We start from the raw sequence: 57,383 nt of genomic DNA on the forward strand, positions 1-57,383 counted from the left end.
AACTGAAGCCGCATTTTCCCACATTTTCCTCAGCCAGTAACTGTATTCTTTCACCAACTGTTTCATACAGAGGAACACCGTCTTCATCTCTTATATACTGGAAGTCTTTTGCCCCCTTGTTGGATGTTCTCACAAGGGCAAATATCCCCTTGTCATTTTCTTTGACATATTTTAAGAAAGGTTCAAGGCTGTCGTTAATTCCCATATAAGCATTAAGTGTTACAAAATCTGCTTCGAAATCCCCTGTAAAATGACCCATTGCGTACATTTCAGCAGTCTTGGAAATATCTCCTCTTTTAATGTCAGCAATGGATATCATGCCTTTTTGCTTTATATACTTCAAAGTATCAGAATAGGCTTTCATACCTTCAATTCCTAATGCTTCATAATATGCTATCTGTACCTTGTAGCAGGAAACTACATCATATGTTGCATCTATTATTTCTTTATTGAAATTATATATTGCCACTGCTTTACTTTCAAACTTATCAGCAAAATTCTTTGGCAAATAACTATAGTCTGTATCCAGGCCCACACAAACGTGGCCTTTTTCTTCCACCAGTTTGAATAATCTGTCTGCAATCATTTTATACCTCCATTTAATTCAGCATATGATTATAGCTGATGATATTTCATCAGCTATATTTATTAATTCTGTTCGTAAGCTGTATCACAGTATACGCAGCGGTATATTTTCTTTTCTTTGTCAGTGAGCTTAAATTTATTTACAATTTCCTGCTCAATTGAAGTAATACATCTTGGATTCTTGCATTTAACTATATTTTCAATAGCTGAAGGCAATTCAAGATTGATTTTTCTGATTATTTCTCCGTTATCTATTACGTTAACAGTAATGTTAGGATCAATGAACCCCAGGACATCAAGATCCAGATTTATTTTGTCCTCAATTTTGATAATGTCTTTTTTACCCATCTTCTTGCTTTTGGCATTTTTAATAATTGCAACGCTGCAGTCCATCTTATCAAGATTTAAATACTTGTAAATCTGCATTGCTTTACCTGCCTGAATGTGATCAATTACTAAACCTTTGTTTACGCTATCTATGTTCAACATTATATCTCCACCCCCAACAATTCCATTATCAATGCCATTCTTACGAACATTCCGTACTTTGCTTGTTTGAAGTATGCTGCTCTCGGATCAGAGTCAATTTCTGTTGAAATTTCATTGACCCTAGGAAGAGGATGCAGGACTATCATATCACTTTTTGCGCTTTTCATTTTTTCTGAGTCTAAAATGTAGCTGTCTTTCAATCTAATATAGTCAGCTTCATTGAAAAATCTTTCTTTTTGCACTCTTGTCATGTAAAGTACATCCAGTTCATCCATTACATTTTCAAGTCTTTCAACTTCTTTAAACTCAATTTTGTTCTTAATCAGTATTTCTTCTCTTATATAGTCAGGTATTCTCAATTCCTCAGGGGAAATAAGAACAAATTTTATATTATCATATCTTGAAAGTGCCTTTATAAGTGAGTGCACAGTTCTTCCGAACTTCAAATCACCGCATAATCCAATAGTAAAGTTATCAAGTCTTCCTTTTAATGTTCTGATTGTCAATAAATCTGTCAATGTCTGAGTTGGATGCTGATGACCTCCGTCTCCTCCGTTTATAACAGGCATGTCTGTGCTCATGGCTGCAACCATTGGTGCACCTTCCTTAGGATGTCTCATTGCTGCAATGTCTGCATAGCATGCAATTGTCCTTATTGTATCTGCAACACTTTCTCCTTTTGCTGCTGAACTTGAGTCAGCCGAAGAAAATCCCATTACGCTGCCCCCAAGTCTAAGCATTGCTGCTTCGAAACTCAATCTTGTTCTTGTGCTTGGTTCATAAAATAGTGTTGCCAGTATTTTTCCCTTGCATACATCTGCATATGCTGACGGATTCTCGATGATTTTTCCTGCCAGATTCAACAGCTCATCAAGTTCCTCCAGTGATAAATCCATTGGTTCAATTAAACTTCTGCCCTTTAACATATTTCCTCCTTATTAGCCTCTCCGGACTACTTTAAAGTTGTGAAAAAAATTTCCTTTGTAATCCTCGTTTTTATATACTTGTAAGAGAATTTTCCAGTATATAAAAAAATCTTCCATGCACAGCAAGGAAGACTTAAGTCTCTAAGATCACTTTTCCTTCCCAGCCTCTCTGTGCCAGATTAAAGGTATTTACTTTTTAATTATATTATTACATTTCAAACCATATGTCAACAAATATTTATTACTATTCTTATTTTTTATTCATCATTCTTTGGAAGATCAGATGGTGTCTGAACCTGACTGACAATCTTAGTAATTCTTCTTTCCACTTCACTTCTGGGAAGCCATACCTGTCGTTCACACGTTGTGCACTTTATTCTGAAGTCTGCACCAACCCTAAGAATTTCCCAGTCATATCCTCCGCATGGGTGTTTCTTTTTAAGTTTTACAACATCTCCCACGTTTAACTGCATTGGCATAATATTCTCCTTTATATCATAACAGTATTGTCAGATTCTGATATCAAATCAACTATATCATACATATTTGATACTGATCCAACCTCTAAATCATTTGTAATTTCAAAGAAATTTAAACATGTTCCACATGAAACAATTTTAACTCCACCTTCTTCAAGCTTCTTCAGATCATCTAAAGAATCGGATCCCTTAACAGTCAGTTTAACTCCTGAATTTAAAAATACCATGAAATCCGGATATGGTTTTTTCTCGGACACTGTATATATGAAACTTTTCATCAGTATTTTACCCAAATCATCTGATCCCTTGCCTAGCTTATCTGATCCAAATACAAAACCTTTTTTCTGCGATTTATTGACTGTGTTGTTCTTCTCAGATTCCTCAGCGATTATAACTTCACATTCATTACAAACTTCTCTGTTAAGATATACATAAATCCCATCGTCTTTATCTTCTGTTCTTGTATTAAAATTAAGTTTAGTTCCAAATTTCAGCACATTTGATTTTGCTGTTTCATTGTCTACTATTACAGTTAGTTCATTCTCGCCTGCATCTGATTCCTTCTTAGTCAAAATAACAGGCTGTGGGCATAACTTGCCCCTTGCGTCAACTACTTTCATATTTCCTCCTAATTATTGTAGAAACCTTTATAAGATAAATAATTCAACAATATATTGTTATCATAGAATATTTTACTTGATTCCGAATTTAAAACACTTTGTGATAAGGAACTGTCCTGCATAAAACTTATTATGGGCGAACTCAGTGCAAATACAAGATACAATATTACAGCACTCTTAAGTATACCTGTTGCCCCTCCAAAAATTCTGTTTGTTAAATTAAGCAATGGAAGCTTAAATATAACATTTATCAGGTTTGATAATACAACCAGCGCCACATATATAATCAAAAATGTGATTATAAAACTAATTGACCTTATGGTTATGAGGCTTATATTGTCTACAAACAATGAAAATGTGTCTACTTGTTTAACTGTTCCTGAATTCAATATATTGCTCACAACATTTTGCAGTTCTGCCGGCAGATGATCCGGATTCTTAAATGTTTCAACTATACTGCTTGACAGCTTGCTTTCAAAGAAATCATGAATTTTCACAAATAATTTAGTGTTGTTCAAAAGAAAACTTTCAACTATGTAATAAAACTCTTTGCTTACAAAAAATGCAACGATTGTGCCAAGTGTGTCAAAAAGAGTCTTTATGAATCCTCTTCTATAACCTTGAAAACATGAGTAAACTACAAAAATCACAATTAGAATATCAATAAAATTCATTTGTTCCCTCCTTTTATAACATATTTATTTGATTATGCCAGATACTAGCTTGTCCTTGAATAATATTTTTATAGTACTTCCTTCCAACACATAGTCTTTAATGCTGTCTTGGTTATCCTCAAATATTTTATCCAATTTGCTTCCATGAATAAGAAATATTGCATTTTCATTGCTGACAATTATTTTGTTATCAATTACCTCAACATTTTTCATGCCAGCAGGTGTATTTATAATTTCCTTAATCTTTCCCTCAAAATTATATGTAATTAACTCGGTACTATCATCGTGATCATACAGCATGTATATTTTTTGACTTTCCTTATGGATTTCTATATCTGAAATCCTATTGTATATGCTGTTCTTCCACATTAATTTGCCATTTGTGTTATAGTAATATATATTCTTATCACCTATGGCTATTATATTATTATTTACAATCTGAGTTTTAACCAATAATTCATTTTCGATTGTAGTGTTCCAAAGCTCAACATCATCAAGAAGATTGAAATAAAGTGTATTCTCGGGAATACCCTTCTCAAAGTTCAGCGTTATTAATGAATAACCTTCAGATTTATCCCCGATGGCTACCCCAGTAATAATTTCATCAAATTTTTTATTGTCAACAACAACTTCATTGTTATCATTCATTATGTACAGCGAGTTTTGCCCTGTATCTGTCTTGACAACCATATATGTTTCATCATTTTCACGTGAAACATTTAAGATATCACCTGGAATTTCAGCTACTACATACCTTTGATTATTCTTGTCAATCACTTCTGTGCTGTTTTCCATCTGTCTAAAAATGTAATTGTCAGTTACGAAGATTTTTTTAGAAAAGACTGCATTCTCACTTTCCCAAATGCTTGAGTTGTCATAATTGATAAACTTCATCTTTTGATTGTTGTAAGTAATTATACCTCTATCAAAGAATTTGTATTCATCCAGAGTGTCAAGATGAGTACTTTTTATATTTACAATGCTGTAAACTTTTTTCTCATCCAGTGCTGAAAAAAATTCTTCTCCATAGGTTGAATACAATATTCCAACTACAATTATTAAAACCACAGAAATAAATATAATTGTCTTTTTCATAGTCTATCCTTGTTAAAATATGTTAACTAATTATAACAAATATAAAAATACATTGCATTAAAAAATTATTAAATGTTTTGACAAGAAAATTGGTTTACAATTTTCTTGTCAAAACACCTTATCTTTCTGAAATTTCATTTAGTGCTTTTACTGCTGCAATTACGTCTGATCTTTTTGTGAATGGTCCTATGCCAAATCTTACTGCACCTATATTTTCAGTACCTATTGTCTTATGAGCCAATGGAGCACAATGAAGTCCCGGTCTGACTGCAATGTTGTATTCCGTGTCAAGAATATATGCAACTTCTGAAGAATCCATTCCTGCAATATTGACCGGAACAACGCCGCTTCTGTCATTTATGTCCTCTGGGCCATAAATTACAATTTTAGGATTTTTTCTCATCTCATTGATGAATGTCTCAAGAATATTTTTTTCGTGGCTTAAAATCGATTTTGTGCCCTTGTTTAAAATATACTTTAACCCTGCATTGAGACCTGCAATGCCCGGTAGGTTATGAGTACCTGCTTCTAATTTGTCCGGATAAAAATTTGGCTGATGAGGGTTGCTTGATTCGCTTCCTGTTCCACCCTCTTTGAGTTCCTTTATTTCAGCATCGCTGTTAATCAACAAAGCTCCTGTACCTTGCGGACCAAGAAGGCCTTTGTGTCCGGGTACAGCTAAAAAATCTATGTGTTGTTTCTGCATGTCTATCTCTAGTACGCCTGCACTTTGAGAACCGTCTACCAAGTAAAGAACATTTCTCCTCTTGCACATTTCTCCGATTTTTTCAATTGGAAATATAGTTCCTGTCAAGTTCGATACATGAGTTGTGACAACCATCCTTGTGTTGGTCTTTATGGCTGCTTCTATGTCCTGCACATTTATTTTTCCTTCATGAGAACAGGATACTATTGTATTTTCAACTCCAATATTTTCCAGTTCTTTTATAGGTCTTAAGACCGAATTATGCTCCATTGCTGTTGTTACAACATGGTCGCCTGGTCTTAGTATACCCTTTATTGCCATATTTAATCCATCTGTTGCATTGAATGTAAGAATAACCTTCATGGGATCATCGAGATTGAACAGTTCTGCCAGTAGTTCTCTTGTTTCATATATTACTCTTGCACCCTCTATGGCCATGGCATGACTGCCTCTTCCAGGGTTAGCCCCGTACTTTGTCATGGCGTCCATCACATTTTTATAAACTGATTTAGGCTTTGGGTATGTGGTGGCTGCATTATCTAAATAAATCATTATATCACCTGCTTCTTGTATTTGTAATATTATATGTGGCTTTTGCTCTTTGGGTATAACTACATCCATAACTGATCATTTATCTTCGTATACTATTTTGCCCCTGCATATGGTAAATTTAACTTTTCCCTGCAGTTCCCTTCCGTAATAAGGTGAGTTCCTTGATTTAGAATAAAATTCATTAACTACCCAGCTTTCCACAGGATTAAAAATCACCATATCAGCAGGATAATTTTCCTTCAATATACCGGTATTAAGATTGTACAACCTTGCAGGGTTAATTGTCATTTTCTCCAACAATTTTAAAATGCTCAAATGCCCTCCATTCACAAGGTATTTAATACCTACTGACAATGCTGTTTCAAGACCTGTAATCCCGCTTGGAGCCTTGGAAAACTCTTTTTCTTTCTCCTCACTGCTGTGAGGGGCATGATCCGTTGCAATGATTTCTATGGTATCATCCTTGAGTCCTTCAATTATTTTCATCCTGTCAGCTTCAGTCCTAAGCGGAGGATTCATTTTTGCATTTGCTCCATATGTGAGAACATCATCCTCTGTCATTGAAAAATGATGAGGTGAAGCTTCTGCCGTTACAAATGCACCCATTTTTTTTGCACATCTTATTATTTCCACCGCATTACCTGAGCTTACGTGCTGTATGTTCACTTTTGCTCCCATGGAAACAGCTAATGCACAATCTCTTGCTACCATTACATCTTCAGCCAGATGGGAGGCTCCCCCCATACCAAGTTTTTCAGATATTATCCCTTCATTAACACCTGCACTTTTTATGAGATTTGGATCTTCTTCGTGAAAGCTGACTGGAACGTTTAGGCGTCTGGCTTCTTCCATGGCTTTAAGCACTATGGCTGTGTTCATAATAGGGTACCCGTCATCAGTGAATCCCACTGCACCATTGTTCTTGAGTAATTCCATGTCAACTATTTCATTACCCTTCATGCCTTTTGTAATAGATGCTGCCTGCAGTACATTTATAGGAGATTTTTTTGATTGATTCATAATGTATTTCAATGTTTCAGGATTGTCCACGACCGGATTAGTATTAGCCATACAAACAACCGTTGTAAATCCTCCCCTCGCTGCTGCATATGCACCTGTAAGAATATCTTCTTTGTAGGTAAAACCAGGGTCCCTGAAATGAACGTGAACATCTATGAGCCCCGGAGCAACAACCATTCCTGAAGCATCTATTACTATGCAGCATTCGTGAGCATCAATATTTTCAGCTATTTTAATTATTTTATCATCATCAGTCAATATGTCTGCAACTTCATCCCTTCCGGAATAAGGATCAATTATTCTTCCATTTTTAATAAGCAACATTTTAATCACCTGCTAAATTGTTTTTAATCATTATATCATATCTGACAGATGTCATAAAGCAAATATTTGGCTTAATAATGCTTCAATTAAGGAACTTAATGTGTTACTATGTAATTAACAATTATATGGAGGATCTTATGTTTAAAGCTGCAATATTTGATTTGGACGGCACATTGATGGATTCTGCAGAGGATTTAGAAGCAGCATGCAATTATGCCCTTGATAAATTTAATCTGCATCACGTAGATTCACAGAAGTACAAATTGCTTCTTGGAACAGGAAGGCGAAAGGTTGTTGAAAGCATCCTAGATGAGTATTTTGAAAATTATGATGAGAATACAATAGAAGAATTTCTTTTTCATTACAACACATATTATAATAAGCATATGCTTGACCACACGAAACCTTATGAAGGAATACTGGATATGCTTGATTATCTTAATAAAAAAAGCATATTGACGGCAATTTTATCAAACAAACCTGATGATTTTACAAAAAAAATAGTTTCTCAAACTTTTGGAGATAAAATTCAATATGTGAGCGGCCTAAAGGACGGCTACCAGGCAAAACCAGATCCTGCTTCTCTCCTTGACATAATATGTGAACTCAAAGCAGAAAAAAATCAATGCGTGTACATAGGAGACACTGAAATAGATATACGAACTGCAAAAAATGCAGGAATAAAGTCCATTGGAGTTTTATGGGGCTTCAGAAATTCTTCAGTTCTGCAAGATGAAGGCGCTGATTACATTGTATCAACAGCCGATGAAATAAAAAAAATAGTTGTCCACAATTGAATGGTTTTCTGATGAAAAGAAGAGATTTTCCTTAGGGAAAATCTCTTCTTTTATTATTTATCTAATTTTTCAAGCATCTTTGCAAATTCTTCTTCCTGCTCAATTTCGTAAGAATCTCTCTTTGTATAGTGAGTGTGAAGAAGTTTGTGTGATAAATGACCGTTAGGTTCCTTCAGATAATCTTCATAAAGTTTCATAACTTCAGGATTCTTGTGTGATTTTCTCATAGGAAGCGATCGGTCAAGCTCATAGAGTGCATTTGCTCTGCTAACTTTAGGATTAACATCCAACCTTGCCTTTGCAGAAACATGAGATTGTCCTCCGCCGTGAACACATCCCCCCGGACATGCCATAACTTCTATGAAATGATACTCCTTTTCACCTGCTTTCACTGACTCAAGCACTTTTGCTGCATTTGCAGTACCGTGAGCTACAGCTACTTTAACTTCAGTGTCAACTCCACCTATAGGAAGAACCACGCTTGCTTCCTTAACGCCTTCTATACCTCTGACTGCCTGATATTCGATTGATTCGAGGTCTTTGCCTGTCAATATGTCCGCAACCGTACGAAGAGCTGCTTCCATAACACCGCCGGTTGCTCCGAATATTGCGCCGGCTCCTGTGTAATCTCCAAGAATACTGTCTGTATGCTCATCAGGAAGTTTTGTAAAGCTTATTCTCGCGCGCTTAATCATATCACCCAGCTCTCTTGTAGTAAGTGAATAATCAACATCTCTGTATCCGTCAACTTCCATTTCCGGTCTGTTAGCTTCAGTCTTCTTTGAAGTGCAAGGCATTACAGAAACTGATACTATCTTGCTTGGGTCAATTCCTTCTTTTTCTGCATAATATGACTTCACAATAGCTCCAAACATCTGCTGAGGTGACTTGCATGTAGACAGATTATCCAAAAATTCTGGATAGTTCAACTCGCAGTAACGAATCCATCCTGGTGAACAAGATGTGATCATTGGAAGTTTTCCTCCGTTTGTCACTCTGCTCAAAAGCTCAGTTCCTTCTTCAAGTATTGTAAGATCTGCAGAAAAGTTTGTGTCGAATACCTTATCAAATCCAAGCCTTTTTAAGGCTGAAACCATTTTTCCTGTAACATCTGTTCCTACGGGATATCCGAACTCTTCACCAAGTGATGCCCTTACTGCAGGAGCAGTTTGAACTACAACAAATTTTTCCGGATCATCTATTGCATCCCATACATCATCTATATAAGATCTTTCTCTCAGCGCTGCAACAGGACATGCCTGAATGCACTGACCGCAGTATACGCATGGAACATCCTTCATGCTGTAATCGAATGCAGGAGCAACTTCTGTTTTAAAGCCTCTTTTTGTAAAATCAAGTATACCTATTCCCTGTACGTCTCTGCATGTGGACACACATCTTCCGCACAATATACACTTGCTTGAATCTCTTACTATTGAATATGACAGATTGTCTATTTTAGCTTCTCTTTTAGCTCCCTGGAACTCAATATCATCAATACCAAGCTCATCGCAAAGCTTTTGAAGTTCGCATGTGCCGTTTCTCAAGCATGTTAGACACTCTCTGTTATGGTTTGCAAGAATCAATTCCACATTCATCTTTACGGCATTTCTTACCTTTGGAGTGTTTGTTCTTACATTCATTCCGTCCTGAACCTGAAGTACACAGGATGCAGGAAGATTACGCATTGGTACACCCTTAATGTCTACTTCTACAACGCATACCCTGCAAGCAGCTATTTCATTGATATCCTTTAAAAAACAAAGTGTTGGTATATCAATTCCCGCTTCTCTTGCAGCCATCAATACCGTATAATCTTTTGGGACATTTACCGTTATTCCATTTATAGTTACATTTACTTTATCCAATTATAACACCTGCCTTCCTTACTTTTTAATGATAGCATGGAATGTACAAGCATCCATACAAGCGCCGCATTTAATACATTTATCCTGATTGATAACATGAATTTCCTTCACTTTACCTTCAATTGCACCAACAGGGCATATTCTCGCACACTTTGTACATCCCTTGCAATCCATGGTGATAATATATCTTAAGAGTGACTGGCAAACTCCAGCAGGACATCTTTTCTCCAAAACGTGAGCTTCATATTCATCTCTAAAATATCTCAACGTTGACAAAACAGGGTTAGGAGCTGTTTGTCCCAAACCGCACAATGATGTTTCCTTTATATTAACAGCAAGCTTTTCAAGCTTATCCAGGTCTTCCATAGTGCCTTTGCCTTCTGTTATCTTATCTAGAATTTCAAGCATTCTCTTTGTTCCCTCACGGCATGGTGTACATTTTCCGCAGGACTCATCAACTGTAAAATCGAGGAAAAATCTTGCTATATCAACCATGCAGTTGTCTTCATCCATAACAATCATTCCGCCTGAGCCCATCATTGAGCCTACAGCAGTAAGATTGTCATAGTCTATAGGAATATCCAGGTGATCTTTAGTCAAACATCCTCCTGATGGTCCTCCTGTCTGAACAGCCTTGAACTCTTTATTGTTCGGACATCCGCCGCCTATATCGTATATAACTTCTCTCAGAGATGTTCCCATAGGAACTTCAACGAGACCTGTGTTATTGATTTTTCCGCCAAGTGCAAATACTTTTGTTCCGGGGGATTTTGCAGTACCGAAGCTCTTGAACCAGTCCGGACCGTTTAAAATAATTTGAGGAACATTGGCCAATGTTTCAACATTGTTTATGATTGTAGGTTTACCCCACAATCCCTTGTTTGCCGGGAATGGAGGCTTGTTCCTTGACATTCCTCTCTTGCCTTCTATTGACTGCATAAGGGCTGTTTCTTCACCGCATACGAATGCTCCTGCACCAAGTCTTATTTCAACATCAAAATCAAAACCCGTGTTAAAAAGATTCTTTCCTATAAGGCCTACTTCTTTAGCTTGTTTTATTGCAATTTCCAATCTGTGAACAGCAATAGGGTATTCTGCTCTCACATAAATAAAACCTTTTGTAGCTCCAATAGCATATCCTGCAATAGCCATTGCTTCTAAAACAGCATGGGGGTCTCCTTCAAGAACGCTTCTGTCCATGAATGCACCAGGGTCTCCTTCGTCAGCATTACAGATTACATACTTTTGGTCAGCTTGGTTTGGAGCTGCAAAACTCCATTTCATTCCTGTAGAGAAACCAGCTCCCCCTCTACCTTTTAAACCGGAATCCTTTACAAGCTGTATTACCTCTGTGGGAGTCATTTCTGTCAAAACTTTTCCTAATGCCATGTAGCCGTCTCTTGCAATATATTCACTTATATCTTCTGGATTTATAACTCCGCAGTTTCTTAAAGCAACTCTTTTTTGTTTTTTATAAAATTCTACTTCGCTGAGAGGCTTGATTTTTTCTTCTCTTGCACTTTCATCAAACAGGTATTTTCTTACAATTCTTCCCTTCAACAGATGTTCTTCGCAAATTTCATCTACTCTTTCTACAGTCATTCTTGCATAGAACGAGCCTTCAGGATATATTATAACTACAGGTCCTTCTTCGCACAGACCGAAACATCCGGTAGCAACAACCTGTACTTCTTCATCCAACTTTAATTCTTTAATTTTTTCTTCAAATCTTTGCTTAATCAAAGCAGAATTTGAAGAACTGCACCCAGTTCCGCCACATACCAAAACATGAGATCTGAAAATCTTCATCGCTTCTCCTCCACTTCTACTGTTTTTCAGCTGAACCTATAGTATACTCAACAACAATATTGTTGTTTGCCAAATGTTCCGACACAATTCTTTTTGCTTTTTCCGGATCAATATGAACATAGGTTACTTTTTCTTTATCAGCAGTATATACTTCCACAATAGGTTCCAAAGTGCACATTCCAATACATCCTGTCTGCACTACCTGCACATTGCCTAAATTTCTTTTAGCAACCTCTTCAACCAAAGTTGTAAGAACCGGTCTTGCACCTGCAGATATTCCACATGTTGCCATGCCAACAACAACTCTAATATCCTTATCTGTATTTCTCATTTCAATATTCTTAATTGACTCTTCTCTTAACTTTTTCAATTCTTCCAAAGATTTCATAAGCGTCCCCCTTAATCTTTATACTTGGCCAAAATTTCTGGAATTTTTTTAGGTTCCAACTTACCGTATACATCACCGTCTATCATCATAACAGGAGCAAGACCACAGCAACCCAGACATCTTGTAGCCTCAAGTGTGAACTCGTTATCTTCAGTTGTGCCGCCAACACTTATGTTTAACTCTTTTGACAACTTGTCCAAAACCAGCTGTGAACCCTTAACATAACATGCTGTTCCAAGGCATACTCCTATTTTATGTTTTCCCTTTGGCGTGATAGAAAATTGTGTGTAAAAAGTAGCAACTCCATAAACTTCAGCCAGCGGAACATCTACCTCATGAGCAATAAATTTCTGCACTTCAATTGGAAGATAGCCGAAAATTTCCTGAGCCTTGTGCAGAGTCTGCATCAATATGCCCTGTGATTGTCTGATTGAGTCAATGTACTCTTTAAGCTCAATAAACTGCCTTTCATTAGCTCTAACATCAAGTCCTTTAATCAAAATAATAACCTCCCTAGTTTATTTTGAACAGATATTTGTTCCCATTATATATTTTTGTTAATATAATGTCAATCAAATGAACCAATTAAATATTTTAGAAAATTTAACACTGGTTGTATTTACTTTTATTAATTCTGTAAACGTTTTTTACATTATTATATTTATCCATTTTTTTTATAGTTGTCAAAAAGTAAAGATTTTTTGTTGTTTAGTATATTGAAGTTTGTTCAAATATTAATAAACTCCAAAATTGTAAACGTTTGTCAATAAATGAAAAGAAAAATCACCTTTTAGCTGATTAATCTTCTATTTTCAACAAATCTAATATTCTGTTCAAATCTTCATTGTTAATATATTCTATTTCAATTTTGCCCTTATTCTTGTTTCTTTTAATATTTACTCTTGAAGAAAATCTATCTGTAAGCATTTCCTCAACATATGCCAGGTATTTGTCCTTTTCGGGCTGAACTCTTCTTTTTGGTTTCTTCGTGTCCCTTACAAGCTTTTCAACATCCCTCACGCTTAAATCTTCTTTTATGATAAGGTTAGTCATGGCAATTTGTTTTTCTGGAGATAAGCTAAGTATTGCTCTTCCATGTCCGGCAGAAATCTCATTGTTTACTATTTTTTCCTTAACATAGCTGTCAAGATTTGAAAGCCTCATTATGTTTGTAACATAAACCCTTGATTTTCCTACAATATTTGAAACTTCTTCCTGTGTTATGCCGTATCTGTCCATAATAAAATCATAAGCATTGGCTTCATCTATGGGATTTAAATCTTCTCTTTGTATGTTTTCAATCAAGGCTATTTCCGAGGCGTTTTTATTTTCAATGTCCCTGACAATACATGGCATTGATTTGATGTTGGCGTTCTTGCATGCCCTCCATCTTCTTTCACCTGCTATGATTGTGTATATGTCATTGTCTTTTCTGACGATAATAGGCTGGATTACACCATATTTTTTAATGGACTCAGTCAGTTCCTCAAGTTTATCCTGTTCAAAAACCTTACGGGGCTGATTTGGATTAGGACATATTAAATTTGTATCTATTTCTTCGATTTTTTTTATATCTTCCTTTTCCAGCTCCTCCGGTATCAATGCTGACAAACCCTTGCCCAAGGCTTTTCTTTTAATAGCCATGTTATCCTCCTAGTTATTCTTGATGATTTCTTCGGAAAGTTTCATATATGCTTCGCTTCCCTTTGATTTTTCATCATAAAGCATGATGGGCTGCCCGAAGCTAGGTGCTTCAGCCAATCTTACGCTTCTTGGAATCACAGTCCTGTACACTTTATCTTTAAAATATTTCTTTACTTCTTCAACAACCTGCACTGATAGATTTGTTCTTCCATCAAACATATTAAGAAGAACTCCTTCAATATCAAGTTTAGGATTTAAATTTTTTCTTACGAGCTTAACCGTATCAATGAGTTGTCCAACACCCTCCAATGAATAATATTCACACTGTATGGGTATTAGAACAGTATTTGAAGCAGTCAGTGCATTCAATGACAAAAGTCCCAATGAGGGGGGGCAGTCTATTATGATAAAATCATATTTATTGTCCAGCATACTCATCTTTTCTTTAAGAGTTTTCTCCCTGTACTTTGTGTTTGTAAGCTCTATTTCAGCTCCAGCCAGCTGTATATTTGCAGGAACCAGCTCCAGATTTTCAATATTTGTCTTGCATATTATTTTGTTAATATCATAATCTTCAATCAATACATCATAAATGGTATACTCAAGTTCATTTTTATTGACACCGAACCCGCTGGTTGAATTGCCCTGGGGATCTATGTCGATGCTGAGAACTTTTTTGCCTTTCAGAGCCAGCGCAGCACATAGGTTAACATTAGTTGTTGTTTTTCCCACTCCGCCTTTTTGATTGAATATGCTTATGACTTTAGCCATACTTTCACCCTCTACATGCTTTTTTTAGGAATTTTCACCTTTATTTCAATGAACTCTTCCGATTCTTCCTGCTCAAATCTCGCTTCTATGCCTGTTTTAACTATTTCGTTATAAGCATTCTTTATTGTGTTGATATAAATTTTATAATTAATAAAATTTCTGACATAGCGCTTGTCCTTAATTTTCTTGAGGTTCACATCCTCTGCTATGGAACTTACAAGCTTTTCAGTTTCACTTACATTAAGGTCTTTCTTTATTATTTTTTCCACTATGCTTAAAAGCAGCTCCTCATCATCTAATTTCAAAAGAGCTCTTGCATGTCTTTCACTTAAACTTCCTTCTCTGATTTTTTGTTTTACTGATTCCGGAAGCTTTAATATACGCATTTTGTTAGCTATTGTAGACTGTGATTTACCAAGTTTTTCTGCCAGCTGTGTCTGATTCAGCTCAAAGTCTTCAATAAGTCTTTCGTAAGCCATGGCTTCTTCAATAAAATCCAAATCTTCACGCTGCAAATTTTCAATAAGTGCCATTGCAGCTGATTCTTCTTCCTTTACTTCAATGATTACTGCAGGAATAGTCTCCCTGCCTAGAAGCTTTACAGCTTTAAAGCGTCTTTCACCGGCAATAATCTCATAAATATCATCATAAATTTTTCTTACAGTTATGGGCTGTATAATGCCATAGTTTTTGATGGATTGACTCAACTCTTCCAGAGCCCTGTCATCAAAAATTTTTCTTGGTTGATTTTTATTAGGAATTATTTTGTTAACATCTATATTTACTATACTGCTTATCAAAATTATCTCCCCCTCATATTAATGGATCTTTACTTGGTTTTCCCGCTTTTCTCGGGTACTTGCTGTTTGTCTGTTCTATTTTTTCAATAATTACTATTTTTCTTAAAATTTCTGAACCGGGGAGATTAATTTCCTTAATTTCTTTAATTTTGCCCCCAAGCTTGTTTATGGCACTTTCAGAATCCGTTATTTCCTTGGAAATATTTTCGCTTTTATATGCTGCAAAATATCCGCCCACCTTAACAAATGGAAGGCAGTATTCACCTAAAACATTGAGAGGCGCCACAGCTCTTGAAACACATATATCAAATTGTTCTCTGTACTTTGGATTTTGACCGAAGTCTTCTGCCCTTCCATGAATGAGTTCCACTCCTTCAAGATTCAATTCCTTCCTGACCATATCAAGAAAATCTATTCTTTTTCTCAGACTGTCCAAAAGAGTAACACTCAGTTCGTCATTGACAATTTTTAAAGGGTATCCGGGAAAGCCTCCTCCTGTACCTATGTCGATTAAACTTTTCTTTTCGCAGAAATTTCCTTCGTCCAGAAGAACAATGCTGTCTAAAAAGTGCTTCACATATATTTCTTCATCATCTTCAATGGACGTAATGTTGATTTTTTGATTCCATTCTTTCAAAAGATCTCTGTACTTTACGAACTTCTTTTCAATTTCTGAGCTGTAGGGCAACTTCAGTTGTCTGAAACCCTCTTCCATTGTTTTAATCAAGATTTTCTCCTTTGTCGTGAGATTTGGCTGCGTTTGTCATCATGTACACCAAAAGTACGTTGATGTCAGATGGTGACACTCCGGATATTCTCGAAGCCTGACCTATAGAATCAGGTCTTATTCTGTTAAGTTTCTGCTTAGCTTCAAGCCTTAAGTTTCCTATGCTGTCATAATCAATGCTGCTTGGAATTCTTCTGTTTTCAAGCTTTTTAAACTGCTCTACCTGCTTAATCTGCTTTGAAATGTATCCATCATATTTTATGACTGTTTCAACATAATCCTTTGTTTCTTTGTTGAGCAGCGGTCTTTCTTCATCAAGAGCCGCAGTGTTGTCGTAGTCAAGCTCTGTCCTTCTCAACAAATCATATAAGCTCAAAGGCATTTTTAAAGATGCGCTTCCAAGACTCTCCAATATTTCATTTACTTCTTTTTTCGGAGTAATTTTTATGTTTTTCAAGCGTTCAATTTCTTCTTCTATTTTTTGTTTCTTTGTTTTAAATCTGTTATATCTTTCTTCTGTAACAAGACCCACTTCATAACCCTTTTCTGTAAGTCTTTCATCTGCATTGTCCTGTCTTAGAATTAGCCTGTATTCAGCCCTTGATGTCATCATGCGGTATGGTTCATTTGTCCCCTTAGTCACAAGGTCGTCAATCAATACACCGATGTATGCTTCTGAACGGTCAAGAACAAGGGGTTCTCTGTTTTTCAAACTCATGGCTGCATTTATTCCTGCTATGAGACCCTGAGCTGCTGCTTCTTCGTAACCTGAACTTCCATTCACCTGTCCGGCAAAAAATAAATTTTTAATGCTTATGAGTTCCAAACTTGTTTTAAGCTGAGTGGGGTCAATGCAGTCATATTCTATTGCATAAGCAGGTCTCATGATTTTGGCATTTTCTAATCCAATCATGGATTTGTACATCTGAATCTGCACTTCGTATGGAAGAGAAGATGACATTCCCTGAATGTACATTTCCTTTGTGTCAAGACCTTCAGGTTCAACAAACAGCTGGTGTCTGTCCTTGTCTGAAAATTTAACAACCTTATCTTCAATGGAAGGGCAGTACCTGGGTCCAATGCTTTTTATAACTCCTTCATAAAGAGGAGATCTGTCCAGGTTTTTTCTTATTATTTCATGTGTTTCTTCTGTAGTGTATGTTATATAGCACGGTACTTGTTCAATATTTATTCCATCAGTCATGAATGAAAAAGGAATTATCTCTTCATCTCCTGACTGAATTTCCATTTTTTCATAATCCAGAGAATCAGAGTGTATTCTAGCCGGTGTTCCAGTCTTAAATTTTCTGAGTTCTATTCCCAAATCCATCAATGATTCCGATAGCTCATTTGCAGGAGCCAAACCATTTGGTCCTGAAGAATAATTAAGTTCTCCAATATATACTCTGCCCTTAAGGTATGTTCCAGTTGTGATTATTACTGATTTAGCCCTGTAATATGCTCCTACCTTTGTATAGACATTAAATGTTTTGTCATCATTCACTGTGAGTCTTGTAACTTCAGCCTGCACAACTTCAAGGTTTTTTTGATTTTCTATCACTTTTTTCATTTCAGAGTGATACTTGTTTTTGTCGGCCTGAGCCCTGAGGGAATGAACTGCCGGTCCCTTTGAACGGTTCAGCATCTTACATTGTATCATAGTTTTATCTATATTTAAAGCCATTTCTCCACCCAGAGCATCAATTTCCCTCACCAGGTGTCCCTTAGCTGTTCCGCCAATGTTAGGATTGCACGGCATCATGGCTATTGAATCAAGCGTCATGGTTATCATGATAGTTTTTAAATTAAGCCTTGAAGCTGCAAGAGCTGCTTCACATCCTGCATGCCCTGCTCCCACAACAGCCACATCTATTTCTTCTGCAAGAAAATCTCTTACTTTGTCTTCCATTTCGTTTCCTCTTCCTATTTTCCTATGCAAAATTCATTGAATATTTTGTCAACTAAATCATCGCTTACGGACTTGCCAACTATGAGACCTAAATTTTCCATTGTTTCCTTAAGGTCTATTTCCACAAAATCTATGGTCATGCCGTTGTTAATTGACTTTAACACCTCATCAAGGCTGTTTTTTGCATTTATCAGCAAATTCTTGTGCCTTGCGCTGTTTATAATAAGCTCGTTTTCAATATTTATTGCTCCTTCAAAAAACATGCTGCTTAATTTTTCAATTATTTCATCAAGACCCTGATTGTTCACCACGGAAATATTGATTGCTTCTTTTTCTATGTCTTCATAACCAGACAAATTAAGCTTGTTTTCCAAATCCGTCTTATTCTTTATATAAATTGTTTTTTTATTCTGTATATACTGCAGTATTTTCTCATCTTCAGCTTCAAGTTCTCTTGAAGAATCAAATAGCATCATAACAAGATCTGCTTCATCCACTTTGCTTAGAGCCTTTTCAACACCAATTTTTTCAACCGTGTCTTCTGTGTCTCTTATGCCTGCAGTGTCAATAATTCTTAAAGGTATTCCCTTTATGTTCACATATTCTTCTATTGTATCTCTTGTGGTGCCGGGGATTTCCGTAACAATAGCACGGTTTTCATTCAACAGAAAATTCATGAGTGATGATTTGCCTACATTGGGTTTTCCCAATATTACAGTCTTGATTCCTTCTTTGAATATTTTTCCTGTATCAGCCGTAGAGATTAATTTATCTATTTTATTTAAAATTTCCTCGCAAAATTCTTTTGCATCTGAAATTGTGATTTCATCTTCATCATATTCAGGAAAATCAATGTTTACTTCTATGTTAGCAAGTATGTCCATGATTTTTTCTATTATGTTGTTTATTTCCTTGGAAAGCCTGCCTTCAAGGTGATTCATGGATATGGCATGGCTTGAATCTGTCTTTGAATTAATAATATCTATGACGGCTTCAGCCTGGGTCAGGTCTATTCTACCGTTAAGAAATGCTCTTTTTGTGAATTCGCCTCTTTCTGCAGGACGACATCCCATTAGAAGTACTGTCTCAAGTATTTTTTTTGCAGAAATAACTCCTCCATGGCAGTTTATCTCCACTACATCTTCTCTTGTGTAGGTATTCGGACCCTTCATGTAAGAAAGCAGCACTTCATCTATAATTTTGCCCTGATTGTCTTGCACATGGCCGTAATGAAGGTATCTTGGCTTTAAATTATTGCCTTCACCCGTTTTTCTGCCTTTTTTGACAAAAATTTTTTCAGCTATACTAAGTGCATCATCACCGCTTATTCTTATTATATTGATACCAGCATTGCCTGGAAATGTTGCTATTGCAGCTATCGTATCACTGTTCATCCTATCACCGTTTCTTTCTTTATAATTCACATATATTTTACATTATTTTTTCACAAATGTACATAAATATTTAATGCTGCATGTGGTATTATCATGTAATTCCTAGTATATAAAATATAACCCGGTTGTCCGGGTTATATGATATGATTATTTTAAGTCTATTACAACTTTTCTGAAAGGCTCATCACCTTCAGAATAAGTGATTATGTCCTTTTCGTCCTGTAAAGTAGAATGAATTATTCTTCTTTCATAAGGATTCATTGGTTCGAGTCTGACCTTGTGCTTGTAGTACCTGCACTTGTCTGCCATTTTTGCTGCAAGTTTCTTTAATGTCTCTTCTCTTTTGGCTCTGTAATCTTCAACATTGAAAATAACTCTCACATAATTTTCTCTGCCTTTATTCACTATCAAATTAAGAAGAAATTGAATTTCGTCTAAATTTTTACCTCTTTTGCCTATGATTATGCCTTTATCGTCTTCTCCGATTTTAACTATGTCAACTTTTAAAACGTTGTCGGAAAAATCCACCTGGTAATCAGCTTCTATCTCCATTTTTTTAAGCAAGACGTCAAAGAATTTTTTTGTTCTTTCTTCCGGACCATTTGTAACGGTTACTTTGACCTTTGCATCCTTGCTTCCTATCAAGCCGAAAAAACCTTTTGAAGGCTCATTGATAACTTCAATCTGCACTTCTTCTTTCTCAGCATGCAGTTCTTCCAAGGCAGCAGCAATAGCTTCTTCAACTGTAGATCTTTCAATAGTTACATTTTTCATCTATTTTAATTCCTCCTTCGGATTTTTGGACGAATTCATAATAACATATTGTTGTATCAACTGAAATACATTTGAAACAACCCAGTATAATCCTAATCCTGCAGGGAACTGTACACCAAAAACAAATATCATGACAGGCATCATCATATTCATTGATTTTTGTGTAGCCATAGCCTGTTCATTTCCTGCTGGCTGAGTGGACATTGTCATTTTACTTGTCAGATATGTTGTAAATGCTGATATTGCAGCAAATATAGGAACAGCTGCACCAATGAACGGAAGTGTCATTCCACCCATTGACAATCCATTTACAATTCCGCCTTCAAAAATAAAATTTTCAGTGTATCTCAAGTCATTGATCCAAAAAAATGCTTTATTTATTAAATCATATGCTTCCAGATTCTTAAAAACATATACTTCAGGTGATCTGATAACATAAAAAAACGCAATTAATATAGGGAATTGAATCAACATAGGCAGACACCCTGCAAAAGGACTGTATTCAGCTTCTTTGTACAATTCCATCTGTTTTCTTTGAAGCGTCTGAGGATCTTTTCCGTACTTTTCCTGCAATTCCTGTATTTTTGGATTTAATTCCTGCATTTTTTTCATAGATTTAGTCTGCTTTAACGTCAACGGCATTACTATCAACTTAAATATTATGGTTGACAAAATTATTGAAATTGCATAAGCAGAAAGATATTGGGTATCAAAAACAGATACCATGTCGTATAACAATTTAACAAGCATACCCATTGGCTTTGCTAAAAAATCTAAATTCATGTTTATCCTCCGTATTATTTCAAAGGATCATACCCACCGGGATGAAATGGATGACATCTGAGAATTCGTTTTATTCCTAAGTATGAGCCTTTTATAAAACCGTATTTTTGTAACGCTTCAACAAAATATTGCGAACATGTGGGGTAAAATCTGCAATGTCTTACTCCCGAGTTCGAAGAAAATTTCTGATATATTCGTATAATAAAAATTAACAGCTTACTTATTTAGATCACCCTTTAACATTTTCTTTTTCTTCATCAGTTTAAAAAATGATTTTTCCAGACTCTTGTAATCTGAATCAGCAGCATTAACACGGGCCATCAAAACAAAATCATAGCCTTCTTTTAAATTACACTCGTTTAACCTTACTATTTCTTTCAGTCTTCTTCTTATGATGTTCCTTTTTACTGCCAGTTTAATTTTTTTTGCAGCAGTAAAACCAAACCTGTTATAACCTAAATTGTTTTTTTTTACAAACAAAACAATATTGTAATCAGATATGGAATCCTTACAATTATAGACAGATTTGTATTCTTTGTTGTTTTTTATGATTATCATTGTTTTTCCCTATGTTTGAAAATGGAATAAAAGGCCACATACGCGGCCTTATGCTGACAATTTCTTTCTACCTTTTGCCCTTCTTCTCTTCAAAACATTTCTTCCGGATTTTGTGCTCATTCTTTTAATAAATCCATGTTCGCTGCTTCTTTGTCTTCTTTTTGGCTGATAAGTTCTTTTCATCAGAAAAACACCTCCTTGTACTACAGATATCTATATAAATATCTTAAATTTTCATGTTTTTAAATTATAATATTTTTAAATTTCGATGTCAACAATTAAAAATATTATAGCTATTGTAATATACTACATTTTTTTAAAGAATGCAATTATTTTTTAAAATAAATAAAATTAAATTGAAATTGTGGATAAAAAATGATAGTATGATATGTATCTGTGGATAACTTTTTATTTATGTTTAATCTATGGACAAACTGTTATTAAATTTTAAAAAATGTTGAATAATCAATTTTATAAATTGTTAACATTTTTAGTTAACAATTGTTTACAACATATAATTTAACATATATTTTCATTTATTATAAACAACATGTTAATTTTTTTTATCAACAACCGGAGGAATTATATGAACTTTGAAGAATTATGGAACGAAGTCCTGGAAATTGTAAAAGAAGATACAAATCAAGTGAGTTTTAACACTTGGTTTAAGCCTCTTAAAATAGTTGCTTATAAAAATAATACAATTTATTTGGAAACAGCAGATGATTTTTTAAAAAACACATTAAAGAAAAGACACTACAACTTTCTTAAAAATGCATTCACATATGTATTAAAGAAGGATACGGAACTTGTTTTCACGGTTCCCGGCGAAAATATCGACAAGGAAGATTCAAAACGAACTGCTACAAACAGCACATCCGAAGAAACTGACGCAATAAACGTAGACAGAAAATTAAATCCCAAGTACCGTTTTGACAACTTCATAATAGGAAATTCCAACAGATTTGCCCATGCCGCTTCCCTGGCTGTTGCAGAAGCTCCATCCACTGCATACAACCCTTTATTTTTATACGGCGGAGTTGGTCTTGGAAAAACTCACTTGATGCACGCCATTGGACACTATATTCTGGACAACAACCCGGATGCCTATGTTCTTTATGTAACTTCTGAAAAATTTACAAACGACCTTATTAATTCCATAAAGGACGGCAAAAATGAGGAGTTTAGAAACACATACAGAAAAGCTGATGTACTTCTGGTGGATGATATTCAGTTTATTGCAGGTAAAGAAAGTACTCAGGAAGAATTTTTCCACACATTCAACGCTCTTCATGAAGCAAACAAACAGATTATAGTTTCAAGCGATAATCCTCCAAGCGAAATTCCAACATTGGAAGACAGGCTTCGCTCCCGTTTCGAGTGGGGACTTATTGCAGACATACAGCCGCCGGATTATGAAACAAGAATTGCAATATTGAGAAAAAAAGCTGAAGCTGAAAATTACAACGTTCCTGACGAGGTAATCACATACATTGCACAGCACATTCAATCAAATATTAGAAAACTTGAAGGAGCTCTCATACGTATTTATGCCTATGCTTCTCTCACTAATAAAAAGGAAGTTTCACTTGAGCTTGCCCAGGAGGCCTTAAAGCATTTGATCTCCAGCAACAAGAAAATCACTCTTGTTGATATAAAGGAAGTTGTTGCAAATTACTACAACATATCAATGGACGACCTCGTATCAAAAAAGAAAACGAAAAACATTGCATATCCAAGGCAAATTGCTATGTATATAGCCAGAAAATTAACGGATTATTCTCTTCCTAAGCTTGGAGAAGAATTTGGAGGAAGAGATCACTCAACTGTGCTTCATGCATGCAACAAGGTTGAAGAAGACATGGAAAATTCTCAGGAAATTAAAAAAAATGTAGACGATTTAATTTCCATGCTGAATAATTAACTACTCTGTTGATAAACTGTTAGGGGTTGTTCATAACATTATTTTTTATTTTTAAGCTTTTGGATAAAAAATTAATCTGTCAACAGCCATAAATTTTTTAAAGATTTAAAATTCAGTGCTTCAACAACTTTTCAACAAATTAACAGTGCCTACTAATATTACTAATAATTATTTTATATATTTCTATTAAATGTTTTTTCAGTTTCAATTGTTAACAAACCAATTATAAAGGAGTAAAAGATGAAAATTAGAATTAACCAAAATGAACTAAATAAATCAATTAATATTGTACAAAAAGCAGTTTCTTCAAGAACACCTCTTCCAATATTGTCAGGCATACTAATAGAAGCAAAAAACAACATGCTCATTATGACTGCCACAGACCTGGACCTTGGAATAAAAACTTATTCTCCCTGCGACATAGAGGAAGAAGGATCAATAGTTGTGCAATCAAGACTTATTGGAGATTTTGTAAGAAAACTGCCGTCTAATTCCTATGTGAACATAGAAACAATGGAAAACAACAACATGGAAATAAAATGTCTTAATTCAGAAATTAACATACTTGGAAATTCTGCAGCAGAATATCCTGACAACACATTTGACAATGAAGGAAATTCATTCTCAATAAAATCTGAATCTTTGAAAAATCTTATAAAGTATACTTATTTTGCAGCTGCACAGGAAAATATTAAACCTATTTTCACAGGCTGCCTCATTGAAATTAAAAATAATCTTTGTACATTTGTTGCTCTTGACGGATACAGAATGGCAGTAAAAAAAGAAAAAATAGATTTCAGCGGTGAAGTTTCAGTTGTTGTTCCTTCAAAAACAATGCTTGAAATTTTAAGAATAATAGAGGAAAACAAAGCAAACACAGACATAGTTATTTCTGAAAGCCATATTTCTTTCAAAGTAGACAACACTATAATAATATCAAACCTGCTAGATGGTAAATTCATTGATTATGAAGGAATAATAAAAGATAATTATGTTACAACAGTGAATGTAAGCACAACTGAAATAAGAGAATCTGTTGAAAGAGCTTCACTTCTTGCAAAAGATGACAAAAACAACCTCATAATTCTTGACATAAAAGAAAACAACATGCAGATAAATTCTGCATCCGAATACGGCAATGTAGAAGAAAATGTGACTGTTGAAAAAGAAGGAGAAGACATAAAAATAGGTTTCAACTCAAAATATCTCCTTGATTTTTTAAAGGTTATAGAAAATGAAAAAATTAAATTGAATTTAATTGGGAAAAATAACCCTTGCTTTATAAATGAAGATAACAAGGAAGATTATATTTACATGGTACTGCCTGTTAGAATATCATAATATTTTAAGGTCATTATAGAAAATATAAAATAAATATTATTATGGTCATTTACAAAAATAAATTATTTTAAAAATGAGGTGCAAAATGGAAAATATTTATATTAGCACAGAATATATAAAACTTGACCAGCTTTTGAAATTTGTCAATGCAGTAGAAGGCGGCGGTATGGCAAAAAATGTAATTCTTGACGGACTTGTAAAAGTTAACGGCGAAGTTGAACTTCAAAGAGGAAAGAAGTTGAGAGAAGGGGACATCGTTGAATTTAACGGTGAAGAGTATATCATTTCAACAGAGGAAAAATGATAATAAATAAGTTAAAAATAAAGAATTACAGAAATTTCAAGGATGCAGAAATTGAACTCAACAACTCTCTGAACATTTTCATAGGAGACAACGGCCAGGGAAAGACAAATCTAATGGAGTCTATTTACCTTTCTTCAATAGGAAGGACGTTCAGATTAAACAGTGAAAATGAATTGATCAATTTCAGTGAAAATAAAAGTTCTGTAGAAATTTCTCTTATAAAAAATAACTATAACATGAAAATCGACCTTCTTTTGGAGAAAAACAAAAGGAAGACAGTCCACATAAACGGAGTAAAGCTGGATAAAACTTCGGAAATGATAGGAATATTGAACAATGTTATTTTTACTCCTGACGATATGAGAATTATAAAGGGAAGTCCTGTTGAAAGAAGAAAATTCATAAATATTGACATTTCTCAAATTAAGCCTAAATATAAGTATTTGCTTAATAAATACAAAAAAGTTGTGACTGAAAGAAATATAATTTTAAAAAATTACTATACAAATCCACAAAATAAGGATATTATAAATATTTGGAATGATTACCTGGTTAATACAGGTTCAGACATAATATTTTTAAGAAATGAATATATTGAAAAGTTAAAACATTATGCAGCGGATATTTATGCAGATATTTCCGGTAAAAAAGAAAAATTTGAAATGAGCTACTGCTGCAACATAGGCAGATCTGAATACTTGGACAATGAAATCATAAAAAAGTCATTTCATGAAAAAGTAAACAACAACATAAAAAATGAAATAATGAGGGGAACAACTTTGTATGGACCTCACAAAGATGACATAGTAATTAAAATTGACGGAAATGAATGCAAGTATTTTGGTTCACAGGGTCAGCAGCGTTCAGCAATTCTTTCAATAAAGCTTGCTGAAATAGAAATTATAAAAGAAGAAACAGGAGAATATCCGATTTTGTTGTTGGATGATGTGTTGTCAGAGCTTGACAACAAAAGAAAAGGGTATCTCATGAACTACATAAAAGGGATACAGACTGTCATTACAACAACAGATGACCATGATTTAAAAGAGTTGACCAAATTTTACAACAAGAAAATTTTTTATATAAACGAAGGAAAAATTGGCAATATTACAAATTAGAGGAGTTTAAATAAATGGCAGATAAAAATTACAATCATTATGGTGCAGATCAGATTCAAGTGCTGGAAGGGTTGGAACCTGTAAGGAAAAGACCGGGAATGTATATTGGATCTACTGGAGAAAGAGGACTTCATCAGCTGGTTTATGAAGTAGTTGACAACAGCATAGATGAAGCACTGGCTGGATTTTGCGATACAATTCATGTCACCATAAATACAGACAATTCAGTTGTTGTAGTTGACAACGGAAGAGGAATTCCAATAGAAAAAAACAAAAAAACTGGAAAATCAACATTGGAAACTGTTCTTACTGTGTTGCATGCGGGAGGTAAATTCGACAACGACGCATACAAGGTATCAGGAGGACTTCACGGTGTTGGTGTTTCATGCGTTAATGCATTGTCTGATTACCTCATAGCCGAAGTCAACTGGGACGGAAAAAGATACAGGCAAAATTTTGAAAGAGGAATTGCAAAATCAGAGGTTGAATATGTGTGTGACACTGACAGTACAGGAACAACCATAACATTTTTACCTGATTCCACAATTTTTGAAACTATTGAATTTAATTATACCATATTGAAGCACCGCATGCGTGAGCTTGCATTTTTGAACAAGGGAATAAAAATTTCGTTAGAAGACAAAAGAGACGGAGTCAAGGATTTTTTCCACTATGAAGGTGGAATTAAGGAATTTGTCCATTACCTGAACAATAAAAAAGAACCTCTCCATGAAGACATAATCTACACGGAAGGCAAAAGGGAAAAGGTGATGGTTGAACTATCACTTCAATACACAGATTCATACAATGAAAATATTTTTTCTTTCGTTAACAACATAAACACCATTGAAGGAGGAAGCCACCTTGTTGGTTTCAAAACTGCCCTCACACGTGTTATAAATGATTATGCAAAAAAATACAACTTGTTGAAAGAAAATGATGTTGCAATAACAGGGGAAGACATCAGAGAAGGAATAACTGCCATACTTTCAATAAAAATTCCAAATCCTCAGTTTGAAGGACAGACAAAGACAAAGCTTGGAAACAGCGAAGTTAGAGGAATAGTAGACAATATTTCGGGAGAGGCTTTGAGCATCTACTGTGAAGAAAATCCAAAGACTGCTAAGGCTATTGTAGAAAAATCATTGAGATCTGCAAGAGCAAGAGATGCTGCAAGAAAAGCAAGAGACCTTGTAAGAAGAAAAGGAGCTCTTGAAGGAATGGCACTTCCTGGAAAGCTCGCTGATTGTTCTGAAAAGGATCCAGCACTTTGCGAAATATGCATAGTTGAGGGTAATTCAGCAGGTGGAAGCGCCAAGGAAGGAAGAGATAGAAGAATTCAGGCCATACTTCCTTTGAGAGGAAAAATACTTAATGTTGAAAAGTCAAGAATTGACAGAATATTGAGTTCTGAAGAAATTAAAAATATGATAACTGCATTTGGATGCGGAATAGGTGAAGATTTTGATATATCTAAATTAAGATATCACAAAATAATAATCATGACAGATGCCGATGTTGACGGTGCTCACATTCGTACGCTCTTGCTGACATTTTTCTACAGGTACATGAAGGAATTGATTACGCAAGGCCACGTCTATGCAGCCCAGCCTCCTTTGTACAGAGTTAAAAAAGGAAAATTTGAGCAATATGTCTACAGCGATTCAGAACTGAACAAAGTTCTTGAGGAAATAGGAAGAGACAACAAGTATGAAATACAAAGATACAAAGGTCTTGGAGAAATGGATCCTGAACAGCTTTGGGAAACAACTATGAATCCTGCCCAAAGAATTCTTTTGAGGGTAAATGAAGATGATGCCATGGAAGCTGATGAAACATTCAATATTCTCATGGGAGACAAAGTTGCCCCAAGAAGAGAATTTATAGAAGAAAATGCCAGATATGTTAAGAATTTAGATATATAGGCTGTTGGAGGATACAAATGAGTGAAATTGAAAATAACAGTAAAATTATAGAGACGAATATTACCCAGGAAATGAGAAAGTCTTATCTGGACTATGCAATGACAGTTATAGTGTCAAGAGCACTGCCGGATGTCAGAGACGGTCTCAAACCTGTTCACAGAAGAATTCTTTATTCAGCTAATGAACTTGGACTTACTCCTGACAAACCGCACAAAAAAAGTGCACGTATTGTCGGAGATGTTCTCGGTAAGTACCATCCTCACGGAGATACTGCAGTATATGATGCAATGGTAAGACTTGCACAAAGTTTTTCCATGCGTTACCCGCTCATAGACGGACATGGAAACTTTGGTTCTGTTGATGGAGACGGAGCTGCAGCAATGCGTTACACAGAAGCAAGAATGTCAAAGATGGCACTGGAGCTTTTGAGAGATTTCAACAAAGACACAGTTGACTTCAGACCTAACTTTGATGAAACATTGAAAGAACCTGTTGTATTGCCAAGCCGTTTTCCAAACCTTCTTGTAAACGGTTCATCAGGTATAGCCGTTGGTATGGCTAGCTCAATACCTCCTCATAACCTTGGGGAAGTAATAAACGGAATCATTGCATATATTGATGATCCTGAAATAGATGTACTGGGACTCATGAAGTACATCAAGGGCCCTGATTTTCCAACAGGAGCAATAATTGAAGGCAAGGAAAACATAAAAGAAGCATACCTTACAGGAAGAGGTATGGTAAGAGTAAAATCAAAGGTTGAAATTGAAGAAGCAAAAAACAACAAAAGCCGCATAATTGTATCAGAAATTCCATATGTGGTGAACAAGGCAAGATTAATAGAAAAAATTGCTGAACTTGTAAAGGATAAAAGAATTGACGGTATTTCTGACTTAAGAGATGAAAGCGACAGGACAGGAATGAGAATAGTAATTGAAATCAAAAGAGATTTCAATCCAAACATTGTTCTTAACAATTTGTATAAACATACACAGCTTCAGGATAATTTCAGCATCATAATGATTGCACTTGTAAACAATGAGCCTAAGGTTTTAAACCTTAAGGAAATGATTCATTACTATGTCCTTCATCAAAGAGAAATAATTGTAAGAAGAACAAAGTACGATTTGGAAAAGGCTGAAGCAAGAGCACACATTGTTGAAGGTTTAATAAAGGCCATAGACAACATCGATGAAGTTATCAGAATAATAAGAGCTTCATACGATGATGCAGAACAAAGACTTATGGCTGCGTTCACATTGTCTGATATCCAGGCAAGGGCAATTGTAGACATGAGATTAAGACGTTTGCAAGGTCTGGAAAGAGAAAAATTAAGTCAAGAATATGAAGAATTGATGCAGATGATAGCAAAATTCAAAGAAATACTTGCCAACATGCACCTGGTTGATAACATAGTAAAAGAGGAACTTCTTGAAATCAAAAACAATTACAACGATGAAAGAAGAACAGAAATCATTGCCGACGAAGGAGAAATAAATTTTGAAGATTTGATTGAAGAAGAAAATGTAGCCATTACATTGACTAACTTCGGTTATATAAAAAGACTGCCGGAAGATACGTACAAAGCACAAAACAGGGGAGGCAAGGGAGTTACAGCCCTGACAACCAGAGAAGAAGACTTCGTGAAGGATTTATTCATAACTTCAACGCACGATTACTTGCTTTTCCTTACAAACAAAGGAAAAATGTACAGAATAAAGGCTTATGAAGTACCGGAAGCAAGGCGTCAGGCAAAGGGAACAGCTGCCATCAACCTCATTCACATAGACACGGATGAACAGATAAGAGCAATAATTCCAATCAGAAGTTTCGATAATGAAAATGAATTTTTGATTCTTGCAACAAAAAAAGGTATAATCAAAAAGACAAAGCTCAAGGAATTTGATACATCAAGGAAGACGGGCCTTGTTGCAATTAAAATAGCAGATGATGATGAACTCATAAGTGTAAACAAGACTGATGGTACAAAGGACATATTTGTAGTTACTAAAAATGGAAAAGGTATAAGATTCAGTGAAAATGATGTAAGAGAAACAGGTAGAAACACAATGGGTGTTAAAGCCATAACTACATCAGAAGATGATGAGCTTGTATCAATGAGCATCATCAAAGAAAGCGATGAAAACAAATATATACTCACTGTTACCGAAAATGGATATGCTAAAATTACCCTGTCTGAGGAATTCAGATGCCAGAACAGGGGCGGTAAGGGTATGAGAGCACACAGCATCAATGAAAAAACCGGTTTAATAGTTGGTTCATTGATTGTTGAAAAAGAAGATGACTTGATGATTCTAAGCACAAACGGTTCTATAATAAGAATGCATTCATCAGGAATTTCCATAATGGGCAGAGATGCTCAAGGAGTTATTGCAATGAGACTCAACGGAGAAGATAAAGTTGCTTCAATTGCAAAAATATTCTCTGAGGATGACATTGTAGAAGAAGATGAAGAATAAATCGGAGGGTATATTATGTCTTTAGAAATACAATACAGCATAACTTCAGAAAATAATTTGGAAGTGAAACCAATAGGAGAAGTAGACATATATACTTCTCCCGACCTTAAAAATAAAGTGTTTGAGCTTATTGAAAACAAAAAGCTCAACATGGTAATTAACGGTGAGAAATTAGAGTACATTGACAGCACAGGTCTTGGTATTCTCATGAGCATTTACAAGAAAATGCAGGAAAACAGTTTGAATATAAAAATATTGAACTTGAAGCCGAATATTTACAAGCTGTTTGACATAACAGGCTTAAGCAAAGTATTCGATATTCAGGGGTGAAAAATGGACAAGATTAACTTAAATATCCCAAAAAAATCTGAATATATGAGCACCATAAGACTTACGACATCTGCATTGTCAAATTTGAACGGTTTCAACATTGACGATATTGAAGATTTGAAGGTTATTATTTCAGAAGTATGCACATTTTTCATAAGCAACATTGAAGAAAACAATAAACCTTTAAGCATTGAGTACCAGGTTGAGGAAAAAAGGCTGATTGTTGAAGTTTCAGACCTGAACGATGGTAAAATAGATGAAAAAAACAAGGCAAACAGTGAAATGTGCATTATGATCATTGAAAGCCTAGCTGATAATTACAATTTTGATCTAGAAAATAAAAAAATTATATTTGAAAAGAATTTAATTTGCGAATAGGCGAAGATAATATGAGCGAAATTAGTCAAAATTCCAAAAGCATAAAAAATCATGATTTATTTGTTTTATACCATGAAACACACGATGTTGAAGTCAGAAATCAAATTTTTGATAAATACAGGTACATGGCAGAAATAATATCAAGAAAATACAGCAACAAGGGAATAGAACATGATGATATTTATCAAATAGCATGCATGGGCTTGATTTATGCCATTGAAAGATTTGACATTTCAAAGGGATTTGAATTTACAAGTTTTGCAACTCCCACAATCCTTGGTGAAATAAAAAAATATTTCAGGGACAAGGGATGGGCAATTAAGGTACCAAGGAAAATTCAAGAAGTATCAAAGAAAGTCAATGATTACAACAACCTTTTGGCAAGCCAGTTAAACCGTGCTCCTACAATCAAAGAAATCGCCGAATATATTAACAGCTCTGAAGAAGAGGTGCTTGAAGCATTTGAAGCCGGAAAGATGTTTAATTCACAGTCTCTGGATGAAAAATTTGATTCAAGCAACGATGACAATGATATATCGCTGATGGATGTAGTGGGTTCTGATGATAAGTACTTTGTTAAAATTGAAAACGAAGATTTTATCAAGAAATCCATGGAAAAATTAAATGATCTTGAAAGAAAAATAATAATAAGAAGATTTTATTCTAACAAAACTCAAAGTGAAATTGCAAAAGAATTAAATATATCTCAAATGACTGTTTCCAGAATAGAAAAAAAATCTTTGGAAAAATTAAGAATAGAGTTCAATAAATAGTATTTATTATTGTAAAATGGAAATAAATTAATTTTTCAAGGAGGAAAAATGAAACAAAAAGGAAGATTTTTTATTATTGGAATTGGTATTATTTTATTTTTTGCAGTCAATTCCTTCGGCAGTGCCATAAAATTTTCCACGGATTTTTTGTGGTTTAATGAAGTTGGATATACAGAAACATTTTTAACAAAAATAAAAGCACAAATAACCATAGGTGTTCCAATTTTCGTATTGCTATGGTTTCTTTTGAATATTTACATAAATAAGCTTAAAAAGAAATATGACCAGGAGTCTGATGTTGTGGATACACAATCCAACAAAAAGGCTAGATTGTGGATAAGATTGATTTCTGCTGTCATAAGCTTCATTATAACTGCAAACATTGTATCTACAATGTGGTTTGAAATTCTGCAGTTTATAAACGGAGGTACATTTGGATATGCTGATCCTATTTTCAACAACGACATGGGCTTTTACATATTCAAGCTGCCCCTCATAAATACACTTGTTGATTTCATAATAAACATATTGTTCATGCTCATAGTTGTAACTGTGTTGTTTTACGGTTATCTGGCCATAAAGGACAGTATAAAAAATGTTTCAGAACAGTTTGAAAACATAACTCAATTTCCAAACCAGCTTGATTTAAGTTCCATAATGAACAAAAAATTTGCAGTTAAAATAATAAATCAGCTTGCCTTAATAGGAGTGTTTGTTTTCATATTCCTTGGATTAAGATTTATTTTAAAAAGCTACGATTTGCTTTATTCACAGCTTGGAAAAGTTTTTGGAGCAGGGTATACTGATGTCCACGTAACATTGAATTTGTACAGAATATTGGCTGCAGGATGCCTTGTTTCAGCAATAACATTTTTTATTGGAGCAAAACGAAGAAATCTAAAGTTTGCTCTTGCAGCACCGGCAGCATTAATTGCCATATCTGTTGCAGGAACAGCTCTGGCAATAGGAGTGGAAAATTTTATTGTTGAACCTGACCAGCTTTCTAAAGAGAGAGAATTTATGGAATACAGCATAGAAAGCACTCAGAAAGCATATGGCCTTGACAATGTGAAATCAATAGATTTTCCGGCGAACAATAATCTCACAATAGAAAATATACAAAACAACCAGGAAGTAATAGAAAATATAAGAATAAACGACCAGGAGCCACTTATTCAGGTTTACAACCAGCTGCAGGGTATAAGGCCATACTATGTTTTCAATGATGTGGATGTGGACAGATATGTAATAGACGGTAAGTATACTCAGGTATTCCTTTCAGCAAGGGAGCTTGATCAGAACAAACTTAATGAACAGGCAAAGACTTGGCTGAATCAATATTTGAAATATACACATGGTTATGGGGTTACACTTTCTCCCGTAAACAAGGTAACTGCACAGGGACAGCCTGAAATGGTTGTAAAAAACATACCTCCTACTACAAATACTGATTTTAACATAAATAGACCTGAAATTTATTTTGGTGAAAAAACAGATGATTACATAATTGTCAACACAGATGAAAAAGAATTTGACTACCCTTCAGGTTCTGACAACATGGAAGCCATTTATGAAGGTACTGCGGGTATAAAGCTTAACTTTATGAACAGACTGTTGTTCAGTCTGAGAGAAGCAAGCTACAGACTTTTAATTTCAAACAACATAGATTCTGACAGCAGAATTATTATGTACAGAAACATAATAGAGAGAGTTTCTGAAATTGCTCCTTTTATATATTATGATCCTGATGCATATATTGTTGTGAATCAGGATGATGGAAAGCTGTATTGGATAATTGAAGGATTTACAGCAAGCAACAGGTTCCCATACTCACAGCCAACTGATTTGTTTGCTGAAGGATGGAATACCAACTACATAAGAAACTCAGTTAAAGTTGTTGTAGATGCTTATGATGGTTCAACTGATTTTTACGTAACTGATGAAAGCGACCCTATAATAAACACTTACGAAAAAATATTTACGGATTTGTTCAAGCCAATAAGCGAAATGCCGGAAGGAATAAGAAGTCACGTAAGGTATTCACAGGTATATTTTGATGTCCAATCCGACATGTACAGACTTTATCACATTGAAAATCCTACGGTATTCTTCGGAAGAGAAGATTACTGGGACATTGCAAATGAAAAATACATGGATAACGGCGAAGAAACAGTTGGTTCAAGCTACCTCATGTTCAAACTTCCTGATGAGGAAAATGTTGAGTTTTTACTTACAACACAGTACACTCCTCAAAACAAGGACAACATGATATCACTTCTTGCTGCCAGAAATGACGGAGAAAACTACGGAGAACTTGTGCTGTACGAGTTTCCCAAGACCAAGACTATTGCCGGACCTAACATGATTGAAACAAAAATAGATCAGGATACGGTTATATCTTCTCAGCTCACATTGTGGAGCCAGGTTGGTTCAACGGTTTTAAGAGGAAATACTCTTGTTGTTCCAATAGAAGATTCACTGTTTTATGTTGAACCTATTTATTTGAAATCCGACACTGAAAGCAACTTCCCTGAAATGAAGATGGTTGTTGTTTCATTTGGAGAAAAAATACTTATGGAACCAACGCTGGAAGAAGCAATTGAAAGACTGTTTGGAATTATTGAGGATAAACCTGAGACACCAGACAATCAATATGATGATACAAATGTAAATGATTTAATTGAACAGGCTAACAAAGTGTTTATTGAAGCCAGTGAAGCATCTAAAAACGGACAATGGGCACTGTATGGAGAGAAACTCCAAGAGCTTGAAAGACTGTTGAATCAGCTTAACTTTGTAATTAATGGAACTGCAGGCAATAATACAAACAATGAAGGAACAGAAGGAACAGTTGAAATAAATTCAGAAAATTCAGATTCCGTTCAAACAGAAAACAATACAACTGAAGAAAATCAATAACAATAGATAGCGAGGAATATATGAAATTTAAATTTAACCATTTCAATTTCAATGTACTTGATTTGAACAAAAGCATTAAATTTTATGAGGAAGCATTGGGATTAAAGGAAGTCAGAAGAAAAGAAGCAAGTGATGGCAGTTTTATCCTTGTTTATATGGGAGACGGCATTTCTGATTTTACATTGGAGCTCACATGGATGAGAGACCGCGTTGAATCATATGACCTGGGAGATGAAGAATTTCACCTGGCAGTGACTGTAGATAACTATGAAGAGTCCTTCAAGAAACATGAAAAAATGGGATGTATAGAATATGTCAATGAATCAATGGGAATTTATTTCATAACAGATCCTGACGGATACTGGACAGAAATAGTTCCTTTAAGATAATAAATTAAACTGAAACCTAATTTGCAACAAATTGTAGGGGCGGACCTTGTGTCCGCCCGATGTTATTAATACAAAAAATATCTACGGGAGGGCACGAGACCCTCCCCTACAGAGTTTAATAAATTTGTAATTAATAGGATAGGAATATTGTTTTATTGTCAATTGTCTCACAAGGATAACTTGTATTTTTTATTTTATACTATTGTAATAAAACAATGAAGCTATGATTACAGCTGCGCAGAATGCTGCATAGTATATGAACAGGGGATTTTGCATTCCTCCGTATAGAATGAACAACGAACCTGCAATTGCCAGGAGAGGAAAGAGGTAGCCTTTAACGCTGCTTTTTATTTCTCCGTTTATTTTTAATTTTATAACTGCTACATACATTAAAATAAAGCCTATATAGTTTATAACTATTGATATTTCTGAAACATCAGAATTTGGAAGTATGTTGAACTTCTGGGTAATGTAATGTGCCAGCATCCAGAATATACAAATAAAATATGATAATATTCCCGAGTTTAATGGAATGCTGTATTTATCTGAAATCTTGACAAATTTTTCGCTGGATGGAAACATGTTTCTGATTGCCAGGGAATAAGGAAGTCTCATAATTCCAATAATCACACCATTGACCGTTCCCAGCACTGATATTACTACAAATGTCAATATCATTCTGGCTCCCAGAGAACCAAAAAGCCTTATGGCAGCTTCATTAACGTGTGAGTCTCCCATTTTCATTACAGTATCTGCACCCATGAAAGCTGATATTCCAACAAAGTACAAAATGTATACACAAAGAATTATAATAGGTGAAATAATCAATGCAAGAGGAAGATTTCTTTTGCTGTTTTTTATTTCATGACCTATTGAAGTTGCAATTATCCATCCGTCGAATGAAAATGCAATGGGACCTACTGCTGCAATCCATCCAAGTCCTGCAGAGGAAGCTGAACTAAAATTGCTGCTTAGAACCGGCAGCGGATCTCCTAAAAAAATACCTGCAGCTGCAATCAGTGCAAGAGGGATCAATTTTATTACAGTTGATGCATTTTGAATGTATCCCCCCAGTCTATAGGAAAATATGTTTATGAAGTACAATGATGTAATGACCAAAGTACCAATGAATACTTGAACTTCAAGGGTTGATTTATACCCAAAAAGCATTGTTATATAAATTCCGCATACCCAGGCTACAACGCATATTATGGTTGGATAATAAATAAATGTCTGAAACCATCCATAAGCGCAGGCTGTTTTTTTATTCCAGTACTTTTCTGAGTAATTAATTATGCCCCCTGCTTCATCTGTGCGTGATGCAAGCTCTGAAATGGACAGACTTCCGAAAATAATGCTGAAAGCAGCTATAATGAAGACTAAAATTCCAAGAAATATATTTCCTTGTGTGAAAATCAATACGTTGTCGCTCTTGAAAAATATTCCAGAACCTATTACTATCCCAACTATCATTGCAATGGTTGTTGTAAGACTATACTTTTGCTGATTCATGATGCCTCCCGATATATAATTAAACGAACTTAAATAGTTTATAACACATACTTGTTAAAATCAATACATATTGTGCTTTTATTAGGTCTAATTCTAAAAAATATTTGGTTTTTCAATTAACATCAGTTATAATGTTAAAAAGATTAGGAGGCAATATGATTAAAAAAGTATTAAAAATAGCATTTCAAATTCTCGTAATATGTGCAATTTATTTTGCCGGAAATTTTATAAGCAGACTTATATCAGATTTCATTGTTATTCCGGGAAATATTATAGGCATGGTTATTTTGCTTATATTATTATCCACAAATGCAATGAAACTATCCCTTATAGAAGAAACAGGAAATTTTATGCTGAAATACATGGGATTTTTCTTTGTGCCGCTCATAGCAGGGCTAATGGAATCATACAAGCTAATTGCTGACAGCATTGTTCAAATACTGATAATATTGACGGTATCCTGTATCCTGGTGATGTTTGTTTCCAGCAAGGTAACTGATATTTTAATATCTCATATGGAAGGAAGTACAAATGATTAAAGAAATACTGACATCATTGTTTTACATAATTATTACTGTAATATTTTTTGCTGCCGGATTCAAAATTAACAAGAAGTATAAAATTACTGCATTAAATCCAATAATATTTGCAGCTCTTTCCATAGGAATATTTTTAAGCTTATTTAAAATACCATATGCGGAATACAGCAAGGGTGGTAAGATAATTTCAAATGCTCTGGGACCAATTGTAGTGGTTCTTGCAATACCACTTTACAAAAACAGATATGAACTTAAGAAAAACCTTATTCCAATTGCTGGTGGTGTTGTTGCTAGTATAATAACATCATTTGCTTCTGTAATAATTTTGTGTCGGTTGTTTAAAATAGAAAACACAATATTATTGTCGCTGTTGTCAAAGTCAATTACAAATCCAATGGCAGTGGAGTCTACAAAACTTCTGGGAGGCAACGAAGCAATTACAATTGCATCAGTTGTAATAACAGGAATTGTAGGGGCAGCAGTTGCTCCTGCCGTAATGAAGTTTGGAAAAATAAAAAGCAATGTGGCCAAAGGAATAGGCATTGGGTCATCTTCACATGCTCTGGGAACATCTAAAGCAGTTGAAATTAATGAGGAGACAGGTGCAGCCAGTGGACTTGCCATTGGTGTTACAGGACTTATGACAATCATTGGAATAATTATTTTTGCATGAAAAGGAGTATTATGATGGGTGAAAATTTGTTTTTATCAAAAATTGAAGAAAAAGATAAGGAACATTTATATTCATGGTTTCATGACAGTGAATTTTTAAAGTTTTATGATTATTATCCTCCTGTTCCTCAGTCAAAAGATGAAGTCGACAAAAATATGAAGTATTATGAAAACAATGAAAGATCATTTATTTTTGCAATAAGGCTTAAGGAAGACGGTCAAATAATAGGCGTTGCAGGATATGACGACATAATAAAGGAAAACAAGGTTGCAACTCTGTTTATAGGAATTGGAAGAAACGACTTAAGGGGAAAAGGGTATGGCAGGGAAGCATTAGAGCTTCTGCTGGACTATGGTTTCAACAATGAGGGCTTTCACAGGATACAACTAAACGTTTTATCATTCAACGAACGAGCCATAGCTTTGTATCAGAAAGCAGGCTTTGTAAAGGAAGGAACATACAGGGAATTTGTGTTGAGAGACAATGAAAGATATGATTTATATCTTTATGGATTACTTAAAAATGAATGGTTAAACAGATAAAAAAAGATTCTTTCTTATGAAAGAATCTTATGTAGGGGAGGACTACTGTCCTCCCGCGGGCGGATACAAGATCCGCCCCTACAAAGCATTTATGCTGTGTGCTTGTCGAGCATATTTGTAAATGAAGAAAGTGGCTTAACACCTATTTCCTTTGCTTCAACTTTGCCATTTTTGAAAAGTACGACAGTCGGGATGCTTTGAATACCATAACGAATGGATAGTTCCTGGTTTTCATCAACATCAACCTTTGCTACGGTTACTTTTCCGTCATATTTGTCTGCTATTTGTTCTATTACAGGTGCAATCATTCTGCACGGTGCACACCATGTAGCCCAGAAATCCACCAGTACAAATTGTTCCTTTGCTAATAGCTCATCAAACTCGCTTGTGTTTTTTACATATGTTATTTTTTCTGTCATTTTAATTCTCCTTAATTTTATCTATTTGTAATGCTGCATGTTGTGCAGCTATTAAACCTTCGCTAACTGCCTTTGAAAGCTGCAGAGGCTTTCCTGTTATATCACCGGCAGCATAAACACCTTCAATGTTAGTTTCCATGTTTCTGTCAACAGCTATGAAGTTTCCGTCTGTTTTTAAACCGTCTATTAAAGCTGTTGGGGCAACTGCATCTCTCAGCATGAACACTGCATCTGTATCAATAACAACATCGCCTGCTTTCACGGATTTTACAACATCTTCGCCAATTACTTCTGTCAATGTTCCGTTGATATATTTTATATTGCTGTTTAAATGCTCAGAGCGTTCTTTTTTTGAAACAAATGTTACGTTGACTCCTATGCTCTGCAGATAGTTTGCTTCTTCCAAAGCTTCTTTTGACTGATCCCAAACTACTGCATTTTTATTTCTGTAAAGCATACCATCACAGGTTGCACAGTAGCTTACTCCAGATCCAAGCAGTCTTGATTCTCCTGGTATTTCTTTCGTTTTTGAAACTCCCATTGACAAAATAACTTTTTTTGCTTCGGCTATATCGCCATTTATATTGACCATAAAACTTTCACCCATGGGAAGTATGTTTACTACCTTGCCATCTTCGACTTTTATGTTCATAGCTTCTGCATGTTCCTTGAATTTATCCATGAGCTCTTTACCGCTCACATTGTAAAAACCAAGGTGATTGTCAACTCTTTCTGCCTTTGACAAATAATTTTCCTTGTTTGAGAAAATACGAACTGTCTTTCCTCTAGTCATTGCATTGACTGCAGCAGAAAGTCCTGCTGGTCCTGCGCCGATTATGATAACATCAACCATTTTTAACCTCACTGTCCTTTATTGAATTTGTAACGGATAGCTCATCAGAATTAATATAATTGCCGCACTCAGGGCAATAGTATCTGTGCTGAACTTTTCCGCCGCAATTTTTGTGAACCACTGTTTTATAGCATTTATTCAAATGTTTTTCTCCCCACATCATAAGGCTGTTAAAAACATCAACCAGATCAAATCCTTTATCTGTAAGTGTGTACTTGTACCTTGGAGGATGAGACTGATATAGTTCTCTTAAAATAAGCTCATCAGTTTCCATGGATTTAAGGCGTTCCGAAAGTAAATTTGTGGGTATTCCCTCAAGTCCGTCCTGAATCTCCTTATAAGTTTCACGTCCAATAAGCAGCTGATGAAGAATCAAAAGAGACCATTTGTCACCTATGATGTTCAGCGTCTGAGCTATGTTGCAGGGCAAATTGTATTGGATTTTCATTTTATCTCCTCGTTACTATAAATAATTATTAGCATTATTTATTATATAATGTATTTAAAATGCCAGGTATCTGCTGAGTGTAGAAAATGTTCCTGTAAAAGTCATTATACCAATTATTATAAGAATGATACCGCCGATTTTAATTGTATACTTAACTAATTTTCTTTTTTCCTTGAAGAAGTTCAGAGCTTCCGACGTAAACATACCAAGAATTATAAATGGTATTACAAAGCCTAACGAGTAAACAAGTACAAGCATATTTCCAAAAATAGAGCTTCCTGTGCTGGATGCAAGAATTAACACTGAAGAAAGAGCAGGTCCCACACATGGTGTCCATGCAAAACTGAATGTAAATCCCATCACATATGCAACTATGGGATTCATTTTGCCTGTTTCAAGCTCCAGGTGAAATCTCTTTTCCATTTTAAGAAAATCAAGATGTATTATATCAAGCTGCACAAGTCCCATTATAATTATTATTGCTCCGCCAATGCGGCTGAACAGCATTCTGTGCTGGTTGAAGAATGTGCCCAGAGCTGAAAATGAAAGACCAAGGAGAAAAAATACGCTTGATATTCCTGCTGTAAAAAATAATGTATTTACAAATACTTTTTTTCGCTGGTAATATATGATTCCATCTTCTCCTGTTATTTTTCCGTTCCCTGCCAGATAACTTATGTACACCGGTATTAGCGGAAGTACGCAAGGAGAAAAAAATGACAATAAACCTTCCATAAACACAAGCAAAAAACTTACATTAGCAAAATCTAATCTTCCCAATGGAACCTCCTGGATTGTTTTACATAAACATATCATAGTAACTTCATATTGTCAAGTCACTTTAAAAAATAAACAAGCAATAGTTGAAAATTTTTTCAAATGTGGTACTATAGTGTATGAAATAATTGATTATTAAATGTGCATTAGCACATAGTATAGGAGATGATTGACATTTTAAGTTTCAAATGCCTTGCATTAGATGACAAGGAAATAATCGAAAAATATGTTGATAAAAATCTGCTGGATTCATATGAATATTTATTTTCATCGCTTTATATGTGGAGAAAGCTGAACAATGTTAAATATGCCATAATAGACAATGCTCTTGTAATAGAAAAAAATGAAGAAGGAAAAGGAACATTTTACGCTCAGCCCTATGGCTATAAAAAAGAAAATTTAATCAGTATAGTTGATGAACTCCTTGAACGAAATGCTGATTTTACAGACAGGGATTATTTGTTCGGGGATGTGGATGAAAATTTCCTGGAGGATTTAAAAAAATACACTGATTTCAAAATTGAAGCAGTTGAGGATGTTGATGATTTCGAATATGTGTACAGTACTCAGGATTTAATAGAGCTTAAGGGCAAGAAGTACCACGGCAAAAAAAATCATGTTAACAGTTTTGAAAAATCATATAGTTATGAAATAAAAAAAATCGACAACCAGCAGGTTATAAATGATTGCATGAACCTTCTTCACAAGTGGCATGAGGAAGTTGCTGTTACAGTAGACAAGGAAATGCTTATGGAAATAGACGCAATAAAGGATTTGTTCAGGGAGCTTCATTTTTTTGATCTACAGTCAATAGCAATATACGTAGATGGGGAGCTTGCCGGTTTTGCAGTTGGGGAAAGAGTCAATGACAGATTGGCTGTAATACATGTTGAAAGAGGAGAGACAACTTTCAAAGGGGTTTATGCATTTTTAAACAAGAAATTTCTGACCGAAAGTTTTTCAGACACGATTTTTGTGAACAGGCAGGAAGACACCGGAAATGAAGGACTTAGAAAAGCAAAGCAGTCATACCATCCTTCACACATGGTGAAGAAATACCTGGTAAAGGTAAGCAGATGAATAAGCAATATAAAAATAAGATGACATAGTCATCTTAGGTTGATAACAAAGTAACTTACGACGTTGTCATTCTGAGGGCTTAGCCCGAAGAATCTCATTTTTATAATAAAGATGAGATCCTTCACTATCGTTCAGGATGACAGCGTCGGTGTTTGTCAGTAGCCTGAGATGAAATAGTCATCTTTTTTATTACCCCAACGCAACATCAAGTACCATCATTATTAAAAATCCAAGCATTGTTCCTATAGTTCCTGCATGAGAATGTTCAACAGCCTGTGATTCTGGTATGAGTTCTTCCACAACAACATAAATCATGGCTCCTGCAGCAAATGCAAGCATCCATGGCATAATTCCGGCAACTTTGTATACAAGCAGTGCTCCTGTAACTCCGGCAATAGGTTCAACTATTCCCGAGAGTGCTCCATAAACAAAAGACTTATTCTTTGAAAATCCCTCATTTTGCAGAGGCAATGAAATTGCTGCTCCTTCAGGAAAATTTTGAATTCCCATTCCAATAGCAAGGGCAAAGGCGCTCATAAGTGCAGGCTGTGAGTTAATATGTCCTGCAAGTCCGAATGACAAACCAACAGCCATTCCTTCAGGAATATTGTGTAGTGTTACAGCCAAGACAAGCATGGTGGTACGTTTAAATGAACTTTTCATTCCTTCAGGCTTATCCTGATCAATGTGAAGGTGAGGAAGGATTTTATCAAGCAAAAACAAGAAAACTCCGCCAATTACAAATCCGCCTGCAGCGGGTATCCAGCCTGTTACACCTTGTTCCTCAGCCATTTCTATGGCCGGTATTAAAAGTGACCACACAGAGGCTGCAATCATAACACCTGCAGCAAATCCCAGGAAGGCATGCTGCACTTTTGGATTCACATCTTTTTTCATGAGATAAACCATTGATGCTCCGGCAGCTGTAGCCAGAAATGTGAAGGTTGTTCCCAAAAGAGCCAAAGTCAAGGGGCTAAAATTTAATATTTTTTCAATCATGTCAACACCTCTTTTTCCTTAATTTAACTATAACAACGGCACAATAATAAGTCAATGTGATTTTTACCGTTTCATATTTTATATTTTATTAAGAAAAATGTAAAAGTATTATTGACAATTAATATTTATGGGAGTATAATCGGAATAATTATTAGAGGTGTGATATGAAAAATAAATTATTATGCACAACATTCGTACAATTGCATCATCATAGATACAGAGTTTGTAAGTGAATTTGAAAATTCACAGTTACAAGCTCTATTCGTCGTTTAGAATTTAGACTTGTATCTGTGGTAGATAAATGAGACGTAAGCCGCTTGATATAAGTCAAGCGGCTTTTATTATGCCCTAACCCCATTGTTGCGAGCGATAGCGAAGCAAGAATGGTTGGTAGGTCAAACGCAATGAGTTCCCAATTTATGCGACCGTAAGGAGCTGATAAATTGGTGAACGAAACTGCGATATGCCCTGCGATAACCAAAGTAAGTCGCGGTAGGTCAAAGCAAACAGCAATATAAAATAGGTTAAACCCAAATCTCAAGGAGGATTTATGAATTTTTTAAATATTGAAGATGAAATGAAATTTTTTCAAAAAATGTATGTGCTTAGAAAAGATATTGAGAACTTTTTATTCGATGAAGGATATATGAACATAGAACCATCCATATTTGAAGGATATGATGATTTTATAGGAGTTAATTCAAGAATAGACAAAAAATCAACCGTGAAGCTTCTTGACAACAACAGTGAAATTTTAATCCTTACTCCTGACATTACAACAGGAATAGTAAATAAATTTATGCCAAGGTGGGAAATGAGTTCACTGCTTAAAATTTTCTACTACGGCAAGACATACAAGCACAACGGAGTAGGAATTAAGGAAAACAGGGAAATGGGAGTTGAAATAATCGGAGAAAAAAATCACTTCACCGATGAAAATATACTCAATACATCTGCAAGAATAATTGCCAAGTACAGCAGCAATTACTTGTTTGAAATAGGAAACAGCAAATTTTTAAAAGGAATAATGCAGTCCTGTTCCTTTAAAAAAGAAGATTATGAAAATATACTGGATATTTTGTATCTTAAAAACAGACAGGAGCTGAAGGATTATTTATCAAAGCTTCCTTACAGGGAACCCATGAGCACACTTTTAAACATATTTGACCTTGAAGGAACATTTGATGAAATAACCGAGGAACTGAAAGGGCTTTACATGAACGATCTTATGAAGCAGGGGCTTGATGAACTTAAGAAAATTGACAATTACATGAAAAACATCACAGACAAAATAACATACGACCTTTCCATGGTTTCTGAACTTTCCTACTACGATGGAACAATATTCAGGGGATACATAGAAGGTTCAAACAAGGCCATCATCAAGGGCGGAAGATACGATTCATTCACAGAGCAGTACGGATACAAAATTCCTGCCATGGGTTTTACTGTTGAACTGGATGAACTTATAAAAGTTCTTTACAAGGAGGAGCAGTAATGAGTTTAACAATAGCAATACCAAAGGGAAGACTGGGAAGCCAGGCCATAGAAATGTTAAAGGCTGCAGGAATAGGAGAATCCATCGATGAAAAATCAAGAAAACTTGTTTTCGATGATGAACAAAGAAACTTGCGCTTTATGCTTCTTAAGAATTCAGACATTATAACATATGTTGAAAACGGAGTTGCAGACATTGGAATTTCAGGAAAAGACATGATAATGGAAAACAGCGCTGACATTTACGAGCTATACAAAATGAATATAGGAAAATGTAAAATTTCAGTAGCCGGAATAAAGGGAAAGAAAATATTCAAGGACGACACCATAATAAAAGTTGCAACAAAGTTTCCTGAAACCGCAAAAAAATATTTCAACAGCAAGGGACAAAAAATAAAAATAATTAAACTTAATGGTTCCATAGAGCTTGCTCCCATACTTGGGCTTTCAGATGTAATAGTGGACATAGTTGAAACAGGAAATACATTAAAAGCCAACGGTCTTGAAGTATTTGAAGACATGTACCCCATTACGGCAATGGTCATATCAAATAAAATAAGCTACAAGTTCAAGAGAAAAGAAATAAAGGAAATAATTGAACTCATTAGAAAAGAGGATGAAAAATATGGTGAAAATAATTAAAGAAGAAAACATATCCGATTTTATAGAAGATCTTCAAAAAAGAAATGCCCAGGACTACAACAACGTGTATGAAACAGTGGACGAAATACTGGAAAATGTAAGAATAAACAAGGATGTTGCTCTTAAAAAATACACGTTGGAATTTGACGGTGTAAATATTGAAAATCTTGAAGTATCCCCTGAAGAAATCGAAGAAGCTTTTTCAACAATTGACCCTGAGCTTCTTGAAACAATAAAAAAAGCCAAGGAAAATATATATACATACCACATGAACCAGAAGAGGAAAGGCTACCAGTTCAAGCCTGAAGGAAAAGATATTCTTTTAGGGCAGCTCATAAATCCCATAGAAAAAGCAGGCATATATGTGCCCGGAGGAAAAGCAGCATATCCTTCAACAGTGCTTATGAATGCAATTCCTGCAAAAATAGCCGGTGTGGAAGAAATAATAATGATTACGCCTCCTCAAAAAGACGGAAAGATAAAAGATTCAATATTGGTTGCAGCTTCTCTTTCAGGAGTTGACAGAATATTCAAGGTTGGCGGAGCTCAGGGAATTGCGGCTCTTGCCTTTGGAACACAGTCAATACCAAGGGTGTATAAAATAACAGGGCCAGGCAACATATTTGTAGCAGCAGCAAAAAGAAGAGTGTCCGGCTTTGTTGGAATAGACATGATAGCTGGTCCCAGTGAAATTCTTATTGTTGCTGATGACAAGGCAAATCCTGCTTACATAGCAGCAGACATGATTTCACAGGCTGAGCATGATGAAATGGCAGCTTCTGTATTGATAACATATTCTCTTTCACTTGCAGAAAAGGTTTCAAAGGAACTTGACAGGCAGATAAAACAACTGGAAAGAAGCGAAATAATTGAAAAGTCCATAAACAATCACGGAGCAATACTCATTGCTGACAGCATGAAGCAGTGCATTGACCTGGCAAATGAAATAGCTCCTGAGCACCTTGAGCTTCTCACTTCAAACTGCTTTGAACTTTACAAGAGCATTAAAAATGCAGGAGCAATATTTTTGGGAGAATATACTCCTGAACCTGTGGGAGATTACTTTGCAGGACCAAACCACACTCTTCCCACCAGCTCCACTGCCAAGTTTTCATCTGCTCTTTCAGTAGATGATTTTATAAAAAAAACATCTCTCATTTATTACAGCAGGGAAGCATTGAAAGAAAACAAAGATGACATAGTGCGCTTTGCAGAAAACGAAGGACTCACAGGACATGCCAATGCGGTAAAAATCAGAAAACTTTAAAAAATTATGAATATGCGTAGTTCATGTATTAAAATAACAGGATTATGAAGGAGAAAATATGATCAAATTAAAACCAAGCGTAGAAAAACTTCAGGCTTATTTCGTAAATGACATTCCGTACAGAGTGAAGCTTGATGCAAATGAAGGAAGCAACTACCTCCTGCAAGATGGATTCAAAATAGAAAATTTTCAGCCAAATCTTTATCCTGACAGCGACTCCAGGGTATTAAGGGAAAAGATGGCCGTGTATTATGGCTGCAGAGCAGAAAACATAATGGTGGGCAACGGCTCAAGTGAAATGATAAACATGGTTATTAATGCCTTTTGTGACAAGGGTGAAAAAGTTATGAGCTTTGTTCCTTCATTCAGCATGTACCAGACTTACTGTGATCTTTGCGGGGCTGAGTACATTGGAATTCCTTCAGAAAAGGATTTTACACAGAATATTGATAAGCTTATAAAGGAGGCAACAGAAAACAAGACTAAAATAGTAATATTGTGCAACCCAAACAATCCAACAGGATTCATGTACACAAGGACCGAAGTTATAAAGCTTCTTGAAAATGTTAAGGATTCTTTGATAATTTTAGATGAAGCATATGTGGATTTCTCAGAAAACTCAGTTGTAGATCTGGTTGACAATTATGAAAATTTAATAGTTATGCGCACTCTTTCCAAGGCATTCGGCCTGGCAGGCCTTAGGGTTGGTGCAATGATTGCAAAGGAAGAAACTATAAAATATGTTTGGAAGGTTAAGGTTCCATACAACATCAACATTTTGTCTCAGTATGCTGCTGAACAGGCACTTGACAACATTGAAAGAGTTAAATCTTACATTGAAGGAGTCAAAAAATTGAGGCAGGAACTGAGTTTTACTCTCAGGAAGCTTGATTTTACCGTGTATGAAAGCGGTGCAAATTTCATATTTGTTAAAGCTCCTGTGGAAAACTTATTTGAAAAACTCATGGACTGTGGAGTTCTTATCAGAAAATTCAATTACGGGGGAGAAGTTTTCAACCGCATAACAATAGGAACAAAGGAAGAAAATGAAATACTTGTAGAAGAAATAAAAAGTATAATGGGAGGAAATCAATGAGAAAAAGCACTGTAAAAAGAAAGACGTATGAAACTGAAATAAATGTCGAGCTTGATGTTGATGGAAGCGGAAAGACTGACATTGATACAGGAATAGGATTTTTAAACCACATGCTCATGCTGTTTGGATTTCATGGCGGATTTGATCTTAAGATTAAATGCACAGGAGACTTGGATGTTGATTCACACCACACAGCTGAAGACATAGGAATTGCATTGGGAGAAGCCTTTAAAATTGCCCTGGGTGATAAAAAAGGAATTGAACGCTACGGTTTCATGTTTCTTCCCATGGATGAATCACTGGCAAGAGTTGCTGTTGATTTAAGCGGCAGACCCACACTTGTTTACAATGTTCAATTTGGAAGAAATATGCTGGGGAATATGGCTGTGGAGGATTTCAAGGAATTTTTCAAAGGTTTTGTGAACAATTCTTTTTCTACTCTTCACATTGAAGTTCTTTACGGAGAAAATGACCACCATAAAATTGAAGCTGTGTTCAAGGGATTTGGAAGGGCTCTCAAGACTGCAAGCCGAATCACTTCAGAAAATTGTATGTCCACAAAGGGGGCCTTGTAATGCATGTAATAATTGATTACGGAATGGGAAATCTTGCTTCTGTTGAAAGAGCATTTGAAAAACTTGGAGTAGACGTAAAAATAAGCAGCAAAACTGAAGACTTAAGAAATGCAAAATCCCTCATTCTTCCTGGAGTAGGAGCATTCAGAGATGCTATAAAGCTTCTTGATGAATCAGGTTTAAGCGCTGTAATAAAAGAAGAGGTTGCCAAAGGAAAATATCTCATAGGAATATGCCTGGGAATGCAGCTTTTATATGAAAAGGGTTATGAATACGGTGAATATGATGGCCTGGGCCTTATTAAGGGTGACATTGAATACCTGGATGTAAATTTGAAAGTTCCCCACATGGGATGGAACAATTTAAAATTCAACAAACAGGATCCAATTTTAAAGTACATCAAAGAAGATGAGTATGTATACTTTGTTCATTCATACTACGCTGTTTCAGACAATCAAGAACTTGTGGCATATTCAGACTATGAAAAAATGGTTCCTGCCATTGTGAGGAAAAACAATGTTTACGGAATTCAGTTCCATCCTGAAAAAAGCGGTGAAACAGGACAAAATATACTTAAAGCATATAAAGAAATCATAGAAAAATAAAAGGAGAGGACAGTGACTACTGTCAATAAAATATGATATTATTTCCGGCAATAGACATAAAGGACAACAAGTGCGTGAGGCTCACCCAGGGTAAATTTGAACTGATGAATGTATATTCAGATGACCCGGTTGACATGGCTAAAAAATGGGAGAGCCTGGGAGCAGAATATCTTCATGTGGTGGACCTTGACGGAGCCAAGGATGAAGGATTCAATAACAGAAAATCCATAGAAAAAATAGCAAAATCAATTAAAATACCCATGCAGACAGGCGGAGGAATAAGAAACAGCGAAAGAATCAAAAACCTCATTGATATAGGTGTTGAAAGAGCAATAGTTGGAACCATGGCAATAGAAAATCAGGAATTGTTAACTGAACTTGCGTCTATTTACAAGGAGCATCTGGCAGTTTCAATTGATGCCTTCAAGGGCAAGGTTGCCACAAGAGGATGGCAGGACGTAGGAAATGTGGATTCCATAGAAATATGCAAATTTCTTGAAAGCATAGGCATCAGTACTTTGGTTTACACTGACATTTCAAAAGACGGAATGCTGTCAGGGCCTAATTTTGAAATTTATGAAGAACTTTCCAGAAAGACAAAACTTAATATTATAGCTTCAGGAGGGGTCACATCAATTGATGACATAAAAAGACTAGACAGCATGAACATGTATGGAGCAATAATAGGAAAGGCTCTTTACGACAACAAGCTTGATTTCAACGAAGCATTAAAAGCAATTAAGAATTAAGAGTTAAGAATGAGAACTAATTCAGACTATTGAAATCCCGATTATGTCATCCTGAACGTTAGTGAAGGATCTCATCTTTATAGAAGGCATGAGATTCTTCGGGCTGTTCTCTCAGAATGACGAGATCCAAAGTTAATTAGTCGTCAACCTAAATTAATTCTTAAGCAAAAGAAGGAGGTAAATATGCTTGCACGTAGAATAATACCCTGCCTGGATGTTAGAAACGGAAGGGTGGTAAAGGGTAAAAATTTTAAAGACATACAGGATGTTGATGATCCGGCTAGACTAGGAAAGTATTACAGCGATTCCGGAGCAGACGAACTTGTTTTTTATGATATAACAGCTTCAAATGAAGAAAGAAAGACATCCCTTGAATTTGTAAAAAAGGTTGCTCATGAAATAAATATTCCTTTTTCTGTGGGGGGAGGAGTCTCCACTATTGATGATTTTAAGTTCATCCTGAGAAGCGGTGCAGACAAAGTATCAGTAAATTCGTCTGCTGTAAGAAATCCAAATCTCATAAAGGAAGCAGCTGAAAGATTTGGAAATCAGTGCGTTGTGTTGTCCATAGATGCCAAGAAAAACGAAGAAGGTTCATGGAGCGTGTATGTGAAGGGTGGAAGAGAAAAAACAACTCTTGACGCAGTTCAGTGGGCTGTGAAGGGTGTTGAGCTTGGAGCAGGAGAAATTGTTGTAAACAGCATTGATGAAGATGGTATGAAAAATGGTTATGACCTGGAGCTTTTAAAAAAAATCACTGATGCAGTCAATGTTCCTGTGATTGCGTCAGGAGGAGCAGGAAAGATGGAACATTTTCTACAAGCTGTAAAATATGCAGATGCTGATGGAATTCTAGCTGCTTCGGTGTTTCACTTCGGAGAAATAAAAATAAGTGATTTGAAGAAATACCTGAAGGAAAATGGTGTTGAAGTAAGAATATAGTTGAAATTTATATTTTTCTTCCTGCTAACATTTTGGGAATTGTAACGTCAATCCGAAAAACAAAGGCACACATCCGCTACGCTAAGTGTGCCAAGACATTTTTTCTACTTCGTACAATTCCACAAAATAGCGCTAAGTCTTAAAAATTTAAATTTTAATCATTTTAAGAAAGTTAAAGGAATGAAATTAATTATTGAAAGAAGGACATGAAATGGAAAATTTATTAAATGAAGTTAAATTTGATGATAAGGGGATCGTTGTGGCTGTAGCACAGGATTACATTACAAATGAAGTCTTGATGGTTGCATACATGAACAAGGAGTCTCTTGAAATAACTTTAAATGAAAAAAGAGCATGCTATTATTCAAGAAGCAGGCAAAGCCTCTGGAGAAAAGGAGAAACTTCAGGTCATTGGCAGAATTTGAAGGGCCTTTATTATGACTGCGATGCTGATGCAATTCTTATGAAGGTCGAACAAATTGGAAATGCATGCCATACAGGTGCTTACTCATGCTTTTTCAACAAGGTTTTCGAAGACAATGTAACAGATCAGGCAATTTTAAACCGTCTTTACAATCAGATTATTGACAGAAGAGACAATCCAAAGGAAGGTTCATATACAAATTATCTGTTTGACAAAGGCCTTGACAAAATACTTAAAAAGGTTGGGGAAGAAACAAGCGAAGTTATAATAGGAGCAAAAAATAAAAACAAGGATGAGCTTGTTTATGAAATGTGCGACTTGATTTATCATTCTATGGTGCTCATGGTAAGCGAAGGTGTAACTATGGACGACTTAAAGGCTGAATTGACCAAAAGACATAAATAATTCAAAAAAAACAGTATGATTAAATGTGTAATTTAAATAGCACTTATGAATCGATAAATTGACATCTCACCATGAATTTGAAATTACGGGTTGTAGGGGAGGACTACTGTCCTCCCGAAGATATATCAGAATTATTGAATCAACAATGCGGGCGTGCACAGACCCGCCCCTACAGTATGTGTATTGTGTTTGACAAAAGTATGAATAGCACTCACGTGCTATTTTTGTTTTTTGAAATTAATATAATTTAAGTTTCAGTAAAGAAAATGATGATAATATATGAAGAAAGTGGAAGAATAAAATATCTTCATATAAAATTTACATAATATTCACAGTTCTATCACATTACACGGGTAACATAGCAATATAAAATATTTAAGTAATATAGGAGGAAATATTATGGACGAAAATGAAAGAAACACATTCAATGAAAGTGAATTGAATGAAAACAATGAAAACAGAGAATTAAACAATAATGAAAAACAATATAATGACATTAATTTTGTAATGCCGTCATACGATGAACCAAAGCCTAAGAAAAAAAGTAAAAGAAAATCATTTTTCGGATATGTGGCTGTTGCCTTGGTTGCTGCACTTATAGGAGGCCTTTCAGGTGGATATATTGCAACAAGCCAACTGAACATAGCAGGCAGCAAGAACGGCGAAAAAACAGGAATTACGGCTCAGGATATAAACATAAATTTATCTGATGACACATATTTTGCAGCAGCGGTTGCAGAAAAAACTCAAAAAACAGTAGTTGGTATTACAACAGATGTTGTGCAGCAATACAACACATTTTTTGGACCACAAACTCAAAAATCACAAAGCATGGGTTCCGGATTCATAGTTGATCCAAATGGATACATTGTTACAAATGCCCATGTAATTGGTGACGGCAAGTATGAAAACATAACAGTTTCATTGATTGACGGTACAACTGAAGTTGGAGAAGTATTGTGGTATGACACTACGCTTGACCTGGCAATAGGAAATCCTATGACACTGGACCTTGAAAGAACAGTTACACAGGGTATAATAAGCGGACTTAACAGATCAATAGCATTTGAAGACGGAACAGTTATTGAACCATTGATTCAGACTGATGCTTCAATAAATTCAGGAAATAGCGGCGGTCCATTGTTTAATGCAAAAGGGCAGGTAATAGGTATAAACACAGCCAAAATGAGCACAGCTGAGGGATTGGGATTTTCAATTCCAATAAACATCGCAAAACCTATTATTGAACAAATAAAAAATGACGGCTCATTTTCAACAGTGTATGTGGGCATCACAGGAGTGGATGTAGAAACATATGAAAAGGCTCTGGGTGTTGATGTTGCAGCAGAGTACGGTGTTGTCATCATAGAAACAATGGCTAATTCACCTGCTACAGTTTCCGGGCTTGAGCCTGGAGATGTTATTACAGCAATTGACGGTGACAAAATTGAAAGCATGTCTGATTTGAAAAGAAACTTGTATGAGTACAAAAATGACGACAATGTGGAAGTAACATTCATAAGAAACGGCAATGAACAAAAAGTAAATATGACACTTAAGACTAAACCGGCAGATTTATAAAAAAATCAATTTTCATAGAATTTCTCCCCTAAAAAAACAGGTTAATCCTGTTTTTTTATTGCTCTTACTACAATAAAATATTTGCTGAAACGTAAAAAACTTCACTTGTCTATCACATTTGTGCTATATTATTGTTAATATAAAATACGAATATACTGGAGAAAAAAATGAAGGTTAAATTCAGTTTAAAAAACAAACTGTTTCTGGTAATACTGTGTGTGCTGGTATTCAACGTGATTTTGTCAGCTATACTTGGCAACACTATGTTCGGCAAACTTTATACAAACGATAAAATTAAAAATTTAAAAAGCGGGATTGACAGCATAACTTCATTATATAAGTCGGGAGATAAAGACAAGATAATCGAAGAAATAATCAGTTACGAAATGCAGAACATGACCATATGTTTGTTCACTTTGGATACTGAAGACGGAACCGGTGAAATCGAATATTTTTCCAGACAGAAATATTTTTCCACAAACCCCTTTGACAACGAAATTGTGCGCTTGATTGAAAAACTTTACAGTGATGGTGCCTTTCAAAGCCTTGATAACAATAAGTACTTCATTGAAAACAGCGAGGAGGAAAATGATAAAAGACCTGAAAATATTTCAATTTTGGCAAAAATGGAAGACAACAAATATATTCTGATGCAGACACCGAAGCAGTTCATAAAGGACATCTCCGACTCAGCAATAAAATATACAACGTATTTTTCAATATTCACGCTTCTGGCAGGTGCTGCCATCATATATGTAATAGCAGATAAAACAACAAAACCCATAAGGCAAATACAGCAGACTGCAGATAAAATTGCAAATTTGAATTTTTCTCAAAGGTGTGATGTGCTGTCAAAAGATGAAATAGGACTTTTATCATCGAGCATTAACAACATGGCAGATAGACTGCAGGAATATGTGACAAAGCTAAAGGATGATCTTATAAAACAAGAAAAGGCAGACAAAATGACAAAGCAGCTCATAGCCAATGTGTCTCATGACTTCAAAACTCCCCTTACGCTTATTATGAGCTACTCTGAAGCATTGCTTGACATGGATGACATAGATGAACAAACTAAATTAGATTATTTGAACATAATTATAAACGAAGGAAGGAAGATGTCTGAGTTTGTCCAGGAACTTCTGAAGCTCTCCCAGCTTGAGGGAGGGATAATCAAACTTGAAAAATCCAACTTCAGCATAAATGAAATAATTAAAGATGCTGTAAAGAAAAATTCAATAATTGCAGATGAAAAAAATCTGAATGTGGAACAAGACATATGTGATGACAGCATTGTTTTTGCAGATTATTTCAGGATAGAACAGGTTTTTCAAAACCTTTACGAAAATGCCATCAAGTACTGCAATGATGGGGGAACAGTGAAGGTTTCAACATTGGTTCATGAAAACAAGTGCAGGATAAAAGTATTTAATACAGGCAAGCACATTGAAGATGAAGACATAGAAAATATTTTCTTAAGTTTCTACAGAGCCGACAAATCCAGGAAAAACATGGGAAGCTACGGCTTAGGTCTTGCAATAGTTAAAGCAGTTATGGATATGCACGGTGAAAAATACGGAGTAGGAAATGTAGATGACGGTGTTGAGTTCTGGTTTGAGCTTGAAAATGTTGAAATGAATTTTGAAATGGAGGATTAATATGGATATTAAAATATTGCTGGCTGAGGATGAAGATAACATAAGAAAACTTGTTACAAGTTATCTTGTTAAAGAAGGATTTCATGTTGCAGAGGCTGCTGACGGAGCAGAAGCTATTGCAAAGTTTGACGCTGAAATGGATTTTTCACTTGTCATTCTTGATGTAATGATGCCCAAAAAGGACGGATATGAGGTTGCATCTCATATTAGAAACAATTCTGATATTCCCATATTGATGCTGACTGCAAGAGACACTGAGACCGATGAAATAACAGGTTTTAATTCCGGTGCAGATGAATACATTTCAAAACCTTTCAGTCCGAGAATTCTAATGGCAAGAGTAAAAAATCTTTTGAAAAGAACATCACAAAACAGCATGCAGGACATTGAGGCTGGAGGAATAATTGTTAAATACAGAGAAAGAATTGTACTAATTGATGGAGAAAGAGCTGTGCTCACGCCAAAGGAGTTTGATCTTCTATACTATCTGCTTCAGAACAAAAACATAGTTTTAAGCAGGTCACAGATACTATCAACAGTCTGGGACTGGGACTATTTCGGAGACGACAGGACTGTTGACACACATATAAAATGTTTGCGATCCAAAATAGGTGAGTGCGGCAAAAAAATAGTAACCGTAAGAAAAATTGGATATAAGTTTGAATGCGAAAATTAAAAAACTGCCGGTCGGCAGTTTTTTTTTATATTAATTATGCAAAGTTGTATTTTTTAACGTTTGGAGATACTATAACTTTTGCTTCTGTTGCTGCAATAACATCTTCAACTGTAGCATCAGGTCCTAATTCTTCAAGAAGAAGTCCGTCTTTTGTAACTTTCAAAAGAGCCATTTCTGTTACTATATAGTTAACCTGTTCTTTAGCTGTCAAAGGAAGAGTGCATTGTTTCAATATTTTTGGCTGACCTTTTTGTGTGTGAACCATTGCAATTATAACTGTGTTTGCACCAACTACAAGGTCCATTGCTCCGCCCATTCCAGGAACCATCTTGCCTGGTATTTTCCAGTTTGCAAGGCTTCCCTTTTCATCTACTTCCATTGCTCCCAGTACTGTTGCATCAACGTGTCCGCCACGGATTATTCCAAATGATGTAGCACTGTCAAAGAACATTCCTCCTGGAAGAATTGTGGAAGGCATTCCGCCGGCATTAACAAGTTCCCAGTCTTCTTCTCCTTTTTGAGGAGCAGGTCCAAGGCCTAAAAATCCGTTTTCTGACTGGAATGTAATATCTATATCTTCAGGTATATAATTTGCTACCATTGTAGGAAGTCCAATACCTAAGTTAACAACGTCTCCGTCTTTCAACAACTGAGCAACTCTTCTTGCTATAATTTCTTTTGCATCCATTATTTGTCGCCTCCTACAATGTAATCAACAAAAATTCCGGAACACATAACGCGGTCCTGATCAATTTCTCCAACTTCTACTATTTTGTCTGCTTCAACAATTACAACTTTTGCTGCAGTAGCCATCAATGGATTGAAGTTTTTAGTAGTCTTGGCAAAAACCATGTTTCCTTTTTTATCTACTACAGAAGCTTTCAACAAAGCTACGTCTGCTTTCAATGGAAGTTCAAATATATATTCCTGTCCATCTATGACTTTCTTTTCTTTTCCGATTTCAGCTTCAGTTCCAATTCCTGTAGGTGTGTAGAATCCTCCAAGTCCGTTGCCGCCGCATCTTACTTTTTCTGCAAGAGTTCCCTGAGGTGTAAGAACAACTTCAGTTTCTCCTGAATTCATCTGGTTTGCTGTTTCAGGGTTTGTACCAACATGTGATGCAATAATTTTTTTGAACTGTTTATTTACAACCATTTTACCAACACCTTTGTCAGGAAAACCGGTATCATTGCAAATTAGTGTTAAATTTTTAACGTTATTTTTTACAATAGCGTCTATCAAGTTTTCTGGGGTTCCGTTTGCAAGGAATCCTCCAACCATAATAGTCATGCCGTCCTGAACTTTTTCAGCAGCTTCTTTGACTGAAATAATTTTGTTAATCAAGAATATCATCCTCTCTATTTAATATATTTAATTAATCTGCAGAGGAGATTAACTCCTCTGCAGCAATTCTGCTATTATTATCTTTGAACCAACATGGCAGTTCCCATTCCGCCGCCTATGCACAATGTTGCGAGACCTTTTTTAGCATCTCTTTTTTGCATCTCGTAAATCAATGATATAAGAATTCTTGCTCCTGAAGCTCCGATTGGATGTCCAAGTGCTATTGCTCCGCCGTTTACGTTTGTAATGTCTTCACTTAATCCCAAATCTCTTACAACTGCACATGCCTGTGATGCAAATGCTTCATTTGCTTCTGCAAGTTCAATGTCTTCAATTGTCCAGCCTGCTTTAGCAAGAGCTTTTTTAGTTGCAGGAACAGGTCCTATACCCATTATTTTCGGATCAACTCCTGCTGAGCCATATCCTGCTATTTCGCACAAATATTTGAGCCCAAGCTCATCCGCTTTTTCTTTGCTCATGATTACAAGAGCTGCTGCTCCGTCATTT

The 57,383-nt window shown here is 35.4% G+C and carries 61 protein-coding genes (1 of these 61 only partly in view); 28 read left to right on the forward strand and 33 right to left on the reverse strand.

Going from position 1 to position 57,383, the window contains the following annotated elements:
- The 9 genes from pyrF to LY60_RS02670 form a co-directional block, all read right to left on the reverse strand.
- Nucleotides 1-586, reverse strand: partial view of an orotidine-5'-phosphate decarboxylase gene (gene pyrF, locus LY60_RS02630; RefSeq protein WP_145079571.1) — the 5' portion only. 278 nt of this gene lie to the left of the window's left edge; the window shows 586 of its 864 coding nt (coding positions 1-586); its start codon is at nt 584-586; its stop codon lies off the left edge, out of view.
- Between the two features lie 62 nt (nt 587-648).
- A complete protein-coding gene (locus LY60_RS02635) occupies nt 649-1,074 on the reverse strand; it encodes an aspartate carbamoyltransferase regulatory subunit (RefSeq protein WP_145079574.1) in 426 nt (141 codons plus the stop codon).
- A complete protein-coding gene (gene pyrB, locus LY60_RS02640) occupies nt 1,074-2,000 on the reverse strand; it encodes an aspartate carbamoyltransferase (protein ID WP_145079577.1) in 927 nt (308 codons plus the stop codon). Before pyrB ends, LY60_RS02635 begins: the two co-directional genes overlap by 1 nt.
- A 257-nt stretch (nt 2,001-2,257) precedes the next feature.
- Nucleotides 2,258-2,479, reverse strand: coding sequence for a DUF951 domain-containing protein (locus LY60_RS02645; RefSeq protein WP_145079580.1), 222 nt, complete (start codon nt 2,477-2,479; stop codon nt 2,258-2,260).
- Nucleotides 2,480-2,490: 11 nt separating this feature from the next.
- Complete coding sequence (gene yedF, locus LY60_RS02650) at nt 2,491-3,099, reverse strand: sulfurtransferase-like selenium metabolism protein YedF (protein ID WP_145079583.1); 609 nt, start codon at nt 3,097-3,099, stop codon at nt 2,491-2,493.
- An 8-nt stretch (nt 3,100-3,107) separates the two neighbouring features.
- Nucleotides 3,108-3,773, reverse strand: coding sequence for a CvpA family protein (locus LY60_RS02655; RefSeq protein WP_145079586.1), 666 nt, complete (start codon nt 3,771-3,773; stop codon nt 3,108-3,110).
- Nucleotides 3,774-3,797: 24 nt separating this feature from the next.
- Entirely contained in the window at nt 3,798-4,868 is a 1,071-nt protein-coding gene (locus tag LY60_RS02660; protein ID WP_145079589.1) for a DUF5711 family protein, read from the reverse strand.
- Between the two features lie 118 nt (nt 4,869-4,986).
- On the reverse strand, nt 4,987-6,126 hold the full coding sequence (locus tag LY60_RS02665) for an aminotransferase class V-fold PLP-dependent enzyme (RefSeq protein WP_145079788.1): 1,140 nt from the start codon (nt 6,124-6,126) through the stop codon (nt 4,987-4,989).
- A gap of 75 nt (nt 6,127-6,201) precedes the next feature.
- Nucleotides 6,202-7,470 carry a dihydroorotase gene (locus LY60_RS02670; RefSeq protein WP_145079591.1) on the reverse strand — a complete coding sequence of 423 codons (1,269 nt, stop codon included), beginning with the start codon at nt 7,468-7,470 and terminating at the stop codon, nt 6,202-6,204.
- Nucleotides 7,471-7,607: 137 nt separating this feature from the next.
- On the opposite strand from LY60_RS02670, the gene LY60_RS02675 reads away from it, so the two are divergent.
- Nucleotides 7,608-8,267 (forward strand): HAD family hydrolase, encoded by a 660-nt coding sequence (locus LY60_RS02675; RefSeq protein WP_170226083.1) that lies wholly within the window; start codon nt 7,608-7,610, stop codon nt 8,265-8,267.
- A 53-nt stretch (nt 8,268-8,320) separates the two neighbouring features.
- On the opposite strand, the gene LY60_RS02680 is transcribed toward LY60_RS02675, so the two are convergent.
- From LY60_RS02680 to rpmH, 15 genes are all read right to left on the reverse strand, one after another.
- On the reverse strand, nt 8,321-10,135 hold the full coding sequence (locus LY60_RS02680) for an NADH-dependent [FeFe] hydrogenase, group A6 (protein ID WP_145079597.1): 1,815 nt from the start codon (nt 10,133-10,135) through the stop codon (nt 8,321-8,323).
- Between the two features lie 18 nt (nt 10,136-10,153).
- Nucleotides 10,154-11,944, reverse strand: a complete 1,791-nt coding sequence (nuoF, locus tag LY60_RS02685; protein ID WP_145079600.1) for an NADH-quinone oxidoreductase subunit NuoF — start codon at nt 11,942-11,944, stop codon at nt 10,154-10,156.
- A gap of 16 nt (nt 11,945-11,960) precedes the next feature.
- The gene (locus tag LY60_RS02690; protein WP_145079603.1) at nt 11,961-12,332 is read right to left on the reverse strand and encodes a (2Fe-2S) ferredoxin domain-containing protein; all 372 of its coding nucleotides are present in this window, start codon (nt 12,330-12,332) and stop codon (nt 11,961-11,963) included.
- Nucleotides 12,333-12,343: 11 nt separating this feature from the next.
- A complete protein-coding gene (gene nuoE, locus LY60_RS02695) occupies nt 12,344-12,829 on the reverse strand; it encodes an NADH-quinone oxidoreductase subunit NuoE (protein WP_040582244.1) in 486 nt (161 codons plus the stop codon).
- A 301-nt stretch (nt 12,830-13,130) separates the two neighbouring features.
- On the reverse strand, nt 13,131-13,976 hold the full coding sequence (locus LY60_RS02700; protein WP_145079606.1) for a ParB/RepB/Spo0J family partition protein: 846 nt from the start codon (nt 13,974-13,976) through the stop codon (nt 13,131-13,133).
- Between the two features lie 9 nt (nt 13,977-13,985).
- Entirely contained in the window at nt 13,986-14,747 is a 762-nt protein-coding gene (locus tag LY60_RS02705; RefSeq protein ID WP_145079609.1) for a ParA family protein, read from the reverse strand.
- Between the two features lie 11 nt (nt 14,748-14,758).
- Nucleotides 14,759-15,547: a nucleoid occlusion protein gene (noc, locus tag LY60_RS02710; RefSeq protein WP_145079612.1), complete on the reverse strand. Its 789-nt coding sequence runs from the start codon at nt 15,545-15,547 to the stop codon at nt 14,759-14,761.
- Between the two features lie 13 nt (nt 15,548-15,560).
- Nucleotides 15,561-16,262, reverse strand: coding sequence for a 16S rRNA (guanine(527)-N(7))-methyltransferase RsmG (gene rsmG / locus LY60_RS02715; protein ID WP_145079791.1), 702 nt, complete (start codon nt 16,260-16,262; stop codon nt 15,561-15,563).
- 4 nt (nt 16,263-16,266) lie between these two features.
- Nucleotides 16,267-18,183, reverse strand: coding sequence for a tRNA uridine-5-carboxymethylaminomethyl(34) synthesis enzyme MnmG (mnmG, locus tag LY60_RS02720; protein WP_145079615.1), 1,917 nt, complete (start codon nt 18,181-18,183; stop codon nt 16,267-16,269).
- A gap of 14 nt (nt 18,184-18,197) precedes the next feature.
- Nucleotides 18,198-19,577 (reverse strand): tRNA uridine-5-carboxymethylaminomethyl(34) synthesis GTPase MnmE, encoded by a 1,380-nt coding sequence (gene mnmE, locus LY60_RS02725; protein WP_145079794.1) that lies wholly within the window; start codon nt 19,575-19,577, stop codon nt 18,198-18,200.
- A 147-nt stretch (nt 19,578-19,724) separates the two neighbouring features.
- Entirely contained in the window at nt 19,725-20,351 is a 627-nt protein-coding gene (gene jag, locus LY60_RS02730) for an RNA-binding cell elongation regulator Jag/EloR (RefSeq protein ID WP_019228793.1), read from the reverse strand.
- Nucleotides 20,352-21,134: a YidC/Oxa1 family membrane protein insertase gene (locus LY60_RS02735; protein WP_145079618.1), complete on the reverse strand. Its 783-nt coding sequence runs from the start codon at nt 21,132-21,134 to the stop codon at nt 20,352-20,354.
- A gap of 14 nt (nt 21,135-21,148) precedes the next feature.
- Nucleotides 21,149-21,358 carry a membrane protein insertion efficiency factor YidD gene (gene yidD / locus LY60_RS02740; protein WP_083851547.1) on the reverse strand — a complete coding sequence of 70 codons (210 nt, stop codon included), beginning with the start codon at nt 21,356-21,358 and terminating at the stop codon, nt 21,149-21,151.
- Nucleotides 21,351-21,692, reverse strand: coding sequence for a ribonuclease P protein component (gene rnpA, locus LY60_RS02745; RefSeq protein WP_019228795.1), 342 nt, complete (start codon nt 21,690-21,692; stop codon nt 21,351-21,353). The genes yidD and rnpA overlap by 8 nt, the downstream gene beginning before the upstream one ends.
- A 48-nt stretch (nt 21,693-21,740) precedes the next feature.
- On the reverse strand, nt 21,741-21,875 hold the full coding sequence (gene rpmH / locus LY60_RS02750; RefSeq protein WP_019228796.1) for a 50S ribosomal protein L34: 135 nt from the start codon (nt 21,873-21,875) through the stop codon (nt 21,741-21,743).
- Between the two features lie 403 nt (nt 21,876-22,278).
- On the opposite strand from rpmH, the gene dnaA reads away from it, so the two are divergent.
- The 11 genes from dnaA (at nt 22,279) to LY60_RS02805 (ending at nt 35,573) form a co-directional block, all read left to right on the forward strand.
- Nucleotides 22,279-23,616 (forward strand): chromosomal replication initiator protein DnaA, encoded by a 1,338-nt coding sequence (gene dnaA, locus LY60_RS02755; RefSeq protein ID WP_145079620.1) that lies wholly within the window; start codon nt 22,279-22,281, stop codon nt 23,614-23,616.
- 240 nt (nt 23,617-23,856) lie between these two features.
- A complete protein-coding gene (dnaN, locus tag LY60_RS02760) occupies nt 23,857-24,957 on the forward strand; it encodes a DNA polymerase III subunit beta (RefSeq protein WP_145079623.1) in 1,101 nt (366 codons plus the stop codon).
- An 85-nt stretch (nt 24,958-25,042) separates the two neighbouring features.
- Entirely contained in the window at nt 25,043-25,261 is a 219-nt protein-coding gene (locus LY60_RS02765; protein WP_019228799.1) for an RNA-binding S4 domain-containing protein, read from the forward strand.
- On the forward strand, nt 25,258-26,379 hold the full coding sequence (gene recF, locus LY60_RS02770; protein WP_145079625.1) for a DNA replication/repair protein RecF: 1,122 nt from the start codon (nt 25,258-25,260) through the stop codon (nt 26,377-26,379). The genes LY60_RS02765 and recF overlap by 4 nt, the downstream gene beginning before the upstream one ends.
- Before the next feature lie 14 nt (nt 26,380-26,393).
- Nucleotides 26,394-28,304, forward strand: coding sequence for a DNA topoisomerase (ATP-hydrolyzing) subunit B (gyrB, locus tag LY60_RS02775; protein WP_145079628.1), 1,911 nt, complete (start codon nt 26,394-26,396; stop codon nt 28,302-28,304).
- Nucleotides 28,305-28,321: 17 nt separating this feature from the next.
- Nucleotides 28,322-30,784 carry a DNA gyrase subunit A gene (gyrA, locus tag LY60_RS02780; protein WP_145079631.1) on the forward strand — a complete coding sequence of 821 codons (2,463 nt, stop codon included), beginning with the start codon at nt 28,322-28,324 and terminating at the stop codon, nt 30,782-30,784.
- Between the two features lie 15 nt (nt 30,785-30,799).
- On the forward strand, nt 30,800-31,114 hold the full coding sequence (locus tag LY60_RS02785; RefSeq protein ID WP_019228804.1) for an STAS domain-containing protein: 315 nt from the start codon (nt 30,800-30,802) through the stop codon (nt 31,112-31,114).
- A gap of 3 nt (nt 31,115-31,117) precedes the next feature.
- Nucleotides 31,118-31,492 (forward strand): ATP-binding protein, encoded by a 375-nt coding sequence (locus LY60_RS02790; protein WP_145079633.1) that lies wholly within the window; start codon nt 31,118-31,120, stop codon nt 31,490-31,492.
- Between the two features lie 11 nt (nt 31,493-31,503).
- On the forward strand, nt 31,504-32,265 hold the full coding sequence (locus LY60_RS02795) for a SigB/SigF/SigG family RNA polymerase sigma factor (RefSeq protein WP_145079636.1): 762 nt from the start codon (nt 31,504-31,506) through the stop codon (nt 32,263-32,265).
- Between the two features lie 48 nt (nt 32,266-32,313).
- Nucleotides 32,314-35,184 (forward strand): UPF0182 family membrane protein, encoded by a 2,871-nt coding sequence (locus LY60_RS02800; RefSeq protein ID WP_145079639.1) that lies wholly within the window; start codon nt 32,314-32,316, stop codon nt 35,182-35,184.
- Nucleotides 35,185-35,204: 20 nt separating this feature from the next.
- The gene (locus tag LY60_RS02805) at nt 35,205-35,573 is read left to right on the forward strand and encodes a VOC family protein (protein ID WP_145079642.1); all 369 of its coding nucleotides are present in this window, start codon (nt 35,205-35,207) and stop codon (nt 35,571-35,573) included.
- Nucleotides 35,574-35,762: 189 nt separating this feature from the next.
- Here the strand turns inward: LY60_RS02805 and LY60_RS02810 are convergent, their stop codons facing one another.
- On the reverse strand, nt 35,763-37,085 hold the full coding sequence (locus tag LY60_RS02810; RefSeq protein WP_145079645.1) for an APC family permease: 1,323 nt from the start codon (nt 37,083-37,085) through the stop codon (nt 35,763-35,765).
- Nucleotides 37,086-37,240: 155 nt separating this feature from the next.
- On the opposite strand from LY60_RS02810, the gene LY60_RS02815 reads away from it, so the two are divergent.
- The 3 genes from LY60_RS02815 to LY60_RS02825 are packed head-to-tail and all read left to right on the forward strand — an operon-like array spanning nt 37,241 to nt 38,839.
- Entirely contained in the window at nt 37,241-37,624 is a 384-nt protein-coding gene (locus LY60_RS02815; RefSeq protein WP_170226084.1) for a CidA/LrgA family protein, read from the forward strand.
- Nucleotides 37,617-38,297: an LrgB family protein gene (locus tag LY60_RS02820; RefSeq protein WP_145079652.1), complete on the forward strand. Its 681-nt coding sequence runs from the start codon at nt 37,617-37,619 to the stop codon at nt 38,295-38,297. Before LY60_RS02815 ends, LY60_RS02820 begins: the two co-directional genes overlap by 8 nt.
- Nucleotides 38,298-38,311: 14 nt before the next feature.
- On the forward strand, nt 38,312-38,839 hold the full coding sequence (locus LY60_RS02825; protein ID WP_212633442.1) for a GNAT family N-acetyltransferase: 528 nt from the start codon (nt 38,312-38,314) through the stop codon (nt 38,837-38,839).
- 89 nt (nt 38,840-38,928) lie between these two features.
- Here the strand turns inward: LY60_RS02825 and trxA are convergent, their stop codons facing one another.
- Genes trxA through LY60_RS02845 form a run of 4 tightly spaced genes read right to left on the reverse strand, consistent with a single transcriptional unit; the run spans nt 38,929 to nt 41,339 of the window.
- Entirely contained in the window at nt 38,929-39,258 is a 330-nt protein-coding gene (trxA, locus tag LY60_RS02830) for a thioredoxin (RefSeq protein ID WP_145079660.1), read from the reverse strand.
- Nucleotide 39,259: 1 nt separating this feature from the next.
- Nucleotides 39,260-40,111 (reverse strand): NAD(P)/FAD-dependent oxidoreductase, encoded by an 852-nt coding sequence (locus LY60_RS02835; RefSeq protein WP_145079663.1) that lies wholly within the window; start codon nt 40,109-40,111, stop codon nt 39,260-39,262.
- Nucleotides 40,104-40,559 carry a winged helix-turn-helix transcriptional regulator gene (locus LY60_RS02840; RefSeq protein ID WP_145079666.1) on the reverse strand — a complete coding sequence of 152 codons (456 nt, stop codon included), beginning with the start codon at nt 40,557-40,559 and terminating at the stop codon, nt 40,104-40,106. Before LY60_RS02840 ends, LY60_RS02835 begins: the two co-directional genes overlap by 8 nt.
- Before the next feature lie 54 nt (nt 40,560-40,613).
- Nucleotides 40,614-41,339, reverse strand: a complete 726-nt coding sequence (locus LY60_RS02845) for a cytochrome c biogenesis CcdA family protein (RefSeq protein WP_170226086.1) — start codon at nt 41,337-41,339, stop codon at nt 40,614-40,616.
- A 162-nt stretch (nt 41,340-41,501) separates the two neighbouring features.
- Between LY60_RS02845 and LY60_RS02850 the strand changes: the two genes are divergently transcribed.
- On the forward strand, nt 41,502-42,416 hold the full coding sequence (locus LY60_RS02850; protein ID WP_145079672.1) for a DUF2156 domain-containing protein: 915 nt from the start codon (nt 41,502-41,504) through the stop codon (nt 42,414-42,416).
- Nucleotides 42,417-42,605: 189 nt separating this feature from the next.
- Here LY60_RS02850 and LY60_RS02855 read toward each other — a convergent pair whose 3' ends face one another.
- Entirely contained in the window at nt 42,606-43,415 is an 810-nt protein-coding gene (locus LY60_RS02855; RefSeq protein WP_145079675.1) for a ZIP family metal transporter, read from the reverse strand.
- A 550-nt stretch (nt 43,416-43,965) separates the two neighbouring features.
- Here LY60_RS02855 and LY60_RS02860 point away from each other — a divergent pair.
- The 12 genes from LY60_RS02860 (at nt 43,966) to LY60_RS02915 (ending at nt 55,532) form a co-directional block, all read left to right on the forward strand.
- On the forward strand, nt 43,966-44,913 hold the full coding sequence (locus tag LY60_RS02860; RefSeq protein WP_145079678.1) for an ATP phosphoribosyltransferase regulatory subunit: 948 nt from the start codon (nt 43,966-43,968) through the stop codon (nt 44,911-44,913).
- Nucleotides 44,913-45,554 (forward strand): ATP phosphoribosyltransferase, encoded by a 642-nt coding sequence (gene hisG, locus LY60_RS02865; RefSeq protein WP_145079681.1) that lies wholly within the window; start codon nt 44,913-44,915, stop codon nt 45,552-45,554. The genes LY60_RS02860 and hisG overlap by 1 nt, the downstream gene beginning before the upstream one ends.
- Nucleotides 45,538-46,821 (forward strand): histidinol dehydrogenase, encoded by a 1,284-nt coding sequence (hisD, locus tag LY60_RS02870; RefSeq protein WP_145079683.1) that lies wholly within the window; start codon nt 45,538-45,540, stop codon nt 46,819-46,821. Before hisG ends, hisD begins: the two co-directional genes overlap by 17 nt.
- A gap of 58 nt (nt 46,822-46,879) precedes the next feature.
- The gene (gene hisC, locus LY60_RS02875) at nt 46,880-47,917 is read left to right on the forward strand and encodes a histidinol-phosphate transaminase (RefSeq protein ID WP_145079688.1); all 1,038 of its coding nucleotides are present in this window, start codon (nt 46,880-46,882) and stop codon (nt 47,915-47,917) included.
- Nucleotides 47,914-48,492, forward strand: coding sequence for an imidazoleglycerol-phosphate dehydratase HisB (gene hisB / locus LY60_RS02880; RefSeq protein ID WP_145079691.1), 579 nt, complete (start codon nt 47,914-47,916; stop codon nt 48,490-48,492). The genes hisC and hisB overlap by 4 nt, the downstream gene beginning before the upstream one ends.
- Nucleotides 48,492-49,097 carry an imidazole glycerol phosphate synthase subunit HisH gene (gene hisH / locus LY60_RS02885; RefSeq protein WP_145079694.1) on the forward strand — a complete coding sequence of 202 codons (606 nt, stop codon included), beginning with the start codon at nt 48,492-48,494 and terminating at the stop codon, nt 49,095-49,097. The genes hisB and hisH overlap by 1 nt, the downstream gene beginning before the upstream one ends.
- A gap of 32 nt (nt 49,098-49,129) precedes the next feature.
- Nucleotides 49,130-49,846: a 1-(5-phosphoribosyl)-5-[(5-phosphoribosylamino)methylideneamino]imidazole-4-carboxamide isomerase gene (gene hisA, locus LY60_RS02890; protein ID WP_145079697.1), complete on the forward strand. Its 717-nt coding sequence runs from the start codon at nt 49,130-49,132 to the stop codon at nt 49,844-49,846.
- Nucleotides 49,847-50,029: 183 nt separating this feature from the next.
- On the forward strand, nt 50,030-50,788 hold the full coding sequence (hisF, locus tag LY60_RS02895; protein ID WP_145079700.1) for an imidazole glycerol phosphate synthase subunit HisF: 759 nt from the start codon (nt 50,030-50,032) through the stop codon (nt 50,786-50,788).
- Between the two features lie 211 nt (nt 50,789-50,999).
- Nucleotides 51,000-51,617, forward strand: a complete 618-nt coding sequence (gene hisIE / locus LY60_RS02900; protein WP_145079703.1) for a bifunctional phosphoribosyl-AMP cyclohydrolase/phosphoribosyl-ATP diphosphatase HisIE — start codon at nt 51,000-51,002, stop codon at nt 51,615-51,617.
- A 399-nt stretch (nt 51,618-52,016) separates the two neighbouring features.
- Nucleotides 52,017-53,198: a S1C family serine protease gene (locus LY60_RS02905; protein WP_145079706.1), complete on the forward strand. Its 1,182-nt coding sequence runs from the start codon at nt 52,017-52,019 to the stop codon at nt 53,196-53,198.
- Nucleotides 53,199-53,365: 167 nt separating this feature from the next.
- A complete protein-coding gene (locus LY60_RS02910; RefSeq protein ID WP_145079709.1) occupies nt 53,366-54,856 on the forward strand; it encodes a HAMP domain-containing sensor histidine kinase in 1,491 nt (496 codons plus the stop codon).
- A 1-nt stretch (nt 54,857) separates the two neighbouring features.
- Nucleotides 54,858-55,532: a response regulator transcription factor gene (locus tag LY60_RS02915; RefSeq protein ID WP_145079712.1), complete on the forward strand. Its 675-nt coding sequence runs from the start codon at nt 54,858-54,860 to the stop codon at nt 55,530-55,532.
- 34 nt (nt 55,533-55,566) lie between these two features.
- Here LY60_RS02915 and LY60_RS02920 read toward each other — a convergent pair whose 3' ends face one another.
- The 3 genes from LY60_RS02920 to LY60_RS02930 form a co-directional block, all read right to left on the reverse strand.
- Nucleotides 55,567-56,220: a 3-oxoacid CoA-transferase subunit B gene (locus tag LY60_RS02920; RefSeq protein WP_145079714.1), complete on the reverse strand. Its 654-nt coding sequence runs from the start codon at nt 56,218-56,220 to the stop codon at nt 55,567-55,569.
- The gene (locus LY60_RS02925; protein WP_040582253.1) at nt 56,220-56,873 is read right to left on the reverse strand and encodes a CoA transferase subunit A; all 654 of its coding nucleotides are present in this window, start codon (nt 56,871-56,873) and stop codon (nt 56,220-56,222) included. Before LY60_RS02925 ends, LY60_RS02920 begins: the two co-directional genes overlap by 1 nt.
- Before the next feature lie 80 nt (nt 56,874-56,953).
- Nucleotides 56,954-57,383: acetyl-CoA C-acetyltransferase (locus tag LY60_RS02930; RefSeq protein WP_484346119.1), on the reverse strand; the 430-nt coding region annotated here is incomplete at its 5' end.

Origin of the sequence: Sedimentibacter saalensis, from assembly GCF_007830175.1 — a bacterium.
GTDB classification, from domain to species: domain Bacteria; phylum Bacillota; class Clostridia; order Tissierellales; family Sedimentibacteraceae; genus Sedimentibacter; species Sedimentibacter saalensis.

Excerpts from the sequence above, each read along its gene's own strand:
- hisC (WP_145079688.1), top strand. The coding sequence starts at position 46,880 with ATGATCAAATTAAAACCAAGCGTAGAAAAACTTCAGGCTTATTTCGTA.
- LY60_RS02700 (WP_145079606.1), bottom strand. The coding sequence starts at position 13,976 with ATGGCTATTAAAAGAAAAGCCTTGGGCAAGGGTTTGTCAGCATTGATA.
- LY60_RS02915 (WP_145079712.1), top strand. The coding sequence starts at position 54,858 with ATGGATATTAAAATATTGCTGGCTGAGGATGAAGATAACATAAGAAAA.
- recF (WP_145079625.1), top strand. The coding sequence starts at position 25,258 with ATGATAATAAATAAGTTAAAAATAAAGAATTACAGAAATTTCAAGGAT.
- LY60_RS02905 (WP_145079706.1), top strand. The coding sequence starts at position 52,017 with ATGGACGAAAATGAAAGAAACACATTCAATGAAAGTGAATTGAATGAA.
- LY60_RS02765 (WP_019228799.1), top strand. The coding sequence starts at position 25,043 with ATGGAAAATATTTATATTAGCACAGAATATATAAAACTTGACCAGCTT.
- hisIE (WP_145079703.1), top strand. The coding sequence starts at position 51,000 with ATGGAAAATTTATTAAATGAAGTTAAATTTGATGATAAGGGGATCGTT.
- hisF (WP_145079700.1), top strand. The coding sequence starts at position 50,030 with ATGCTTGCACGTAGAATAATACCCTGCCTGGATGTTAGAAACGGAAGG.
- nuoF (WP_145079600.1), bottom strand. The coding sequence starts at position 11,944 with ATGAAGATTTTCAGATCTCATGTTTTGGTATGTGGCGGAACTGGGTGC.
- LY60_RS02835 (WP_145079663.1), bottom strand. The coding sequence starts at position 40,111 with ATGGTTGATGTTATCATAATCGGCGCAGGACCAGCAGGACTTTCTGCT.
- LY60_RS02850 (WP_145079672.1), top strand. The coding sequence starts at position 41,502 with ATGATTGACATTTTAAGTTTCAAATGCCTTGCATTAGATGACAAGGAA.
- LY60_RS02810 (WP_145079645.1), bottom strand. The coding sequence starts at position 37,085 with ATGAATCAGCAAAAGTATAGTCTTACAACAACCATTGCAATGATAGTT.
- LY60_RS02655 (WP_145079586.1), bottom strand. The coding sequence starts at position 3,773 with ATGAATTTTATTGATATTCTAATTGTGATTTTTGTAGTTTACTCATGT.
- LY60_RS02675 (WP_170226083.1), top strand. The coding sequence starts at position 7,608 with ATGTTTAAAGCTGCAATATTTGATTTGGACGGCACATTGATGGATTCT.
- LY60_RS02795 (WP_145079636.1), top strand. The coding sequence starts at position 31,504 with ATGAGCGAAATTAGTCAAAATTCCAAAAGCATAAAAAATCATGATTTA.
- mnmE (WP_145079794.1), bottom strand. The coding sequence starts at position 19,577 with ATGAACAGTGATACGATAGCTGCAATAGCAACATTTCCAGGCAATGCT.
- rpmH (WP_019228796.1), bottom strand. The coding sequence starts at position 21,875 with ATGAAAAGAACTTATCAGCCAAAAAGAAGACAAAGAAGCAGCGAACAT.
- LY60_RS02805 (WP_145079642.1), top strand. The coding sequence starts at position 35,205 with ATGAAATTTAAATTTAACCATTTCAATTTCAATGTACTTGATTTGAAC.
- LY60_RS02855 (WP_145079675.1), bottom strand. The coding sequence starts at position 43,415 with ATGATTGAAAAAATATTAAATTTTAGCCCCTTGACTTTGGCTCTTTTG.
- LY60_RS02920 (WP_145079714.1), bottom strand. The coding sequence starts at position 56,220 with ATGGATGCAAAAGAAATTATAGCAAGAAGAGTTGCTCAGTTGTTGAAA.
- LY60_RS02785 (WP_019228804.1), top strand. The coding sequence starts at position 30,800 with ATGTCTTTAGAAATACAATACAGCATAACTTCAGAAAATAATTTGGAA.
- pyrB (WP_145079577.1), bottom strand. The coding sequence starts at position 2,000 with ATGTTAAAGGGCAGAAGTTTAATTGAACCAATGGATTTATCACTGGAG.
- LY60_RS02670 (WP_145079591.1), bottom strand. The coding sequence starts at position 7,470 with ATGTTGCTTATTAAAAATGGAAGAATAATTGATCCTTATTCCGGAAGG.
- mnmG (WP_145079615.1), bottom strand. The coding sequence starts at position 18,183 with ATGGAAGACAAAGTAAGAGATTTTCTTGCAGAAGAAATAGATGTGGCT.
- trxA (WP_145079660.1), bottom strand. The coding sequence starts at position 39,258 with ATGACAGAAAAAATAACATATGTAAAAAACACAAGCGAGTTTGATGAG.
- jag (WP_019228793.1), bottom strand. The coding sequence starts at position 20,351 with ATGAAAAATGTAACTATTGAAAGATCTACAGTTGAAGAAGCTATTGCT.
- LY60_RS02690 (WP_145079603.1), bottom strand. The coding sequence starts at position 12,332 with ATGAAATCTTTGGAAGAATTGAAAAAGTTAAGAGAAGAGTCAATTAAG.
- rnpA (WP_019228795.1), bottom strand. The coding sequence starts at position 21,692 with ATGATAATCATAAAAAACAACAAAGAATACAAATCTGTCTATAATTGT.
- LY60_RS02705 (WP_145079609.1), bottom strand. The coding sequence starts at position 14,747 with ATGGCTAAAGTCATAAGCATATTCAATCAAAAAGGCGGAGTGGGAAAA.
- LY60_RS02735 (WP_145079618.1), bottom strand. The coding sequence starts at position 21,134 with ATGAATTTAGATTTTTTAGCAAAGCCAATGGGTATGCTTGTTAAATTG.
- dnaA (WP_145079620.1), top strand. The coding sequence starts at position 22,279 with ATGAACTTTGAAGAATTATGGAACGAAGTCCTGGAAATTGTAAAAGAA.
- LY60_RS02815 (WP_170226084.1), top strand. The coding sequence starts at position 37,241 with ATGATTAAAAAAGTATTAAAAATAGCATTTCAAATTCTCGTAATATGT.
- LY60_RS02820 (WP_145079652.1), top strand. The coding sequence starts at position 37,617 with ATGATTAAAGAAATACTGACATCATTGTTTTACATAATTATTACTGTA.
- LY60_RS02645 (WP_145079580.1), bottom strand. The coding sequence starts at position 2,479 with ATGCCAATGCAGTTAAACGTGGGAGATGTTGTAAAACTTAAAAAGAAA.
- hisG (WP_145079681.1), top strand. The coding sequence starts at position 44,913 with ATGAGTTTAACAATAGCAATACCAAAGGGAAGACTGGGAAGCCAGGCC.
- yedF (WP_145079583.1), bottom strand. The coding sequence starts at position 3,099 with ATGAAAGTAGTTGACGCAAGGGGCAAGTTATGCCCACAGCCTGTTATT.
- hisA (WP_145079697.1), top strand. The coding sequence starts at position 49,130 with ATGATATTATTTCCGGCAATAGACATAAAGGACAACAAGTGCGTGAGG.
- rsmG (WP_145079791.1), bottom strand. The coding sequence starts at position 16,262 with ATGGAAGAGGGTTTCAGACAACTGAAGTTGCCCTACAGCTCAGAAATT.
- LY60_RS02635 (WP_145079574.1), bottom strand. The coding sequence starts at position 1,074 with ATGTTGAACATAGATAGCGTAAACAAAGGTTTAGTAATTGATCACATT.
- dnaN (WP_145079623.1), top strand. The coding sequence starts at position 23,857 with ATGAAAATTAGAATTAACCAAAATGAACTAAATAAATCAATTAATATT.
- LY60_RS02665 (WP_145079788.1), bottom strand. The coding sequence starts at position 6,126 with ATGATTTATTTAGATAATGCAGCCACCACATACCCAAAGCCTAAATCA.
- gyrA (WP_145079631.1), top strand. The coding sequence starts at position 28,322 with ATGAGTGAAATTGAAAATAACAGTAAAATTATAGAGACGAATATTACC.
- gyrB (WP_145079628.1), top strand. The coding sequence starts at position 26,394 with ATGGCAGATAAAAATTACAATCATTATGGTGCAGATCAGATTCAAGTG.
- LY60_RS02910 (WP_145079709.1), top strand. The coding sequence starts at position 53,366 with ATGAAGGTTAAATTCAGTTTAAAAAACAAACTGTTTCTGGTAATACTG.
- LY60_RS02825 (WP_212633442.1), top strand. The coding sequence starts at position 38,312 with ATGGGTGAAAATTTGTTTTTATCAAAAATTGAAGAAAAAGATAAGGAA.
- hisB (WP_145079691.1), top strand. The coding sequence starts at position 47,914 with ATGAGAAAAAGCACTGTAAAAAGAAAGACGTATGAAACTGAAATAAAT.
- LY60_RS02660 (WP_145079589.1), bottom strand. The coding sequence starts at position 4,868 with ATGAAAAAGACAATTATATTTATTTCTGTGGTTTTAATAATTGTAGTT.
- LY60_RS02860 (WP_145079678.1), top strand. The coding sequence starts at position 43,966 with ATGAATTTTTTAAATATTGAAGATGAAATGAAATTTTTTCAAAAAATG.
- LY60_RS02800 (WP_145079639.1), top strand. The coding sequence starts at position 32,314 with ATGAAACAAAAAGGAAGATTTTTTATTATTGGAATTGGTATTATTTTA.
- hisD (WP_145079683.1), top strand. The coding sequence starts at position 45,538 with ATGGTGAAAATAATTAAAGAAGAAAACATATCCGATTTTATAGAAGAT.
- LY60_RS02790 (WP_145079633.1), top strand. The coding sequence starts at position 31,118 with ATGGACAAGATTAACTTAAATATCCCAAAAAAATCTGAATATATGAGC.
- hisH (WP_145079694.1), top strand. The coding sequence starts at position 48,492 with ATGCATGTAATAATTGATTACGGAATGGGAAATCTTGCTTCTGTTGAA.
- LY60_RS02840 (WP_145079666.1), bottom strand. The coding sequence starts at position 40,559 with ATGAAAATCCAATACAATTTGCCCTGCAACATAGCTCAGACGCTGAAC.